Source organism: Cohnella fermenti, assembly GCF_004801405.1.
Lineage (GTDB): Bacteria > Bacillota > Bacilli > Paenibacillales > Paenibacillaceae > Cohnella > Cohnella fermenti.
The window spans coordinates 115,343-173,013 of the sequence record NZ_SSOB01000004.1; the positions used below are offsets into that span (position 1 = coordinate 115,343).

General features: G+C 60.4%; 37 protein-coding genes (2 of these 37 running past the window's edge). 31 read left to right on the plus strand and 6 right to left on the minus strand.

The window, feature by feature from the left end; all coding sequences use genetic code 11:
- The 7 genes from E6C55_RS04625 to E6C55_RS04655 form a co-directional block, all read left to right on the plus strand.
- Positions 1-816: the 3' portion of a cache domain-containing sensor histidine kinase gene (locus E6C55_RS04625; RefSeq protein WP_136368607.1), read on the plus strand. Its footprint begins 972 nt before the window's first position; only the last 816 of its 1,788 coding nucleotides appear in the window; its start codon lies off the left edge, out of view; the stop codon is at positions 814-816.
- A gap of 414 nt (positions 817-1,230) precedes the next feature.
- Positions 1,231-12,828 carry a glycosyl hydrolase 53 family protein gene (locus tag E6C55_RS04630; RefSeq protein WP_168735460.1) on the plus strand — a complete coding sequence of 3,866 codons (11,598 nt, stop codon included), beginning with the start codon at positions 1,231-1,233 and terminating at the stop codon, positions 12,826-12,828.
- A gap of 153 nt (positions 12,829-12,981) precedes the next feature.
- Positions 12,982-14,562 (plus strand): ABC transporter substrate-binding protein, encoded by a 1,581-nt coding sequence (locus E6C55_RS04635; protein ID WP_136368609.1) that lies wholly within the window; start codon positions 12,982-12,984, stop codon positions 14,560-14,562.
- A 1,208-nt stretch (positions 14,563-15,770) separates the two neighbouring features.
- Positions 15,771-16,673 carry an ABC transporter permease gene (locus E6C55_RS04640; RefSeq protein ID WP_136368610.1) on the plus strand — a complete coding sequence of 301 codons (903 nt, stop codon included), beginning with the start codon at positions 15,771-15,773 and terminating at the stop codon, positions 16,671-16,673.
- A gap of 44 nt (positions 16,674-16,717) precedes the next feature.
- Positions 16,718-17,617, plus strand: coding sequence for a carbohydrate ABC transporter permease (locus tag E6C55_RS04645; RefSeq protein ID WP_136368611.1), 900 nt, complete (start codon positions 16,718-16,720; stop codon positions 17,615-17,617).
- Between the two features lie 123 nt (positions 17,618-17,740).
- Positions 17,741-19,378 carry a DUF3502 domain-containing protein gene (locus E6C55_RS04650; RefSeq protein WP_230986535.1) on the plus strand — a complete coding sequence of 546 codons (1,638 nt, stop codon included), beginning with the start codon at positions 17,741-17,743 and terminating at the stop codon, positions 19,376-19,378.
- A gap of 195 nt (positions 19,379-19,573) precedes the next feature.
- Positions 19,574-20,905: an MATE family efflux transporter gene (locus E6C55_RS04655; RefSeq protein WP_136368612.1), complete on the plus strand. Its 1,332-nt coding sequence runs from the start codon at positions 19,574-19,576 to the stop codon at positions 20,903-20,905.
- On the opposite strand, the gene E6C55_RS04660 is transcribed toward E6C55_RS04655, so the two are convergent.
- Entirely contained in the window at positions 20,868-22,232 is a 1,365-nt protein-coding gene (locus E6C55_RS04660; RefSeq protein ID WP_136368613.1) for an MATE family efflux transporter, read from the minus strand. The genes E6C55_RS04655 and E6C55_RS04660 overlap by 38 nt on opposite strands.
- A gap of 213 nt (positions 22,233-22,445) precedes the next feature.
- Here E6C55_RS04660 and E6C55_RS04665 point away from each other — a divergent pair, with 213 nt between their 5' ends.
- The 14 genes from E6C55_RS04665 to E6C55_RS04725 all read left to right on the plus strand — a co-directional run bounded on the left by E6C55_RS04665 (position 22,446) and on the right by E6C55_RS04725 (position 38,290).
- Positions 22,446-22,985: an NADPH-dependent FMN reductase gene (locus tag E6C55_RS04665; RefSeq protein ID WP_136368614.1), complete on the plus strand. Its 540-nt coding sequence runs from the start codon at positions 22,446-22,448 to the stop codon at positions 22,983-22,985.
- Positions 22,986-23,291: 306 nt separating this feature from the next.
- Positions 23,292-23,426, plus strand: coding sequence for a hypothetical protein (locus E6C55_RS35045; RefSeq protein ID WP_269145534.1), 135 nt, complete (start codon positions 23,292-23,294; stop codon positions 23,424-23,426).
- A 562-nt stretch (positions 23,427-23,988) separates the two neighbouring features.
- Positions 23,989-26,298 carry an NEAT domain-containing protein gene (locus tag E6C55_RS04670; RefSeq protein WP_136368615.1) on the plus strand — a complete coding sequence of 770 codons (2,310 nt, stop codon included), beginning with the start codon at positions 23,989-23,991 and terminating at the stop codon, positions 26,296-26,298.
- Between the two features lie 17 nt (positions 26,299-26,315).
- Positions 26,316-27,224, plus strand: coding sequence for an ABC transporter substrate-binding protein (locus E6C55_RS04675; RefSeq protein ID WP_136368696.1), 909 nt, complete (start codon positions 26,316-26,318; stop codon positions 27,222-27,224).
- Positions 27,221-28,219 carry a FecCD family ABC transporter permease gene (locus E6C55_RS04680; protein ID WP_136368616.1) on the plus strand — a complete coding sequence of 333 codons (999 nt, stop codon included), beginning with the start codon at positions 27,221-27,223 and terminating at the stop codon, positions 28,217-28,219. Before E6C55_RS04675 ends, E6C55_RS04680 begins: the two co-directional genes overlap by 4 nt.
- Entirely contained in the window at positions 28,219-29,346 is a 1,128-nt protein-coding gene (isdG, locus tag E6C55_RS35190; RefSeq protein ID WP_136368617.1) for a heme oxygenase, read from the plus strand. Before E6C55_RS04680 ends, isdG begins: the two co-directional genes overlap by 1 nt.
- Before the next feature lie 178 nt (positions 29,347-29,524).
- Positions 29,525-30,583, plus strand: a complete 1,059-nt coding sequence (locus tag E6C55_RS04690) for an NEAT domain-containing protein (protein WP_136368618.1) — start codon at positions 29,525-29,527, stop codon at positions 30,581-30,583.
- A 4-nt stretch (positions 30,584-30,587) separates the two neighbouring features.
- Positions 30,588-31,535 (plus strand): heme ABC transporter substrate-binding protein IsdE, encoded by a 948-nt coding sequence (gene isdE, locus E6C55_RS04695; RefSeq protein ID WP_136368619.1) that lies wholly within the window; start codon positions 30,588-30,590, stop codon positions 31,533-31,535.
- Positions 31,536-31,572: 37 nt separating this feature from the next.
- The gene (locus tag E6C55_RS04700) at positions 31,573-32,553 is read left to right on the plus strand and encodes a FecCD family ABC transporter permease (protein ID WP_136368620.1); all 981 of its coding nucleotides are present in this window, start codon (positions 31,573-31,575) and stop codon (positions 32,551-32,553) included.
- 53 nt (positions 32,554-32,606) lie between these two features.
- Entirely contained in the window at positions 32,607-33,284 is a 678-nt protein-coding gene (locus E6C55_RS04705) for a response regulator transcription factor (RefSeq protein ID WP_136368697.1), read from the plus strand.
- Entirely contained in the window at positions 33,281-34,660 is a 1,380-nt protein-coding gene (locus E6C55_RS04710) for a sensor histidine kinase (RefSeq protein ID WP_136368621.1), read from the plus strand. The genes E6C55_RS04705 and E6C55_RS04710 overlap by 4 nt, the downstream gene beginning before the upstream one ends.
- A 231-nt stretch (positions 34,661-34,891) precedes the next feature.
- Positions 34,892-35,383 (plus strand): acyl-CoA thioesterase, encoded by a 492-nt coding sequence (locus E6C55_RS04715; RefSeq protein WP_168735461.1) that lies wholly within the window; start codon positions 34,892-34,894, stop codon positions 35,381-35,383.
- Positions 35,376-36,620 (plus strand): beta-ketoacyl-ACP synthase II, encoded by a 1,245-nt coding sequence (gene fabF / locus E6C55_RS04720; RefSeq protein ID WP_136368623.1) that lies wholly within the window; start codon positions 35,376-35,378, stop codon positions 36,618-36,620. Before E6C55_RS04715 ends, fabF begins: the two co-directional genes overlap by 8 nt.
- Positions 36,621-36,625: 5 nt before the next feature.
- Positions 36,626-38,290: a class I adenylate-forming enzyme family protein gene (locus E6C55_RS04725; protein ID WP_136368624.1), complete on the plus strand. Its 1,665-nt coding sequence runs from the start codon at positions 36,626-36,628 to the stop codon at positions 38,288-38,290.
- Between the two features lie 157 nt (positions 38,291-38,447).
- Here the strand turns inward: E6C55_RS04725 and E6C55_RS04730 are convergent, their stop codons facing one another.
- From E6C55_RS04730 to E6C55_RS35050, 5 genes are all read right to left on the minus strand, one after another.
- Positions 38,448-38,789: an ArsR/SmtB family transcription factor gene (locus E6C55_RS04730; protein ID WP_136368625.1), complete on the minus strand. Its 342-nt coding sequence runs from the start codon at positions 38,787-38,789 to the stop codon at positions 38,448-38,450.
- A gap of 33 nt (positions 38,790-38,822) precedes the next feature.
- Complete coding sequence (locus E6C55_RS04735) at positions 38,823-39,167, minus strand: DUF1801 domain-containing protein (protein WP_136368626.1); 345 nt, start codon at positions 39,165-39,167, stop codon at positions 38,823-38,825.
- Positions 39,164-39,679, minus strand: a complete 516-nt coding sequence (locus E6C55_RS04740; protein WP_136368627.1) for an SRPBCC family protein — start codon at positions 39,677-39,679, stop codon at positions 39,164-39,166. The genes E6C55_RS04735 and E6C55_RS04740 overlap by 4 nt, the downstream gene beginning before the upstream one ends.
- A gap of 893 nt (positions 39,680-40,572) precedes the next feature.
- Positions 40,573-41,145: a superoxide dismutase family protein gene (locus E6C55_RS04745; RefSeq protein WP_136368628.1), complete on the minus strand. Its 573-nt coding sequence runs from the start codon at positions 41,143-41,145 to the stop codon at positions 40,573-40,575.
- A gap of 81 nt (positions 41,146-41,226) precedes the next feature.
- Positions 41,227-41,625 (minus strand): winged helix-turn-helix transcriptional regulator, encoded by a 399-nt coding sequence (locus E6C55_RS35050; protein WP_136368629.1) that lies wholly within the window; start codon positions 41,623-41,625, stop codon positions 41,227-41,229.
- A gap of 144 nt (positions 41,626-41,769) precedes the next feature.
- Between E6C55_RS35050 and E6C55_RS04755 the strand changes: the two genes are divergently transcribed.
- The 10 genes from E6C55_RS04755 to E6C55_RS04800 form a co-directional block, all read left to right on the plus strand.
- Positions 41,770-42,936 carry an MFS transporter gene (locus tag E6C55_RS04755; protein WP_136368630.1) on the plus strand — a complete coding sequence of 389 codons (1,167 nt, stop codon included), beginning with the start codon at positions 41,770-41,772 and terminating at the stop codon, positions 42,934-42,936.
- Positions 42,937-43,026: 90 nt separating this feature from the next.
- The gene (locus E6C55_RS04760; RefSeq protein ID WP_136368631.1) at positions 43,027-43,599 is read left to right on the plus strand and encodes a 5' nucleotidase, NT5C type; all 573 of its coding nucleotides are present in this window, start codon (positions 43,027-43,029) and stop codon (positions 43,597-43,599) included.
- A 275-nt stretch (positions 43,600-43,874) separates the two neighbouring features.
- Positions 43,875-44,432, plus strand: coding sequence for an NUDIX hydrolase (locus tag E6C55_RS04765; protein WP_136368632.1), 558 nt, complete (start codon positions 43,875-43,877; stop codon positions 44,430-44,432).
- An 18-nt stretch (positions 44,433-44,450) separates the two neighbouring features.
- Complete coding sequence (locus E6C55_RS04770) at positions 44,451-45,185, plus strand: class I SAM-dependent methyltransferase (RefSeq protein ID WP_136368633.1); 735 nt, start codon at positions 44,451-44,453, stop codon at positions 45,183-45,185.
- Between the two features lie 101 nt (positions 45,186-45,286).
- Positions 45,287-46,060, plus strand: coding sequence for a Cof-type HAD-IIB family hydrolase (locus E6C55_RS04775; RefSeq protein WP_136368634.1), 774 nt, complete (start codon positions 45,287-45,289; stop codon positions 46,058-46,060).
- Positions 46,061-47,099: 1,039 nt separating this feature from the next.
- On the plus strand, positions 47,100-47,690 hold the full coding sequence (locus E6C55_RS04780) for a hypothetical protein (RefSeq protein WP_136368635.1): 591 nt from the start codon (positions 47,100-47,102) through the stop codon (positions 47,688-47,690).
- A 69-nt stretch (positions 47,691-47,759) separates the two neighbouring features.
- Entirely contained in the window at positions 47,760-47,999 is a 240-nt protein-coding gene (locus tag E6C55_RS04785; RefSeq protein WP_136368636.1) for a hypothetical protein, read from the plus strand.
- A 30-nt stretch (positions 48,000-48,029) separates the two neighbouring features.
- Complete coding sequence (locus E6C55_RS04790; RefSeq protein WP_136368637.1) at positions 48,030-48,251, plus strand: hypothetical protein; 222 nt, start codon at positions 48,030-48,032, stop codon at positions 48,249-48,251.
- Positions 48,252-48,421: 170 nt separating this feature from the next.
- Entirely contained in the window at positions 48,422-50,797 is a 2,376-nt protein-coding gene (locus E6C55_RS04795) for an ATP-dependent helicase (RefSeq protein ID WP_136368698.1), read from the plus strand.
- Positions 50,798-51,382: 585 nt separating this feature from the next.
- Positions 51,383-57,671, plus strand: partial view of an S-layer homology domain-containing protein gene (locus E6C55_RS04800; RefSeq protein WP_168735462.1) — the 5' portion only. Its footprint extends 7,898 nt past the window's final position; only the first 6,289 of its 14,187 coding nucleotides appear in the window; it begins with the start codon at positions 51,383-51,385; its stop codon lies off the right edge, out of view.

Sequence of the window (57,671 nt, forward strand, 5' to 3'; positions counted from 1 at the left end):
GTGGCGGAGTCCGCGACCAAGCGGATTCGCCGCCTGATCGTCCATGTGCGCAAGGTGAAGCACGGGAACTTCCAGCTTGCGCCGCTGCCGGTGAACGAAGACGAGATCGGGGAGTTGACGCATAACTTCAATACGATGGTGCAGAACATCTCGGGCCTGATCGAGGAGAAGTCTTCGCTCGGACGCGAGGTCAAGAACAAGGAGCTGAAGGCGCTGCAGGCGCAGATCAACCCTCACTTCCTCTACAATACGCTCGATCTCATCAACGTCATGGCCATCGAATCGGATGCGCGGGACATCAAGCGGGTCGTCGACGAGCTGGCCGTCTTCTACAAGCTGAGCTTGTCCAACGGCAAGGAGTACGTGACGCTCGAGAGCGAGCTGAAGCATATCGAGGCGTACGTGCGCATCCAGAACATGCGATTCGGAGACGGCGTCCGCCTGGAATTCGAGGTGTCCCGCGATCTGTACGATTGCCTTCTGCCGAAAATTCTGCTGCAGCCGCTTCTGGAGAATGCGATTCTGCACGGGATTATGGAGAAGGACAGCGAGGAGGGCGATATTCGGGTGTCGGCCTGGACGGACAAGGGGGATCTCCTGATCGAGGTCGCGGACAACGGCGTCGGCATGGACGAGGAGCAATTGGAGGCCATCCTGAAGCCCGCGGCGAAGGCGGACCTGGGAGGCTACGGGGTGCGCAATATCGAGGAGCGTCTGCAGCTATCCTACGGCTTGCAGTACGGCCTGAAGTACGACAGCGCTCCCGGCGAAGGAACCCGCGTGCTGCTGCGGCTGCCCGAACGGAGAGCGGAATAGCGCCGATCTTGGCATCGAGGTTTCTTGAACTTAAACGGATTTGCCCGGAGGCTGTCCCTGAGTCGATTGTCGGCTGATGGGGGCAGCTTCTTTTGGTCGTGCTGCGAGAGCGGCGCGGAGGCGAACAACAGCCGGGGGAACATGTATCCACTTCCAGGAAGTAGGCGAACGGGCGCTTTTCGACCTTCGATTTTCAGAGGAAATCGTAAGTTTGTCGTATGTCGGCGGGAGGATGGAGCAAGTAAGATTAGAAGGGAAAGCGTTTAATGGCGGTTGAGTGGATTTGCGATTCCGGCGCGGGCGGCAGCCGCCATTGGCGCAGGGGCATGCAGGTCGGCTCTATTCGAGTCGCGCCTTCATTGAATGCGCTTTCAATTGCACGGTTCTTTCTATGAAAAGGAGGTTGGCAACACGATGAGGAACAGGCTTAGACGAGCGGTCGCGCAAACGCTGACCGTTGCGCTGCTCGCGGGATCGGCGTTCGGCTTGCCGCTGGGGACGGGGGTTAAGGAGGCAAGCGCGGCGGCGGCGCCGTCTTCCGTCAATCTCGGGTTCGAGACCGGCGACTTGACGGGATGGTCGAAGACGGGAACGGCCGCGGCACAGACGGCGGACAAGCACGGAGGCGCGTCCGCGGTCAAGCTGTCCGCGGCCAATTCGTCGATCGCGCAGACGATTACGGGAATCGAGCAGGGCAGCTATACGTTGTCCGCTTGGGTGAAGGGGTCGACGAGCAGCACGAGCAACGCGGCTGCGATGACGGCGACGAACACCGGCGGTCCGGACACCCGGCTGCTGATCGACGGCTATATCAGCAGCACGGAATGGACGCAGGTGTCTCTGCGCAACGTGCTCGTCTATAACGGGCAAGCGACGGTCACGTTCGCATCCGGAAGCGGGACGAACCTGATGGTGGACGACATCGAGCTTACGCTCGACAGCAGCGACGAGAATCCGGTGGCCAACTGGGACTTCGAGACCGGCTCGCTTGCCGGCTGGACAATCGATGCGGGAACGGCAGCGGTAGGCAGCAGCTCGGATACGGGAACGAACGCAGCCGTGCTGAGCGCAGACTCGCAGATCAGCCAGACGGTTGCGGTCAAGCCGAACACCGATTATATCGCGACGGTTCGCGCGAAGGTCGATCGCCAGGATACGTGGGAGACAATCTACCAGAGCAACTACCTCGGCAATACGGGGCAACTGGTCAACGTCACCGCTTACGGCGACCGGATCAACCTCGGGGTCAAGAACCTGAGCGGAACCGTGCTGCGCCAAGCGCCGGACGGCACGGCGGGCTATGCGCTGCTGACGATCCGCTTCAAGACGGGACCAAGCGACGACCAGGTCGTTCTGTACGCGAATACGCTCAACGACGAGAACTATCGGAAGAGCGTGCAGACGTACAATTCGCAGGGCGGGAACGCCAGCCATGACGGCTGGACGGGCAACGGCACGGACAAGGCTTACGTCGACAACTTCGACTTGTTCGAGATCGACAACAGCACGGTCAAGGGAGCGGACGTCTCCTTCCTGCCGGTCATCGAGGACAACGGCGGCAAGTACTTCGCCAACGGCGTTCAACAGGACTGCTTGACGATTCTCGCCAACCACGGCGTCAATGCGGTCACGGGGATGCTGTTCGTGCACGCGGGCAACGCCATCTACGATCAGAGCAGCCCGAAGCAGCAGCAGTACACGGACTTCACGGACGAGGACGGCAATCCGTTCCCGTATACGATGCAGGCCGGCTACTTCGACAAGACGCACGCGCTGGCATTGGCCGAGCGGGCGCAGGAATTGGACATCGGCTATCTGCCGAGCTTCCACTTCAGCGATGCCTGGATGAGTGCGGGCAAGGCGTTCACACCGCTGGACTGGATGTACAAGAACTCCAGCGGCGCGCTGGTCGACCAGTCGCTCGACGAGATGACGACGACAATGTACAACTACGTGTATGACTTCATCAAGGCGCTCGTCGATCAGGGCACGACGCCGATGGGCGTCAAGATCGGCAACGAGCAGGACGGCGGCATCGCCTGGCCGAACGGCAAGGGCTACAGCTCCTCCGGCTTCAAGGCGCTGATCAACGCGGCTTACGATGCGGTGCACGATGCGGCGCCGGGCGTCAGCGCATTCATTCATACGAATAACGGCTACAATCCGGACAATTCCAATACGGTATTCGGGAAGCTGACTTCGAACGGCGTCAAGTTCGACGGGCAAGCGTACTCGTTGTACGGCGGACATACGAGCGATGCCATTCCTTCGATGCTGACGAACGATATCGCGAATTATCCGGACCAGGATTATCTCGACGTCGAGACCGGCTATTCGTTCACCAAGTACAACCCGGACTATGCCGACGAGAGCGGCTCGATGGGACAGACGGCTTATTATGTCGCGAGCAGTCCGAATGGGCAGTACAACTGGCTGCTCGATTACATGCAGGCGCTGCGGGAAGTGGCGAATCCGCATGACCGGATGAGGGGCTTCTTCTACTGGGAGACCGACTGGATCGTCGTCGAAGGCGCGGGCTACGCGACTCGCGGCGCGAACACGGTCGACCGGCGGACGATGTTCAACAACGGCGACACGTCCATCAAGGAGATGGGCAGCACCGCGAACGGCAAGATGGGCGACATGATGGACAGCATGTACGCTTACCTGTGGAGAGGTCATGCGAAGAACAAGCCGGAGACGGCGCAGACGCCGCTCAAGGGCTTCGGCACGTACAGCGTGACCAAGACAAGCCCGACCGGCATTACGCTTAACCAATCCGCTCTGAGCCTGACCGAAGGCAAGACGACGAGGCTGCTGCCGACGATCGCGCCGGACTCGAACGCAAGCTCGAACAAGCTCGTGTTCGACAGCAGCCTGACGTGGACATCGAGCGATCCGAGCGTCGCGAAGGTGAATGCGGCCGGCTATGTCACCGCCGTCGGAACGGGAACGGCCCGCATTACGGCGACGACTGTCGACGGCGGCTTATCGGCATCGGCCGACGTGACGGTTGTGCCGCCGACGGATGCGGCCGGTTTGACCTTGAAGGTCGGCGGCAGCGTGCCGGGCAGCACGGTCAGTGCGAAGGTGTGGGACCAGCAGACGCTGGTTGCGACACTGCCGGCCGGCACGACGAACAAGCGCGTCACGTTCACGTCCAGCGACCCGAGCGTGGCTTCCTTCCTCGGCGAGTTCTGGCAATCGTCGAACCCGGGAACGCTGTACCAGCAGTCGGACGTGACCGCGAACGTCAAGCTGAACGTCAAGCATGACGGCACGACGGTCATCACCGCTACATCGGCGGATGGGCTGGCTTCGGCTTCCTACACGCTGAACGTCACCAAGATTCCGGTGGCAAGCGTGACGCTGAACAAGACGAGCGCCACCGTCAGCCTGGGCCGGACGCAGCAATTGACGGCGACGGTCGCTCCGGCGGACGCCAGCTTCAACACGCTTAGCTGGACGTCTTCCGATCCGACCGTTGCGACGGTCGATGCGAGCGGGCTGGTCACGACGCTTGCGACCGGCACGACGACGATTACGGCGACGTCGGACGACGACGCCTCGATCAAGGCGACAAGCGTTATCACCGTTGTTCCGGTTATGGTGACGGGCATCTCCTTAAGCAAGTCCGCGCTCAATATCATGGTCGATTCCACGAAGCCGATCGTGGCGATTCTGGCGCCGGACGACGCTTATAACAAGACGGTGAATTGGACGTCCTCCGACGAGACGGTCGCGACCGTCGATGCGAACGGCAATGTGACGGGCGTGACGGTCGGCACGGCGACGATTACGGCAACGACGGCGGACGGAGGTTATACGGCGACGACGACCGTCACGGTGCAGTCCACTCCGGTGGCCGTAACGGGAGTCGCGCTCGATGTCGGCTCTTATTACTTCGCGTCGGATTACTTCTCGACGACGAATCCGGCGGCCGACGCTCCGACGAAGCAGTTGGTTGCCAACGTCGTGCCTGCGGACGCGACGAACACGGACGTCGTCTGGACGTCCAACAATCCGACGATCGCGTCGGTTGACGCCTACGGCAAGGTGACCGCGATCAAGGCGGGCGTGGCGGTTATTGCCGCCAAGACGAAGGACGGGTCCTTCGAGGCCGACGCGACCGTGTATGTGCCTTCCGTCAGCGAGAGCTTCGACAATCGGACGCTCGCGGACAATTGGTCGGCGGCGGCAGGCTCGGCAGCCGCCTTCGCGACCGTCGGGGTCGCGGCGCCGGCGGGAGTCGGCAGCCAGGTGTTCTCGCTGGCCTCGAGCGGCAGCGGCGCCCGGGCGGAGTACAAGAGCTTCTCCGTCGCGAACAACAAGATCGTGCTGAACTTCGATTGGAACGTGGGCGCTCCCGGCTACGGCACGGGTCAACTGCGCATCCAGGACAGCGCGCACAACAACTACATTACCTTCGGCATTCCGACGGGAGGCAGCAGCTCGATCGTGTACGATACGAGCGCAGCGATCGTCTCGAATACGGCCATAACGGGCACCGCCGTTGCCGCGAGCGGCTTCAAGACGGCAAGCGCGACCTACAACGTGCAGGTGACGCTGGACATGGCCGCGAAGAAGACCAGCTTCACCTTGACGAACAAAGCCGATTCCGGCATGACGACGACGGTCAGCAATCTGGCCTTCGATTCCGGCACGGCGTTCAACAACAATCTCGGTTATCTGGAGTTCTACACGACCCGTCCAACCGGCACGACAGCGACTTGGACGACGTGGCTCGACAACTTCAACGTCTACACGGCCGTTCCGGCTCCGGTATCGGTGACGCTGAGCAAGAGCTCGCTCAGCCTGCTGGACATTCCGGGGACGCCGGGGAATACGGCGCAGCTCACGGCCGCGGTCAATCCGAACATGGCGGGCGTCGACCAATCGGTAACGTGGTCGTCCAGCGACACGTCCGTCGCAACGGTCGGCAGCTCGGGCCTTGTTACGGCCATCGCAGACGGCGACGCGGTCATTACCGCGACTTCGACGGCGAATACGGCTCTGTCGGCCAGCGCTGCGGTCAGCGTTCACCCGATTATTCCGGTGGAAGCGATCGGCATCAAGAACGGTTCGGGCGAGGCGATCGACGGAACGATCGTCAATCTGAGCTCGGGCAGCATCCTTCAATTGACATCCATCATGAACCCGGGCACCGCCGACTATCGGTCGATCGCCTGGAGCTCCAGCAAGACCGGAGTGGCGACGGTCGACTCTTCGGGTCTTCTGACCGCCGTAGGTCCGGGAGAAGCGACGATTACGCTGACGGTCGACGCTTATGCGGATAAGGGGGGCTACCAAGGCTCGACCTCCTTCACCCTCGTTGTGTCCGGAGACGCGGTGCTGAACACGCTCGCGCTTCAGACGGCAATCGAGCAAGCCATTGCCGCCAAGACCTATGCGGACGATTACTATACGGCCGATAGCCTGAGCGCCTACAAGTCGGCATTGACGACGGCGCAGAACGATCTGGCTGCCGCAAGCTCGGAGCAATGGGACGTGAGCTATCAGAGCCGTATCGATGGCGACGCGGCTGCACTGAACGAGGCGGCGGGCGGACTGGCGAAGAGCTCCGTCATCCCGGCGACCGGCGTCGCGTTGACGCCTTCCGCGCTCACGCTGACGGCGGGCAAGTCGGGGCAGTTGACCGCCTCCGTCGCACCGGCTTACAGCACGAGCCAAGTACAGACCTGGACATCGAGCGATCCGGCGGTAGCCGTCGTCGCGAACGGCGTCGTAACCGCCGTCGGCGTCGGTACGGCGACGATCACGGCCGCGACCGAGAACGGCAAGACGGCACAGGCCGCGGTGACGGTAACCTCGGACCTGTCGAGCGGCTATGCGTCGAACGGCGGCTCGATTGCGGCCAACAAGACGAAGTCGGGCTATTATCCTTACACGCCGGTCACGAGCGGCACGGCATGGACAAGCGGCGCGAACTTGCAGACGTCCGGAACGCCGGTCACCTGGCAGATCGATCTGGGCTCCTTGGCCCGTATCGACAACGTCAAGATGACGTTCTGGCAGACGATGAAGTTCAGCCTCGAGGTGTCGAACGACGGCACGAACTGGACGACCGCCGTCGATAATTCCGCCAGCTTCGGCGGGGCGACGACCGTCTTCACGACGGCGATGCCGGCGAATACGGTCGGCCAGCATATTCGCTTGACGATTTACGGCGTCTCCACGACGACCGACTGGGTAGGGCTCGTCTACTTCCAGGCGAACGGCGCGTTCATCTCGACGCCGGCTTCGATCTCGCTGGATCGCAATTCGGCTTCGCTGAACATCGGCGAGACGCTCCAGCTCGCCGCCTCGTTGGCGCCGACGAATGCCGATCCTCGCGTGACGTGGGCATCGAGCGACACGGGAATCGCGACGGTAAGCGCGAGCGGCCTGGTTACGGCAATCGGCGGCGGCACGGCGACGATTACGGCATCCTCTTCGAACGGGCTGACCGCCCTTGCGACGGTAAGCGTAACAGGAGCAGCCGTGTCGGTTGCCGGAGTCGGAGTCGCTCCGTCCGAGCTGAGCCTTGAGGTCGGAACGACCGGGCAGTTGACGGCGACGGTGCTTCCGAGCGATGCGACCAACAAGAGCGTGACGTGGTCGACGAGCGACGCGAATGTCGCTGCGGTCGACGCGGGCGGCGTCGTGACCGCGAAGGCCGCGGGTACGGCCGTCATCACCGCGACAACGGCAGACGGCGCGAAGACGGCGACCGCGACCGTGACGGTTACGGCGATCCCGAGCGACCGCGTGGCAGTCGCGCCGGTAGCGGCTCTGCAGAACGGCTCGCGCTCCGACTTCATCATGGGCGCGGACGTCTCCGAGCTGCATGAGCTGGAGAAGTACGGCAAGAAGTTCTACGATACCGACGGCTCGGAACTGAGCGCGCTTCAGATTCTGCAGAACCACGGCGTGAACTACATCCGGCTGCGCCTCTGGAACGATCCGACCGACGCGTTCGGCGATCCGATCGGCGGCGGCAACACCGACCTGGCCAGCGTCATCGCGACGGCCAAGAACGCGAAGTCGCTCGGCATGAAGGTGCTGCTCGACTTCCATTACAGCGACTTCTGGGCCGACCCCGGCAAGCAGAACAAGCCGAAGGCCTGGGCGAACGACACCGGCGCGACGCTGCAGCAAGACGTGTACGACTTCACCTACGCTTCGATCGACGCGATGAGGGAAGCCGGCGCGCTTCCGGATATGGTGCAGATCGGCAACGAGATCAACGGAGGTCTGCTGTGGACCGACGGCAACTCGGCATCGAAGGCGGCTCCGCTGCTGCAGAAGGCTTCCGAGGCCGTGCGCGCGGTCGACTCCGGCATCCAGATCATGATTCACCTGGCCGGCAGCTCCAGCGGCGCGGCGAGCTCGTTCACGACCAACTTCGACGCTTGGACAAGCGGCTCGACGGCCGTCGACTTCGACTTGATCGGCATCTCGGCTTATCCGTACTGGCATGGCACGATCGCGCAGAACGCGACCATCCTCAGCACGCTGGCAAGCCGTTACAACAAGCCGGTCGTCGTCGCCGAGACGGCGTACGCCTGGACGCTTGAGCCGGGCGACGAGACGATCAACAACTTCGACCAGACGAGCGCGAACACGGCGGGCTATACGCCGACTCCGCAAGGGCAAGCCGCGGAGCTGCGCGATATCATCAACAATCTGGCGAACGTCCCGAACGATATGGGGCTTGGCTTGTTCTACTGGGGAGCCGATTGGCTGCCGGGGAACGATACGGGCTGGATCACGGGACAAGGAAGCGGCTGGGAGAATCAGGCGCTGTTCGACTACACCGGCAAGGCGCTGCCGTCCATCGACGTCTTCAACCTGGTGCGCACTTCGACCGCAACGCCGGCTTCCCTGCTGACGGCGACCGAACCGTACTACACGACGATCAACGCCGGCAGCTCGCCCAGCTTGCCTTCGACGGTAAGCGGCCGATACAGCGACGGCTACTATAAGAGCGTTGCCGTCGATTCCTGGGATACGAGCGCGATCAGCCTGTCCACGCCGGGCATCTATACGGCGCTCGGAACGGTGGGCGGCGTCGCGGGAGCGGCGAAGGCCGTCGTTACGGTTCAGTCGGCTCAACCGACGAATCTTGTCGTGAGCCCGGGGCTGGAGACCGCATCCTCCAATTGGACGATCAATTCGCCGCTGACGCGCAAGAGCAATGCGACCGACGCTCATGCCGGTTCGTACGCGCTGCACTTCAGCACGACGACGACGGCGAAGACGGCCTATCAGACCATCACCGGTCTTGCGAACGGGACGTATACGTATTCCGTCTGGGCGGAAGCTTACAACGACCCGGCCAGCCCGGACGTGTTCATCTACGCGACCGGCTACGACGCCGCCGATTCCGCGGCGACACTGAAGCAGAGCGTCACGTTCGGAAGCTGGGGCGCATGGAATCAGTATTCGATTACGGTGCCTGTCACTTCGGGGACCGTTACGATCGGGGTGAGCGTCAAGGCGGCCGGAACGATGTACGGCGACTTCGACGACTTCTACTTCGGATTGCCGCCGGCGGACGCCGACCCGAGCACGCTTGTGCAGACGGTCGCCGTACAGACCATCGACGGCACGGAACTGGAAGACGGAGATACGATCACGGCAGCGTCTCCTTACGTGAAGCTGTCGACCGCAACTCCCGACGCCACTATTTTCTACTCGATTGATGGCAGCACGCCTGCGTATTCAAGCGGTTCGAGCACAACGCTTGTGTACACGGGACCGATCCGGGTAGCGAGCAACACGGTGCTGAAGTTCTACGCGACGGCTCCGGGGTATGTGAACAGCCCGGTCAGCACTTACGCCTTCAAGTACGACTCCTCGGATGCGGGCTCCGCGGCGACCGGGGGCGGCTTCGAACAGGCCGGAGATCTGGGCGGCTGGACGCTGACGGGCGTCGCGCAGGGCGACGACAACGCCACATATGTCTTCGACAGCGTGGCGGACGCCGCGAAGGGCGTCGTCTTCGCAGGCGGCTCGCAGTTCAAATATTGGCAACTGGGCGCCTACAGCTTCACGCTGTCCCGCACGATTACCGGCCTTGCGGACGGCGTGTACAAGCTGTCGGCCGTCTCGTCCGGCAAGAGCAACTATGCGACGGATGCGGCGGGCAGAGCGACGAACAACGCCGCGGTCGCGACGCTGACACTGAAGGCATCGACGCCGACGACACAGGCATCGGCGAATGTCATCAACCAGGGCACGGCCAGCGGAACGGGCTGGAACGTATGGCATACGTTCAGCGTATCGAACATCGTCGTGACCGACGGCACGGTTACGATTGCGTTCGAAGCATCGGCAGCGGCCGATTACTGGGGTTACCTGGACGACATCAAGCTCGTTCGCGTCGGAGATTATGCGAGCGGTTCGATCTCCGGTACGGTGAAGGATACGTCCGATCATCCGGTTGCCGGGGCGACGGTCGAACTGACGCTGAACGGCAGCGCGATCGCCGACACGACAACGGACGAGAACGGGGACTACTCGTTCGAATCGGTGCTCGCGGGCGGAGGCTACACGGTAAGCGCCGGCAAGGCCGGTTATACGAGTGGCAGCATTACGGAAGTGACGGTTGTCGAAGGCAACAGCACGACGGGCATCAACCCGGTTGTGACGGCGGATGCCGTTGCGGCCACCGGAGTCGAGCTGAACAAGACGACAATTAGCCTGGCACCCGGCGGCACGGACACGTTAATCGCAACGGTGAAGCCGAGCAACGCGACGAATCAAGACGTCACGTGGACGTCCAGCAACGAGACGGTAGCGACGGTCAGCGAGAGCGGCGTCGTGACGGCGGTCGGCGAAGGCACGGCGGTCATCACGGTGACGACGGACGACGGCGGCTACACGGCGACGGCCAACGTGACGGTGGCAAGCGAGCCGGAGACGAATGAGCCGGTGTCGGCCACCGGAGTCGAGCTGAACAAGACGACAATTAGCCTGGCACCCGGCGGCACGGACACGTTAATCGCAACGGTGAAGCCGAGCAACGCGACGAACCAAGACGTCACGTGGACGTCGAGCAACGAGACGGTAGCGACGGTCAGCGAGAGCGGCGTCGTGACGGCGGTTGGCGAAGGCACCGCGGTCATCACGGCAACGACGGATGACGGCGGCTACACGGCGACGGCCAACGTGACGGTGGCAAGCGAGCCGGAGACGAATGAGCCGGTAGCGGCCACTGGAGTCGAGTTGAACAAGATGACCGTGAGCTTGTCTCCTGGAGGCACGGACACGTTAATCGCAACGGTGAAGCCGAGCAACGCGACGAACCAAGACGTCACGTGGACGTCGAGCAACGAGACGGTAGCGACGGTCAGCGAGAGCGGCGTCGTGACGGCGGTCGCAGAAGGCACGGCGGTCATCACGGTGACGACGGGAGACGGCGGCTACACGGCCGAGGCCAACGTGACGGTGGCAAGCGAGCCGGTCGTCCAGGCGCCGAATGCGCCGACCGGGCTGGCCGCAACGGCACAGGGAACGGCCAGCATCAAGCTGGTATGGTCTCCTGCCGATAATGCGGTAAGCTATGCCGTCTATCGTTCGGCTTCCCTCACGGGAACCTACGCGCAGATTAATGTCGAACCCGTGACGGGAGCGGCCTATACCGATACCGGACTCGCTTCCGGCACGACCTATTACTACCAAGTAACGGCGATAAACGAGGCCGGCGAATCCGCAGCGTCCGCAGTCGCATCCGCGACAACGACCAGCTCGGGCGGCAATACCGGCAACAACGGCAATAACGGCAACACGGATAGCGGCACGGATGCTTCGAACGGCAGCGGCTCTGCCGCGGGCGGCGGAAGCACCGAAGTCGCCGGAAGCACCATTACGGTCCGCACGTCCGCCGGCTCCAATGGCACGGCCCGGGCGACGCTGACGGCGGAAGCCGTGAAGCAGGCCGCTGCGGCCGCCAAGGACGGCAAGCTGGTCATTCGGGTTCAGCCGGATGCTTCGTCGGCAAGCAAGGCGGAAGTGACGCTGCCGGTTCAAGCGGCGCTCGAATCGGGTCAAGCATCGCAGCTTAGCCTGAGCGCGCTGGGCATCGAGCTCTCCATCTCCCTGAAGGCAGCGGACGGACTGGTGTCCGGGGATGCCAAGGAGCTGACGGCGGCAATTGCCGCAGTTGCCTCTTCCGAATTGTCGAAGAGCGCGCAAGATCGCATCGGCAGCCATCCGGTATTCAATATCGGATTGACGGTCGACGGCAAGGCGATTGCTAACGCCGGCCAATCCGGCGCCGTGACGGTCACCGTTCCTTACGACCTGCAAGCGGGCGAGAAGGCCCACGAGATTGTCATCTACTCCATCGGAGACGACGGCGAGCTCAAGGTCGTCAAGAACGCGAAGTACGACGCGGCAAGCGGAACGATAACGTTCGAGCCGCAATCCTTCGGCACTTACGCTGTCGGGAACGGCCATGCGAATCTGAACGACCTGAACCAAGCCGAGTGGGCGCGCACGATGATCGAATCGCTCGCCGCCCGCGGGATTGTGACGGGAACGGGCACCGATTCGTTCGAGCCGGGCCGTTCGGTGACGAGAGCGGAATTCCTGAAGCTGCTCCTCTCCGCGCTTGATCTGACGGACGCGGAAGCGACGTCCGGCTTCGCGGATATCTCGTCCGGCGCTTGGTACTACCAAGCGGTTGCGACGGCCGAGAAGCTCGGCATCGTGAAGGGCAAAGCCGACGGCACGTTCGGAGCGAACGAGACGATTACGCGCGAAGACATGGCGGTCATGCTGTCCCGCGCGGCGGCAGCCGCGAACGTGAAGCTCGGCGGGACGGGAATGTCCTCGCCGTTCGCGGACGGCGACGCAATCTCCTCGTACGCAAGCGACGCGGTGAACGAGATGCAGCAAGCCGGTCTGATCAACGGCTTCACGGACGGCACGTTCGGTCCCAAGCAACAGGCGACGCGTGCGCAAGCCGCGGCGGTTATCTACAAGCTGCTCGGCAGCAACGGCTAAACGGCAAGACGGCAAGCCTCCGGACGCTCCGGGGGCTTGTTCTCCATCCCGGAGCTTCTGCGCAGTTGCGGAGAGGAAGTCTCGCCTTCCCGCCGCCCAGTTGGTATAGTAGAGGAAGCGCTTAACCGAACAACGATGGGGGAAGGGAACGGAATGGAACGGCGATGGGAGCGGAAAAAAAGGGTGCTCGGGCTGCTGCTGTTAATGTTGACGGGGATGCTCGTGTTGTCGGCTTGCGCGGGGAAGGGGAAGGAGAGCGGGGGAGTCGCCCCGGACTCCGGCCACGAGAAGGAAGTCAAGCTGGTCGGCTACTTGATCGGAGAAGCGCCGAAGGGCATGGAGGCGGTGCTGAAGGCGATCAACGCGAAGCTCAAGCAAGACATCAACGCGACGCTCGAGCTCAATTATATCGGTTGGAGCGATGTCGCGTCGAAGTACCCGCTTGTGCTTGCCAGCGGGCAGGACGTCGACTTCGTGTTCGCCGCGGACTGGAACTTCTATGTGTCCGAAGCGACGAAGGGCTCCCTGTATCCGCTAAGCCGCGAGCTGTTGGAGACGTACATGCCCCGGCACATGCAAGCGATGCCGTCCGAGGCGCTCGATGCGGCCCTCGTGAACGGGACGCCGTACATGATTCCGACTTCCTCGCCGGACCGCAAGGTGAATGTTGCGTTGTTCCGGAAGGACATCATGGCGCTGGCGGGCATGTCGGAGATTACGAAGTTCTCCGAGATCGAGCCTTATCTGGAGGCGGCGAAGCTGAACTATCCGGACATGATCCCGCTCAATCTGGACTCGCAATACGATCTGCCGACGCCGTACGGCTATCTGCTCACCGAGAAGTTCGCCTGGTACAGCGCTCCGTTCGATTCCAGCGATCCGCTCGCCCAAGGGATAACCGCGGATATGGAAGACCCGGCGGGCACGATCTACAGCATGACGGAGAAGCCGATTCTGAGCTGGCAGAAGCAGGCCGCGAGCCTCATGAAGGAATGGTACGACAAGGGATACGTCAACAAAAACCCGTATGCGAACAGCGTGCGCTCCAAGGACAACTTCTGCGAAGGCAAGTCGGGGGTTGCGTTCGGCAATTCCAACGACATGCTGAGCGTCTTCCTGTCCTGCAAGGAACAAGGAATCGACGTGTATCCGTTCCCGATGCTGTATCCTTCGGGCAAGGCGGCGCAGGCGAGCTGGCTGAACAACGGGGTGGCGATCTCCGCGTCCTCGAAGAACCCCGAGCGGGCGCTCGAGGCGCTCGACCTGCTGATGGAGGAGCCTTCGTACGTCTACCTGGCTTATTACGGCATCGAAGATGTCCATTATTCGATCACGGACGACGGGCGGCTCCGCTTGGCGGAAGGAACGGCATCCGAGGCCGACTCGTATCCCCCCGACGCGGCCGGCTTCTGGTTCGTGAACAAGAATCTGTTCAAGCCGCTGGCCAACGAGACCGAATCCTATCGGGAGCTGCAGGAACGGGTGCAGCAGGTGCTGGAGCCCGCGCCCTATCTCGGCTTCCTGTTCAACTCGGACCAGGTGAAGTCGGAGATCGCAGGCATCAAGAGCGTGTCGACCCAATACGCGCAGCCGATCTATATCGGTGCCGTTGACAATGTCGATGCCGCATTCGATACGCTGACCCAGCATCTCAAAGCCGCCGGCATCGATAGGGTGAAGGCCGAGGTGCAGAAGCAAGGGGCCGAGTTTCTGGCCCGCAAGCAAGCGCAATAAGCAATCGTCGCAAGCCTGTCCGGGCGCTTAAACCTGGGCGGGCTTTTTTGACATATAAGAATCTATAAGTGTTGGGGCAGCCCATTTTGAATCGTGCGGGAAGGGGGGGCGGGTATCTCGCCGGACTCGCCGGATACGAGGAATTGATGTGAAATTTCACATTCGAGCGGCGAGATAACGGGCAGGTTGGACGATTCTATGTGAAAAATAGCCTATATAGAGAAAATTCCGGCTCCATTTGCCGCATGTAGGCTAAAAATCACATAAAACGCCGAGATTGCGGCTCCATTCAATCCGATGAATGTGAAAAACCGCATAAAATCGCAAAAGCCGGCGGACCGGAGGTGCGAACAGCGTTGCGGGGGACGGTCAGGGCGCGATGTCTCGACCGTCTTCCTTATGCGAAAAACCGCTATGACAACCCGAACGGTTGTCCCCCCTGCCATATGGGCTCACGGAGCGGGAGAGGAGCGCCGCGCCCAACACCTAGCGATCAGTTTGTCAGGCATCCGGTACGCGGCAACGCCTCCCCCGCACTTTCTTCCCCTCTGGCGGCATTAGGTCTCCTCTCCCGCTCGTTCAGGATGGGAAGGAGTGGGGATCATCCGGCGGAGGTCGGGGTGCGGCGAAGATCCAAAAAGGTTCCTGAGCCGCGGGGAGAAGAGGCATAAGCGTCCAGAAGGGGGATAGCGCCTTGCTGCATTACGCAATAAGTGATGTTAAAAAGAAAGTCACGGGGGGGATTCCCCGTGACTGGAGAATAGGCTCGCATAAACGGATACGCTTGCACTCAAAGGACGCCGTTAGGCGTTTTTCTTACATTGTGCGGCGTGCCCGGCCATTCAAGGCCATTCGAGCGGTGACAAGCGGGCCGGAAGCTGTCGCTGCCGAATTTTATGCGCAAAATCGCATTGGAGAAGCCCGATAACAGGCACTTTGGGCGCTTATATGTGAATAAACGCATTCGTGGAGCAAAATCCGGCCCAAGACGCTGGAGGTGTGCTAAAAACCACTATGACAACACGAGCGTTGTCACCCCCTGCCATAAAATCGCAGGAACCGTAGGGGAATGGCGGGATCGGTTTCGATTTTCCAAGATAATCGTAACTTTACCCGGTGGGAGGACAAGCCTGCGACAGGTACGATGAGGACATAGAGAAATACAGAGAGAAAGAGCTTGCAGGAGAGAACGCTACGGAGGTTGTCGCATGAGAGATATTCGCAAAAATTGGCTTCTTTATCTGATGTTCCTGCCGGTCGCCGTCTACTTCATCTTCTTCGCTTACGTCCCGATGGCGGGCATCGTTATGGCCTTCGAATCGTACACCCGCCAGGGAGGCATGTTCCTCAGCGAGTGGGTCGGGTTCGATAACTTCCACTACTTCTTCGCGTCGGGCAAGGCATGGCTCGTCACCCGCAACACGATGGTCTACAACGTCATGTTCCTCGGCTGCTACACGGTATTCTCGATTGTCGCCGCCGTCTTCCTGTCCGAGATTACCCGCAAGATGTTCAAGAAGATCAGCCAGACGCTGATGTTCCTGCCCTACTTCATCTCCTGGGTTACCGTCTCGGCGTTCGTCTACAACTTCCTCAACTACGAGTACGGGATCGTGAACAAGCTCCTCCATTACATGGGCCTTGAGGCGATCGACATCTACTCGAACACAAGCTACTGGTACTTCCTGCTTCCGTTCCTGTACGTGTGGAAGTGGGTCGGCTACGGAAGCATCCTGTATCTGGCTGCGATCGTCGGCATCGATCAGGAGATTTACGAGGCGGCGACGATCGACGGGGCGAGCCGGTTCCAGCGAATTACGAGAATCACGCTGCCGCTGCTGAAGCCGACGATGATCATTCTTATTCTGCTCGGGCTTGGCCGGATCATGAGGGGCGAGTTCGACATGTTCTACCAGCTCATCGGCAACAACGGGCTGCTGATGGATGCCACGGACATCATCGACACGCTGGCCTTCCGTTCCTTGATGGGGTCCGCCGACTTCGGCATGGCTTCCTCCGTCGGCGTCTACCAATCCGTGCTGACGCTCATCATCATCCTGGCGGCCAACTGGCTCGTTCGCAGGTACGACAAGGAACAGGCGCTGTTCTGATCCCCTGACTCCGCTCCCATTATCGACAGAAAGCCGGTGCAACCATGAGCAAAACCGCAACCGCGGGCAACAAGTTGAATTCCTCCCCCTTGTTCACGGCCGTCTCGTACGCCATCGTCTCGATCATCTCCCTCGTCTGCCTGATTCCATTCATCGTTCTGCTTGCAGGAGCATTCTCGTCCGAGAGCGCCGTGCTGCGGGACGGGTACTGGTTCTGGCCGCGCGAATTTTCGCTCAAAGCGTTTCAGTATATTTTCCGCTATCCGGGTGATGTGCTCTCCGCCTACAAGGTGTCGCTCATCATTACTGTCGTCGGCACGACCATCTCGCTGTTCGTCTCGACGATGGCGGCTTATGTGATCGGCAGGAAGGAGCTTAAGCACCGCAACAAGCTGTCGTTCTTCCTCTTCTTCACGACGCTGTTCAGCGGCGGACTGGCCCCGTACTACATCTGGCTGAGCCGCAATCTTCATCTGAGCAACACATACGCCGTGCTTATTCTCGGGCCGATGTTCAACGTCATGTACATTCTGATTCTTCGCAGCTTCATCAAGAACTCCGTTCCCGAACCGCTGATCGAGTCGGCCCGAATCGACGGCGCCGGCGAGCTCAGAATCTTCCTGCAGATGGTGCTGCCGCTCAGCAAGCCGGCTCTGGCGAGCATCGGGGTGTTCACCGCTCTGGCGTACTGGAACGATTGGTGGACCGCAATGATGTTCACGTCGAGGGACAACCTGATTCCGCTGCAATACCTGCTGTACAAGATGCTCTCCTCGATCAACCTGTCCGCCGCCATGGCGCAGCACGTCACGAATCTGGACGCGCCGAAGGAGACGTTCAAGCTGGCGATGACGGTCATCGCGACGGGGCCGATCCTGCTCGTCTTCCCGTTCGCCCAGAAGTACTTCGTGAGCGGGGTTACGATCGGGGCCGTGAAGGGCTGAGGCCCCGAAGCGAGGCCCGGTTCCGGCGCTCGGAAGAACGATATAAACTCCGGTTCCGCCGGATTTTATATAGAACAATTGCCGAATAAATTCGATTGGTCAACACACAGGGAGGGATTAATTTTGCAAAGCAATAAAAAGAGAATCTGGTCCATGTTGGCATTATCCGCAGTCTTGGGCTTCTCGCTGACCGCGTGCAGCAGCAACAACAATAACGCCTCCGAAGCGTCGGACAGCGCCGGCTCGTCAACGCCTGCGGCATCCGGCTCGGCTCCTGCCGCCAGCGAATCGGCCTCGGCCGACACGGGCATCGATCATTCCAAGGAAGTGAAGCTTGTCGGCTACCTGCTCGGCGAAGCGCCGAAGGGAATGTCGGAAGTGATGGCCGCTCTGAACGAGAAGCTGAAGAAGGACATCAACGCAACGCTCGAGATCAATTACATCGGCTGGGGCGACGTCGCTTCCAAGTATCCGCTTATTCTCGCCGCCGGCGAAGACGTCGACTTCGTCTACGCCGCAGATTGGAACTACTACGTGCAGGAATCGAACAAAGGCTCTTACCTTGAGCTCACGCAGGATATGTTCCAGAAGTACATGCCCAAGTATTACGCCAAGCAGGACGCGTCCGCTTACAAGGCTGCCGAGATCGGCGGCAAGCAGTACATGATCCCGACGACGACCCCGGACCGCAAAGTCAATGTCATGGTGCTCCGCAAGGACGTAATGGAGAAGGCCGGCCTGACGAATCCGACGAAGATGTCCGAGCTCGAGCCGTACTTCGAGACGATCAAGAACGATTACCCGGGCATGATTCCGCTTAACCTGGATTCCCAGTACGACCTGACAACGCCGTTCGGCAACCTCGTGTCCGAGAAGTTCGCTTACCCCGGCGCGCCGACCGATTCCGGAGATCCCGCAAGCGTCGGCGTCTACACCGACAACGAGGACGCGACCGGCAAGATTCTCAGCATCACCGACGAGCCGGTTCAGAGCTCGTACAAGTATGCGGCCGATCTGATGAAGAAGTGGTACGATGCCGGCTACGTCAACAAAAACCCGTATTCGAACAAGGTTCGCTCGAAGGACAACTTCTGCGAAGGCAAGTCCGGCGTTGCGTTCGGCAACTCCAACGACATTCAAGCTACGCTGGCGTCTTGCAAGGATAAAGGGATCGATACCTATGTGATTCCGGTTCTCTCTCCGTCGGGTCACGCTCCCGCGAACAGTTGGCTGAACAACGGCATCGCGATTGCGGCCAGCTCGAAGAATCCGGAGCGCGCGATGGAAGCTCTTGATCTGCTCATGCAGGACGAATCCTATGTCATGATCGACTACTACGGCATCGAAGGCAAGAACTATGTGGTTACCGCCGATAACAAGCTGGCCCTTCCGGACGGCGTAACGTCTTCGGACAACACTTATCCGCCGGATGCCGCAGGCTTCTGGTTCGTCGACAAGGACTTCCTCAAGCCGAGCGTCGACTGGACCGATTCCTATGTCGAGCTCTACAACAAGATTCCGGATTACCTGTCGCAAATTACGTACCTCGGCTTCACGTTTAACTCGGAGCAGAACAAGACCGAGATCGCGAACCTGAAGAACGTCTCCACGCAATACTTCATGCCGCTGGCGATCGGCGCCGTGAAGGACGTCGACAGCTCGCTCGGCACGTTGGCCGACAAGATGAAGGCCGCAGGCGTCGATAAGGTCAAGACCGAAGTCGAGAAGCAGGCGGCGGCGTTCCTGGCAGCGAAGGGCTGATCAGCCGAACTTTCTCCATTAGCACAGCTAGTCTCCGTCTCTCGCCCGCCGGGCGGGGGACGGATTTTGCCATCTTGCCAAGCCGAGGAGCATATACACCGTGTCCACTATCGTAAAATCCAACTGCCGAGGCTGGCCATCCATCGTGCCGGAATCGAACAATGCTGTGCGGGGCAATCTGCTTCCGGAGCCGGGATGAAGCAGGCGCGGAACAAAGACGGCTTCGGATTGTGGAGGCTTGCCTGGCCGATCGGGGTCGAGCTCCTGCTGCAATTCCTGATGGGAACGGTCGATACGCTTATGGTGAGCCGCATCGGAGACGATGCGGTATCCGCCGTGGGCGTGTCCAATCAAGTCATCCAGACGGCGATGACGCTGTTCGCCGTTATCAACGCCGGGGCGGGAGCCGTCATTGCGAGGATGTGGGGAGCGCGGCAGTGGGACAAAGCGAGAGGGACGGCGGCCATCGCGATTCAGGTGAATCTGCTGTTCGGCGTCGCCGGCGGCCTGATCTTCGCGTTCCTGTCCCCGTTCGTGCTTCGCGCCATGGGCGTCCCTTCCGCTGTTCAGGAGTATGGAATCTCTTACTTGTCGGCAGTGGGCGGCGGCATCGTCGTCATTACGCTGCATCTGGTCGTGAACGCGCTTATTCGCAACATCGGCAACACGGTGGGGCCGATGCTGATCACGGTCGGGATGAACGTCATTCATCTGATCCTGAACTACCTGCTCATCTTCGGAATCGGCTTCCTGCCGGAGCTTGGCGTGCACGGCACCGCGATCTCCACGCTCGTCAGCCGGCTGATCGCGCTTGCGGCTGCCTTCATGCTGCTGCAGCGACTGCTCTCGCCGGGAATGACGAGGCGATCTTGGCTGCGCACCGACAGGGGGCTGCTGCGCGATATCGTCGGCATCGGCTTGCCCGTCTCCGTGACCGCGATGAGCTGGGGCTTCTCGCAGATCGTGCTGCTGTCGATCGTGTCGTCCTTCGGGGCGCACGCGCTGGCTTCGTTCACCTATGTGCAGACCATCCAGCAATTCCCCTGGATGATCGCGTCGGCAATCGGCAGCGCCCTCGGCATTCAGGTCGGGCAGTGGCACGGGGCGGGCAGGAGGGAGCAGGTGCACCGGGCGCCCGTTCGCGCCATTCTCGTCGGCACCGCGCTCGTGCTTGGAGCCAGCGTCGCCATTCGACTGTGGGCGCACCCGATTGTCGGCGTGTTCACGCGCGAAGAGGGGATCGCGGCGTTGGCGATCCCCATGCTTGCGCTGAGTATTGTATGGCAGCCGCTTCGGGTGACGGCCTTCTGCCTGTCCAACTCCCTCAACATCGTCGGGGGAGCGCGGGCGGTCGCCGTCCTCTCCGTTGTCGGAATGTGGTTCATCTCGACGGGAGGAGCTTACCTGTTCGGCTCCGTCTTCGGCTGGGGCCTGCAAGGCGTGCTTGCGGCGATGATTGTCGACGAGGCGGTGCGCGGGGCGTACTTCCTCAGGCGTTGGCGCCGGAGGGAGCCGCAGCGGGCGTAACGAGCGACTTGTTCCGCCACTTGTTGCTCCGCCAGCGAATCGCCATGATGATGGCCCGCGCCCACTCGTCGGCCGCAATCGCCAGCCAGACGCCGGCCAGCCCGAGATCGAGCGTGAACGTCAGGAAGTAGCCGAGCGGAAGGCTCATGCATACCATCGAGACGACGCCCCAGTAGACGGTATACTTCGCGTCGCCCGCCGCCCGCAGCACCGGAACGAACAGCAGATTCATCGAGCGCCCGGTCTCCAGGACGATGCTCAGCAGGATCATCTGCGTGGCCAGCCTGACGATCTCGTCGTTGTCCGTGAACATCCCGATGATCGGGTGGCGCAGCGAGATGACGACCAGGTCGATCGCCAAGGTGATCAGGAAGATCCAGCGAGCGCTGGTCCACACCCGCTTGAACGCGTCGTCCGGCCGGGAAGCTCCGACGAACCGGCCGACGATGATCGAGGTCGCCGTCCCGCAAGCCGTGCTGAACAGGAAGACGTAGGTCGAGATGTTCATCGCATATTGGCGCGAAGCGAGGGCGGCTTCTCCGAGCATCGTGACATAATAGAGGAACACGGATTGGCACGCATGATACATCACGGACTCCACCGCGGTCGGCACGCCGATTCGCAGGATTTTCCCCAGAAAGTCCTTGCTGAACGTCACATAATCCTTCCAACGGATCTTGTAGTCCATGATGCGGTACGCCATCCAGAAGAAGACGACCACCGCAGCTCCGCGGCTGATGACCGTCGACCACGCGGCTCCTTCCACGCCGAGGGCGGGCAGACCGGCATGTCCGAAGATCAGCACGTAGTTCAGCGCGATATGGACGACGTTCATGCCCATCGAGACGTACATCGCTTCCTTCGGGAACCCGTACGTCCGGATGATGCCGGAGAGGGCATTAATCACCGCTTGGAAAAAAATCCACCCGCCGACGATCCGAAGATAATTCGTCGCCATGTCCAGCGTGGCGGCCTCGAGGTTCATCATGCGCATAAGCGGACCTGCGAACAGGAGGAAGACAAGGCTCATGAGCAGCCCGGTCAGCAGGTTCATTGTAATCGTGAGCGCGGAGATCTTGGACGCGTCGTACCGGTTGCCGGAGCCCAGGTATTGCGAGATGACGACGTCGGCTCCGTTGTTGATGACCCCGATAATCAGGATCGCGATAAAAATAAATTGCGAAGCGACCCCGACGGCCGAGACGGCTTCGTCGGAGACGCCGCTCAGCATGAGCGTGTCGGCGGTGCTCATCAGGAAAAACAATAAGTTCTCAAGCAGGATCGGCCACGTCAGGCCGACCACGCGCAGTTCGCGCCCTTGGTTCATCGGTTCCACCTCTGCCCGTGCGGGCGACTGTCTGATTGTGCTGATCTGTTCGATGTTATCATGAACGCGTGTTTACGACAACAACAAACATTTTGTTAGTACCTTGACTAATTTAATGTGATTATTTATGATACTCTTGACAGCCAGAATAACGACATCGACCGTTGAGCATCTTACCATATCGGCATGACTATCCAAGGAGGTTTTTTTCGAATGTCCAAGTTGAACATCGGGATTATTCTCGGCAGCACGCGCGACGGCCGCGTCAGCCCGCAAGTAGGCGAATGGGTGAAGCGCATCGCGGACGGCCGCGGCGACGCGAACTACGAGATCGTCGATATCAAGGACTACAAGCTTCCGCTTCTGGGCGAAGAGGACGCAACCGAACAAGCGACGGCTTGGAACACGAAGCTTGCCGGCCTCGACGGCTTCGTCTTCATCGTTCAGGAATATAACCACAGCATCACCGGCGCGCTGAAGAACGCGCTCGACTTCGCCCGCGAAGCCTGGAACAACAAGGCGGCCGGCATCGTCAGCTACGGCTCCGTCGGCGGCGCTCGTGCGGCGGAGCACCTCCGCGGCATTCTCGGCGAGCTGTCCGTCGCGGACGTTCGCGTCCACCCGGCGCTCTCGCTGTTCACCGACTTCGAGAACGGCACGTTCAAGCCGGCCGACCTGCACCTGACCAACCTGAACGGCATGCTCGATCAAGTGCTCGCATGGAGCGGCGCGCTGAAGACGCTTCGTCAATAATCGATCGCACAGCGCATCAAGCTGCAAGAGGCTGCTCTCCGGAAGGAGGGCGGCCTTTGCGCGGTTGCGTGCCTTCTGCGCGGCTTCTGTCTCCTCAACAGTCTCGAATCGCCTCTGAGGTCTCGCTTCCCCTCTGTGCTTCCAACCTCCTCAGTGACCCTGAGCCAGCTCAGCGGTCCCGAACCCACTCAGCGATTCCGAACCTCCTCAGCAGTCCCGGACCCACTCAACGATCCTGAACCAACTATGCAATCCCCCCCCTGTGCGAGCCGAAGAGTCGTCCGCTGCAGGTGGGCGATAGAGGGAATGGAGTCGGCGTTGTCGGTGATGCAGGCGAGTCGGTGTATCAGGGATGCCGATAAAGTTGGTGTGTCGGTGTTGTCGCTGAAGCAGCAGGTTGCCGAATTTTATGCGAAAAATCACATTGGTGCGGCTCGGTAAGGGGACATTTGGGCAATTATATGTGAAAAATCACATTCGTGGAGGGAAATTCGTCTCGCAGTGCCGGATATATGCGAAAAACCGCATAAAACGCCGCGATTGCCCCCTATCCAAGCCGATGAATGTGAAAAATCACATAAAATCGCAAAGGCATCGGATCAGGGCGCAGAGGTTATCGAACTGTGGGGGGAGGTGTGCGTGAAATCCGCATAACAGGGAGCCAATAGCGTGCATCACACCTTACCGAGAAACCCGCCGCGAGACGGCCAAAGCGGAACCGCTTCGAAAATCGTAATTTAAAATTCATACTGCGTTCACAATTACACCGTATTCTAACGCTGAGCATACCCGATGAAGGGTGGATATAAAAAAAGAGTTGCTTCTTTTTTTTGCCCATTGGATGATAATGATTATCATTTCTAGCTGTTGAAGGGCATAAGAGATGGGAGGGGACGTGCGGCGCGAACGAGCGGAACGGATCGGATCAAGACAAAGCTGACGTTGATGAAGCAAGACCGATTGAAGCCAGACCAATCCATTATGAATTGAGGAGCGTGCACAGTTGAACAGTTGGTTAAAGTTAAAGAAATCTTTTGCGCTATTCGTCGTATTCGGGCTTGTATTCTCTCTTCTGCAAGCAGGCGGCTTCTCCAGAATCGCTTCTGCGGCAACGGAATTGACGAATGATACGATTCCGGCAGGGGAGTATGAGGTCGATTACGTTATCCATAGGGACGGAACTCAGGAAAAATCGGCCGCTGACGATTATATGCATCCGACTTCGGGCGCCAAGGGCAAGCTCATAGTCGAATCGAACGGCGATATTTGGTTCGAGCACGAGGTCAATACCATTCCCGAATATTCTTACTTCCAATATCTTGGCTATCTCCAAGCCGGTCAAGCTAAGGCCGTTATCGACAACGATGTGGTTCAGAGCGGAGCGGACGGCTATACGGCGGCAACGTTCCGCGACGGAACTGCTTCCACGAAGATCGTGCGATATCAAATCGCCGATATCATGCAAGATCAGGATATTCTGATGCACATCATAGTCCCCGGCATTGGTTACGATCATTGGTATAATGCGCAGATCGCTATCGATACGAGCGGAATCGTCTCGTCGGTACCTACGCAGTATTCCGTCTTGCATGCCACCTACTCCCAATTCTCGCTTCAAAGCGAAAGCTACTTCAAGAAGCCGGCATTGGTGAAGCCGCTCGAGGACGGATCGAAGGAAGTGACGTTGACGCTGCTCGGCAGCAACGTGATCAGCGATCTGAGGGTCGAGCAGGACAGCGTCTATTCCAGCGTTTACGTTGTGAGCGAGGATACGAATGAGAAGACGCGAACGGTACGCTTTAATGTGGCCGACGTGTCGGACCCGGTCAACTTCAAGCTGGATGTAGCGGCCCCGGGTTATTCGCATACGTACGAGCTCCGCTTCAACTTCAACGGCGTGAACAACGCAGTGCTTGAAGATACCATCAGTGCGGCGGCAGTCTTGGCGAACAGCGCAGTCGTCGGAACGGAAGCAGGCGAATATCCGCAATCGGCGGTGGATGCCTTGAAGGCTGCGATTGCGACGGCGCATGCGGCATCCGAGAATGACCCGGATACGCAGAGCTTGACGGATGCAGCCGTGACGACACTCAAGGCGGCCATCACAACGTTCGAAGCAGCCGTCGTCGGGGGCAGCACGGGGGGGAATGGCGGTGGAGGTGTCGTTCCTTCGACGGACGGGTACTACCATGTTCAGTATGCGATCCTCAAGGATGGAACGAATGAGACTTCCGTTGCCGACGGGTACTTTGTAAAGCCGGCTCTGCTCAAGGTTCAAGGTTCCAGCAAGACGATCTTCTTCACCGTTCTTAGAAGCAAAGAAATTACAGGACTGACACTCAACGGATCTTCCGGCACGGTAGCGAGCCAGAATACAACGAAGAATACAAGAGTCATGTCCTTCCAGGTGTACGACTTGTCCGCCAAGATCAACGCTACGATCAAGGTTGACTGGGACGAAGGGGACTTCCACTATCATCATACTTACACGATTCAGTTCCAATTCGACGATGACACGAAGGTTCAGGTAGAAGGAGATAATCCTGCGGTGCCGGGCTTCGATTATGACGGCAACCAAGGAATGCCTAATCTCTCGAATCCGGGAGACGAGGACGAGGAAGAAGCAACCGAAGAGGGGGCTTCCGGAGGCTCCGGCTCCGGAACCGGTTCCGGATCGGCCGCCATCGAGTTCAGCGACGCGAAGTACCACTGGGCCGCCGCTCAGATCAACCGTGCCGTCAAGCTCGGCATCGTGAAGGGCTTCGAGGACGGCAGCTTCCGTCCGAATGCGGTTGTCAGCCGCGGCGAATTCACCGCGATGATCGCTCGCGCGCTGAAGCTGACGAATACGGGCGCGGCGACGAGCTTCACGGATGCCGGACAAATTCCGGCCTGGGCGAAGGAGTATGCGGTTGCGGCAGAGCAAGCGGGGCTGATCGGCGGCTTCTCGGACGGCACGTTCCGTTCGGGAGCGGAGATCACGAGAGCGCAGCTCGCGGTCATCATTGTCCGTGCGGCTAAGCTGGAGACGAAGAGCGATGCAGCGCTCGGCTTCGCCGACGCCGACAAGATTCCGGCGTGGGCCGGCAAGGAGATTGCGGCAGCCGTGGAAGCCGGCCTGATTACGGGCAAGGACAACAACAGGTTCGATCCGGACGCTCCGGCAACCCGTGCCGAGTCGCTGACCTTGATCATCCGTCTGCTGGACTATCTCGCTGAGCAAGACGAGCAACAGCAAGCGCAGCAGCAAGAGGAGCAGGCACAAGCGGAGCAACAGGATGAGCAAGTGCAGGCGGAGGAGCAGGCGCTGTGAGACGAACCGCATCGCTGATGCTTGCGGTCGCGCTGGCCTTCGCGGCAGCCGGCTGCGGCTCTGCGGCGACGGGGGGAGAGCTCGGGGAGGGTGCGCTCGCGATTGAGGATTCCGCGGGCCGCACCGTATCCTTCGCGGACACGCCCGAGAGAATCGTCGCGTTGGGCAACGGCGAGGTGGATATCGTCTACGCGCTCGGAGGCGAGGTTGTCGGACGGCCCGAGGACAACGACGGCCTGCTCAAGAACGAAGCCGTGCGCGAGGTGCCGGTTGTCGGCTCGGTGCATACCGTCGACCTGGAGAAGATCGCGGTGCTTCGCCCCGACGTTGTGCTCGGCAATTACCCGATCAACATGAACGACGAAGCCCCGCTGAAGACGATCGGCGCGAAGCTGATTCTGACGCAAGCGAACTCGATCGACGACATCAAGCATCAGATCGAACTGTTCGGCAAGCTGCTCGACAAGGAAGAGAAGGCCGCGGAGCTCGTCGCCGGAATCGATCGGGAGCTGTCCGCCTTCGAGGCGCGCACGACCGAGAAGAAAGTGTTGATCGTCTACGGAGCTCCGGGGACGTATCTGGCGGCGCTGCCGACTTCCTTGGCAGGCAATCTGCTCGAGACGGCGGGCGGGCGGAACGTGGCGGCCGAATTCCCGAGGCTGCAGAGCTATCCGCAGTACGCGCAGCTCAACACGGAGCGGGTCGTCGAAGCGAACCCGGACCTGATTCTCATCATGACGCACGCCAATGCGGAGGAAGTCGAGAAGGGCTTCATCCGCGAGATGGAGAGCAATCCGGCTTGGAACACGCTTACTGCCGTGCGGGAAGGAAGAATCCACATCCTCCCCTCGGAACTATTCGGTACGAACCCGGGGACCCGGGTGATGGAGGCCGTTAACCTGCTTGGGGGGCTCCTTGATTCATGAATGTGACGGCAAGAAACAACAGAAGGCGCTGGATCGGGATAGCGCTAGTTCCGATCCTGATCGCCTCGGTCCTCTACGGAATCGGCAGCGGCTCGGTGTCCATCTCTGTATCGGAGATCTGGCGCATACTTTTTAACGATGGCGATCCTGCGCATGAAGCGATTATCTGGAATCTGCGTCTTCCGCGCGTGCTGGTCGGTCTTCTCGTCGGCGCGTGCCTGGCCGCATCGGGAGCGTTGCTCCAAGGCGTCATGCGCAACCCGCTGGCCGATCCCGGGATCATCGGAGTGTCGGCGGGGGGCGGCCTGGCCGCGGTCGTCGCGCTTGTCCTGTTCCCGCAATTCGGCTATCTGCTTCCCGGCTTCGCGTTCGGAGGGGCGCTGCTGTCCGCGCTGGTCATCTACTTGCTGGCATGGGATGGGGGCAGCTCGCCGACCAAGATCGTGCTTGCCGGCATCGCGGTCAACGCGCTGCTCGGCGGAGTGATGAACGGCATCATGGTGCTGAACAGCGATCGGATTCAGAGCGTCATTCCGTGGCTCGCAGGCGGGCTGTCCGGAAGAAGCTGGCCGCATCTGCAGTTCCTCCTGCCCTACGCCATCATCGGGTTGACGCTTGCCCCGTTCGCGGCGAAGGCGTCCAATCTGCTGGCGCTGGGGGATCAATCCGCGCAGTCGCTCGGCCAGCACGTGGAGCTTCAGCGTTTCCTGATCGTGGCGCTTGCGTCGCTGCTCGCCGGAGCGGCCGTCAGTGTCGCGGGTCTTGTCGGCTTCGTCGGCCTGATCGTACCGCATGCCGTGCGGCTGCTGATCGGGGACGATTACCGTTACCTGCTTCCCTATTCGATAGTGGGAGGAGCAGCGCTTATGGTGGCGGCAGATACGGCGGCGCGAAGCTGGTTCGATCCGATCGAGCTTCCGGCCGGCGTGCTGCTGGCGTGTCTGGGGGCGCCGTTTTTCCTAATCCTGTTGAAGCGAAGGAGGCTGGTCCGGTAATGGCGGAAATCCGAATAGAAGAGTTGGGCAGCAAGTTCGAGCACTTCGAGCTCCAGGAGATCAGCGAGACGATTCCGCGAGGGCAGATTACCGCTATCGTCGGCCGCAACGGCTCGGGCAAGTCGACGCTGCTCCGGATGCTCGGCAGGCTGGCTCGCCCCGAACAAGGCCGAATTCACTACGAGGACGTTCCGATCGGATCGTATTCGCGCAAGGAATTCGCCCAGCTCGTCTCCTTGCTCAGCCAGGAGAAGGGGCATGTCCCGGACATCACGGTAAGAGAGCTCGTTGCCTACGGCCGGGCCCCCCGGCAGTCGTCCTTCCGCTGCCGCTCGACGCAAGAGGACGAGAGGGCGATCGATTGGGCGCTTGCGACGACGGGAATCCGCCATAACGAGAATCGGCTGTTCCACACGCTGTCCGGCGGAGAGCAGCAGAAAGCCCGAATCGCGATGGCGCTGGCCCAGGAATCGAGTGTTCTGCTGCTCGACGAACCAACGACATATCTCGATCTCTCTCATCAGCTTGAGATCATGGAGATGCTGAAGAGCCTGAATCGGAAGCTGAATCTTACGATCGTGATGGTGCTTCACGACCTGCAGCAAGCGGCGGCTTACTGCGATCATCTCATTGCGATGGAGGAGGGGCGCGTTGTCGCGAGCGGCCCGCCTCGGGCGATTATCAATCGCCGCTTCATGCTGAATGTATTCGGAGTCATCGCCAAGGTGGATCTGCGCGGCGAGTATCCGATCATTATCCCCATCCCACAACCCCCTAAGGAGGAATCATCCATGGTTATCGTGACGAACGTATCCCAGATTACGAAGGGCAGCGGCATGCTGCTGATCGAACGCTTCAACAAGGTTGGCAAGGTAGAAGGAATGAAGGGCTTCCTCGGGCTCGAAGTCATGCTGACGGAGAACACGAAGGAATATGACGAGGTGACGGTCAGCACGAGATGGGAGAGCAAGGAAGACTTCCAGGCCTGGACGAAGAGCGAAGCGTTCCGGGAGTCTCATGCGCATCGCCAGACGCCGGAATACATCATCTCCAACAAGATTGTTTTCTACGATGTGAAGGTTGTGCGGAAGCCGATCGAGCAGGTGGAGAACTCCAACGCTTCTTAATCTTCCGCGGGGCTTTCAAGGGACCGATACGGCGGCTCTTGGAAGCCCTGTTTGCGAAAAAAAAATCATTGACAATAAAGCCAATTGATTGGTAGCATAATTGATAATAATTATCATTATCATGTTTCGACCTGTGCAAATTTTTAATTAGAGCGATAGAGAAAGGCAGGTTACTCTGTTGATAAAAAGAGCGGTCATAGGCGTCGTTGCAGCGGCGTTGTGGATTGGCATGCTGATCGGACCGAATGCGTTCAAGGCGGAAGCGGCGATGGCGGATGGAACCTACACCGCCGATTATCTCGTGCTTAAGGCCGAGGACGATTCCGTCTCGATGGCGAACGACTATTGGGAGAAACCGGCGACGGTCGTCATAGATGGAGATAAAGCTACGATTCAATTGTCGATCAACCACAGCACTTGGGTGACGCAATTCAAAGTTCCGGGCAGCGGAAGCGGATACGTGGATACGAAGGTGCTCGAGGAGAAGGACAATGTTCGCGTCGTGCAATTCACGGCGGACGTGACGAAGCCGATCGTCTCCAAGATCCACGTCACCGTGCCGGAGATCGACTACGATCATAACTACACGATTCGGCTGTCGTTCGATCTGAACAGCTTCAAGCTGGTGAAGGCGGCGGCCCCTGCGGCTTCCGAGTCGCCTTCCCCTTCGCCTTCCCCGGCGGCTTCGACGTCTCCCGAAGCTTCGACGAAGCCAACGGATTCGTCGACCGTCGCTGCGGCGAAGCCGGAAGCCTCGGCGAAGCCCGCCGAGACGACGAAGCCCGCAGCTTCGGCGCAGCCTGCCGAGACAACGAAGCCGGCGGCAAGCTCCTCCCCGGAGAAGAGCGATTCCGCCGCTTCTCCGTCGCCTTCCGCGAGCGCATCGGCGACCGCGGGAACGGCAGCAGCAGCCGAAGCCCCGTCGGCATCCGCCTCCAGCGCAGCCGCTTCGGAGCAGGCTCCGGAAGCTTCCGCATCGCCATCGGTGCCGGCCGAAGAAGATGAGCAAGGCAGCGAAGCCGAAGCGAGCGGGACGATGGGCGAGCTGGCTGCGGGCGCGGATGCGGAAGTCGCAGAAGCGGCGGCAGCGGCAGCTTCTGAGGCCGAAGACGGCGGTTCGAACGCGGCGGCGATCTGGACCGTCTCGATCATTGCGGTCGTTGTGCTTGCGGGCGCGGGCTGGTACTTCTGGAGAAGGAACCGCAAGCTTAAGCCGACCGGCGGCATAGGAGGGTGACCCTGTGTTCCTGAAGAGAATCAAGCTGCCCGTCATCGCGCTGGCATTCCTGCTCGCGCTCGCAGGCTGCGGCAACAGCGAGCCGGCCGCCCAGGGCAGCGAACCGACGACGACAGCCTCCGCCTCGCCGGCCTCTTCCTCGCCGGAATCCGCCTCGCCGGACACCGCAGCTCCGGCGGAGCAGCCCCGGGTCGTCTCCACGACGGTGGCGATTACGCAGATGCTGGACCAGCTCGGCGTAGATCTGGTCGGCATTCCGACAAGCGCGAAGACGCTGCCGGAGCGCTATGACGGCATCACGAAGGTAGGCAATCCGATGAGCCCCGACATGGAGATCGTCAAGTCGCTGAAGCCGACCGACGTGCTGTCGGTGACCACTCTGCAATATGAGCTGGAGCCGGTATTCGATGCGGCCAAGGTCGAAGCGACCTTCCTGGACCTGACGAGCCTCGCGAAGATGCAGGAAGCGTTCACGAACCTCGGGGAGCAATTCGGCAAGCAGGCGGAAGCCGCCGAGATCAACGCGGGCTACGACAAGAAGCTGGAGGAGATCCGCGCTGCCGTAGAAGGCAAGCCGTCTCCTACCGTGCTTATTCTGCTCGGCGTTCCCGGCAGCTACCTGGTGGCGACGGAGCATTCCTACATCGGCGATCTGGTGCGGCTGCTCGGCGGGGTGAACATCGTCCAGGGCGAGAAGGTCGAGTTCCTCGCCTCCAACACGGAATATCTTCAGAAGTCGAACCCCGATGTCATTCTGCGCGCCGCGCACGGAATGCCGGAGGAGGTCGTCAAGATGTTCGACGAGGACTTCAAGAAGAACGATATCTGGAAGCACTTCAATGCGGTGAAGAACGGAAGGGTATACGACTTGCCGGAGGAGCTGTTCGGCACGACGGCCAATATCGCGGCGGACGAAGCGCTCGAAGCGCTCGTTCCCATGCTGTATCCGTAACCGCTCGCGCAGGCGAACAAGCAAAGGACGATAACCTATGGCGAAAAGATTCAGCGTATTTCTTATTCTTGCTCTGCTGCTTATCGGAACGACGATTCTGTCGATGATGCTCGGCAGCATTCGGGTCAGCTTCGGAGAATTGATCCGCGGGTTGGCATTCGGGGGAAGCGAGCAGGTCGACGTCATTCGCGACCTGCGCTTCCCTCGCATCATCGTCTCGATCCTGACCGGGGCCTCGCTCGCGGTGTCGGGCGTGCTGCTGCAGGCGGTCATGCGCAATCCGCTCGCGGAGCCGGGCATCATCGGCATCTCGTCCGGGGCGGGTCTCGTGTCGCTCACGGTCGTCACGATCTTCCCGATGCTCTACTTCTGGTCGCCGCTGTTCTCGGTGCTCGGCGGCGCGCTCGCCTGCTTCCTCGTCTACTCGTTCTCCTGGAGCTCGCAGCTCAACCCGCTGCGCTTGATCCTGGTCGGCATCGCGATCAACGCGACCTTCACCGGGCTTGGCCAATCGTTTAATTACCGGGGAAGCTATGCGGTAACGACGGTCAATCAAGCGATCTCCTCGATCTTCACGATGAAGATCTGGGAGGACGTCCAGATTATCGGGCTGTTCGGGGGAATCGGCTTGCTGCTGGCTCTTCCGCTCGGCAAGTGGTGCAATATGCTCGCCTTCCAGGACGATACGGCGCGCAACCTGGGCCTCGGCATCGAGAGGGTCCGCCTGCTGCTCTCGGCGGTGGCAGTGCTGCTCGCTTCGGTCGCCACGGCGATCGGGGGGCTTATTCTGTTCGTCGGCCTGCTCGTCCCGCACATCGGGCGGACGCTGATCGGCTCCAACTACAAGCTGCTTCTGCCGTTCTCGGCTCTCGGCGGAGGCTTGCTCGTCCTGGCGGCGGATACGATCGGACGGACGGCGCTTGCGCCGACGGAGATTCCCGCCTCGATTATTCTGGCGGTTATCGGCGGACCGTTCCTCATTATCATGCTTAGGAGAAGCGACAAGCTCCTCAAATAAGCTCTATCCGAATTCCACCCGGCATTATGCGCGAAGGAGGGGGCAAGTTGGCCATGAAGCAGTTGCTCGTCACGGATGACGATGCGAACAATCGAATGCTTATCAGTCATTATCTGGCGCGGGAAGGCTACCGCGTGTTCGAAGCGCAGAACGGCCGCGAGGCGACCGACCTGCTGAAGAAGCAGGCCATCGACCTCGCCATCCTCGATGTCATGATGCCGGAGATGGACGGGCTGGAGCTGTGCGAATACATACGGGTGAACTACGACATCCCGATCATTCTGCTGACGGCGCGCGATCAGATCGCCGACAAGGAGCAGGGCTACGAGCGCGGAACCGACGATTACCTGACGAAGCCGTTCGAGCTGCCCGAGCTGCTGTTCAGGCTGAAGGCGTTGTTCCGCCGCTATTCGCTCGCCTCGAGCGACAAGATCCGGTTGAACGATCTCGTCATCGACCGGAAAAACTACGAGGTCGTCTACGGGGAGGATGTATTCTTCCCGCCGCTTAAGGAATTCGAGCTGCTGGCCCAGTTGGCGGAATATCCGGGGCGGGTGTTCTCGCGGGACGAGTTGATCCGCTTGATCTGGGGACCGGATTACAGGGGGGACGAGCGCACGGTGGACGTCCACATCAAGAGGCTGCGCAAGCGCTTCTCCGAGGAGAAGCAAGGGTTCGCGATCCAGACGATCCGGGGCGTCGGCTACAAGCTCGAGGTATTCGTCTCATGAGATCGCTCTACACCCGGGTGCTGCTGGTGACGATCTACGCGATCGCAATCAGCAGTTTTCTTGGCTTCTATTGTTCCAATTTGTACTATAACTGGGACATCAAGAAGCATTACGACGAGAAGCTGTACCGGATTGCCGAGGACATCCGCTCGTATGTCCAGCAATATCCGGAGACGCTGAGCGATTATTTGGACAGCGCGGCATCGATGGGCTATCAGATCTACCTCCTGGGCTCCGAAGGAAGCGAGAGCCTCCACGGAGGCGACTTCAAGGCGTTCGATCTGTCCGCCGATGCGAAGGCGAGCGTGCTCGGCGGCGGAGAATACCACGGCGTTGCGGAGTCCGAGAATCATTTTTTTAAGATCAGTTACTTCGACAATCGGCTCAGCAACACGGTCGGCCTTCCCGTCATGGCCGCGGGCGAGACGTACGCCCTGTTCATGAGGAGCGACACCCGGCTGAACTTCCAGGAGCTTGAGATCTTCTTCTCGCTTATGTTCGCGCTGACGGTGCTGCTCAGCATCCCGTACTTCCTGCTCAGCACCCGATACCTCGTCGAGCCGATCACCCGGCTGACCGAAGCGACGAAGCGAATCGCATCGGGCAACTTCGATATCAGCCTGCCGACGATGCGGAAGGACGAGATCGGGCAGCTCGCTTCCCATTACGAGAAGATGGCCCGCAAGCTCGAGAGCTCCGACCGGGCGAAGCGGGAGTTCGTCGCCAACGTGTCGCACGAGATCCAATCCCCGCTTGCTTCGATCCAGGGATTCGCGGATTCGCTGCTCGAGGAGAACCTCCCCGCGGACGACATCCGGCGCTATGCTTCGATCATCGGCCAGGAGTCGCGGCAGCTTGCGGAGCTGAGCCGGCAACTGCTGCTGCTGTCCTCTCTGGAGAACGCCAGCGAAGTGGTGAACAAGCGCTCGTTCGCGCTTCAGCCGCAGCTTCGCCGCTCGCTGCAACTGCTCGAATGGCAGCTTAGCGAGAAGGAGATCGCCGTTCATATGCGGGTTCCCGCTTCTCTGCTCGTCGTCGGGGATGAAGTGCTGCTGATGCAGGTGTGGTCGAATCTGTTGTCCAACGCCGTGAAGCACATTCCGGAAGGGCGCTCGATCGAGATTGTCGCTGCGAAGGAGCACGGCTTCTGCTCGGTTGCCATCTCCGACACGGGGGATGGCATCGACGACGAGTCGCTGCCGTTTATCTTCGACCGCTTCTTCCGGGGCGACCAGGCGAGACAGCGGGGAGAGGGCAGCACCGGCCTCGGCTTGTCCATCGTCCGGAGGATTGTGCTGCTGCACGGCGGCACGATCGAGGTGGAGAGCAAGGTTGGAGAAGGAACGACATTCCGCGTGCGCATTCCGAACGAATGACGGCGTTCCGGGGAGTCGGCAACACAGCGGGGCTATTCCCGGCGAATGCGAATGCGGACGCCGAGGGATGGCCTCTTTTGGCATGGAAGCGACTTTGGTTCGGAGGCGAGCGAAAGTTTTTTTGTTGTTTTCGTTTTCTCCGGCGTTTACTTATCATCATGATCTTACTATATCTTAGTAGTAAGAGTATACTTAGTAAGTGATGTTGAGGGAGAGAGAGGAGGTATGGCAATGGCGGATGCACATCCCCGCTACGACATGGAGATGAGCGTGACTTGGGGAGACTGCGATGCCGCGGGGATATCCTACTACGCGAGAACCTTCGATTGGTTCACGAATGCCCGGATGGGGTTGCTTGCTCACTATGGTTTGCCTTATATGAAGGAATGGCATCAGCGGGACATCGCTCTCGTCTGTCTTCATGCGGATTGCCGGTACAAGAAGATGATTCGCCCCGAGGAGCGCATCGTCGTTCGGGCCGAGCTTGCGGAGCTGTCGCGTTCCCGCATGGCGTTCACCTACCTCGTGCTTCAGGAAGACGGCGTTGTGGCGGCGGAGGGGCAGACGAAGCACGCCTATGTCGACGGTCGGGGGGCTCCGTTTAATCTGGAGAGAAGACAGCCCGAATTGTGGGCGCGGCTCGCGGAAGCGGGTCTGATCCAGCGGGGAAAATATCCGGGGACAGCTAACAGGCAAACGGGAGTGGAAGATGCGCATGGTTAAGGAACGTATCGTCATTACCGGCATGGGCGCGGTTACGCCGATCGGAATCGGCGTGGCGGATTATTGGCGGAATCTGATCGAGGGGAAGTCGGGTATCGGGCCGATTACCCGCTTCGATGCGGAAGGGCTTCCCGTCCGGATCGCGGGCGAGGTGAAGGGCTTCGATCCGGCGCTCTGGCTGCCGAAGAAGCTGATTGCGCAGACGGACATCTTCATGCAGTTCGCGGTCGCGGCGGCGGCGGAGGCGATCCGGGAGAGCGGGCTGAACAGCCTGCCGCCCTCGCGGGTCGGCGTTGTGCTCGGCACCGCGCTCGGCGGCATCGCCACGGCGACGCAGGCCCAGGAGCAGATGACAACAAGCGGAAGCTATCGGGTAACGCCGCACCTCGTCCCGAAGTTCCTGTCCAACATCGCGGCGGCTCATATCGCGATCTTGAACGGGTTCAAGGGGCCGAGCTACACGGTGAGCACGGCGTGCTCCTCCGGGGCGGATGCGGTCGGCATGGCGGCGATGCTGCTTCGGGCCGGACAAGCGGACGCCGTCGTCGCGGTCGGCGCCGAATCGATTCTGTGCGCGCTGATGGATGCCGGGCTGTCCGCCGCACGGGCGATGTCGACCCGCAACGAGGAGCCTGCGAAGGCGAGCCGTCCGTTCGAGAAGGGCCGCGACGGCTTCGTCATGGGCGAAGGAGCGGGCGCGATTGTGCTCGAGACGCTCGGAGCGGCGCGGGAACGCGGGACGGGCATCCAAGCGGAGCTGCTCGGCTATGCGAACTGCACGGATGCCTATCACGTGACATCGCCCGAGCCGGACGGCAGCGGAGAGATCTGGTGCATGAGGCAGGCGCTCGCGGAAGCGGGGCTTGCTCCGGAGGGCATCGGCTACGTCAATGCCCACGGCACGTCGACGCCGCTCGGCGACCGGGTGGAGAGCCAGGCGCTGAAGGCGGTGTTCGGCGAAGCGGCGAAGTCGCTTCCGGTCAGCTCGACCAAGGGAGCGACGGGGCATCTGATGGGCGCCGGAGGCATCACGGAGCTGATCGCCTGCGTTCAGGCGATTCGCGAAGGCGTCGTCCCGCCGACGCTCAACTACGAGGAGCCCGATCCGGAGTGCGATCTGGACTATGTGCCGAACGTCGCCAGGAAGGCGACGGTGGATGCCGCGATGTCCAATTCGTTCGGCTTCGGCGGGCAGAACACGTCGATTATTATTGGACGCTATTCGGAAGAGGGATGAGAGCCATGGACAGAAATTATACGTACGACGTGCGGATGTTCCAGGACACATTCGAGCATGAATTTACTTATCTGAGCGGCTTCCTGCGCAACGTGCACCGCTTCGCCGCGCGCACGGCGCTGAGCGATCCGCTTCACGAGCGGAGCTGGACCTATGCCGAATTGAACCGCGAGGCGAACCGGCTGGCGAACGCCTTGCTCGCGGACGGCATCGGCAAGAACGAGGTTGTTGTGTATCAACTGCCGAATTCCCCGGAGTTCATCTTCGGCTACCTGGCCCCGCAGAAGATCGGCACGATCAATTGCCCGATCAACTTCCGCCTCTCGTCCGGGGAGACGGCGTTTATTCTGGACGACAGCCGTCCGACCGTCTATATCTATGATGCGGAGTTCCAGGCTACGGCGCTGGAAGCGCTCGAGCTGGCGAAGTTCAAGCCGCAGCGGATCGTGATGGTGGACGGCACGGGGGAAGCGGCGCTGCCGGAAGGGCACGTGACGTACTCGGATTATACGGGAGGCCGCTCCGAAGACAATCCGGCCATCGAGCGGCCGATGCACATCTACGACGAGAACACGAGGCTGTACACGTCCGGCACGACCGGACGGCCGAAGGGAGTTCCGCTCAACAACATCAACGACGTTCTGTCCGCTCATGACGTAGCCATGCATTTTCCGCTGAATCCGACCGACAAAACAATGAACATGAGCCCCTGGTTCCATCGCGGAGGCATTCATTCCGGAGGCCCCGGACCGACGCTGTACGTCGGCGGGGAAGTCGTCGTGCTACGCTCCTTCCACCCCAAGACGTGCCTGGAGCTGGCGGAGAAGGTCGGGGTGACGTTCCTGATCGGGGCGCCGCCCATGCTGAAGATGCTGCACGACCAGCAGATCAAGCATCCGGCCGACCTGTCGAGGCTCAAGGGCATCGTGACGATGGGAGCGCCGTTGGAGCGGGAGGCGTGCATCAGGTTCCAGAAGGTGCTGACGCCGAACATCTTCAACGGCTACGGAACGACGGAAGCGTTCTGGAACACGTTCCTGCGGCCGTACGACCTGCCGGACATGGCCGGGTCCGCCGGGCGGGCGTGCACGGACGACGATGTCGCCGTCGTGAAGGTGTTCCCGGATCGCCGCGCGGAGCCGCACGAGGTCGTCGCTCGCGACGGAACGGAGGTCGGAGAGGTCATCGTTCGCGCCCCCGGCAAAACCACGTATACCTACATCAATAACGAGCAGGAATCGGAGCGGGTTTTCTACAAGGGGTGGATCTATATCGGGGATATGGGCGTGTGGGACGAGAACGAGTTCGTCACGATTGTCGGCCGCAAGAACGACATGATCGTCTCCTCCGGGGAGAACATCCATCCGGTGCAGATCGAAGAGATTCTGAACCAGCATCCGAAGGTGCAGCAGTCCGTCGTTGTCGGCGTTCCCGACGAGCTGCGCGGCGAATCGGTTGTCGCCTACGTCGTCAAGGAGGACCCGACGCTGACCGCCAAGGAGCTGAACAAGTTCTGCAGCGAGCACAACATGCTGGCGTCGTACAAGAAGCCGAGATTCTACCGATTCATCGACGATCTTCCGTACACGGCAACGGGCAAGAAGCGGCACTTCGTCGTGCGCGCGATGGCGCTGGAGGATCAGGAGAACGGGCTGTTCGAGAAGCACTGATTCTGAACTGATTCTGATTCGTCGTTGTCGTCAGCTTCGTTATCGTTATGTACGACCAGAGCGAACAACCCCGCGGAGCCGCCGGAAGGCGACTGTCGCGGGGTTGTTCGTTGTGATGCGCCCGGCCTGGCGGGACGGCGGGACGACGGAGCGGAGCTCAAGGAGCGGCGGGAGCATCCCGATCCGATTGCCCCTGAAGCTCGCTCAAGTAATCGTCCAAGCGATCGAAGCGCTCTTCCCAGAGCTTCCGGAAGGAGCCGAGCCATTCGTCCAGCTCGGCGAGCGGACGAGTTCTCAGCTTGTAGATGCGCCGGTTCGCCACCTTATGCACCTCCACGAGCCCGACATCGCTGAGCACCTTCAGATGCTTCGAGGTCTGAGGCTGGTTAAGGTGAAGCCGGTCGGCAATCTCGTTCACGGACATCGGCCCCTGAAGCAGAAGCTCGACCATATCCAGGCGATTCGCCTCGGCGAGCGCGCCGAAGACGCTAATATTCATGGTCATCACTCCAACGTTGTGCTGCTTCTTGCATTATAGCGTATCGGAAGCTTGACGCGTCAAGCGGAGCAGCAGCTCTTCGTCGAGCGCCTGGCCTTCCTTGAATTTGGCGGTTCGCCGCTCCGGAGGTCCGGGCTCGAACAAGCCGGGAGGGGGCTGCAGCTCGGCTGCGTTGAACAAGACGAAGCTGAGCGCCGCCTTCGAAGGGGAGATGACGGCGGCGTACTTGCCGTTCTTCAGGAAGTGCGGCTTGCCGTACTGGATGCGCTCCGCCGCGTCGGGAATGGCCTCGTGAATAATGGCCCGGAGACGGGAAGCCAGCTCGGCTTGCCAAGGCTGAGCGATGCTCTCGATAAAGGCCGTTACATCCGGATTCACGCCGAGATCTCTCCCTTCTCGAACAGCTCGCCCAGATGATTCATCGTCATCGTCATTCCTTCGACCATTCCCATCTTGAGCGTAAGCTGCAGGTTCTCCGCCGTATCGAACCCGACGCGGATCGTCAGCTTCGTCTTGCCGTCAAGCGGTTCGAACGTGACGGTGTTGAGCTGCTCCGGAATGTCGTCCGTCGGATTGCCGTGCTCGTCCGCGAACGTGCTCGTGTAGACGAGGCGCTCCGGTCGGACGATCTCGCGATAGACGCTCCGCGCCCAATGCTCTTCGCCTTGGGGGGAGCGCATGCTGTAGTGCCACACGCCGCCGGGACGCAGGTCGATCCGGCAGGTCGGCACCGTGTACGGCAGCGGAGCCCACCAGCGCTTCAGGTGCTCCGGCTGGGTGTAAGCATCGAACACCAGCTCTCTCGGAGCGTTAAAAATCCGTTCCATAATGAATTCCTTCTCCTCGACACGCGTCGCAACGCCGTTGTTCTCGGAAGGGGATGTCGTCATTGATATTCCTCCTTGAATCGATCGATTTGAGTTGAGGTGCTTGCGATAAATATATACCAATAGGAATATTCCTGTAAAGGAATATTATTGAGGTGCCGCCGTATCCCCACTTTTCTCAGCCGTGCCTCTTATCCAACCGCACGGTCACATGATTCTCCAGTCCTCGCATATCGCGTCGTATCGCCTCAACAACCCATCTCGTCTCATCTCCTCGAATACCGCGTCGTATCGTCTCAACAACCCATCTCGTCTCGTATCCTCGCATATCGCGTCGTGTCGTCTCAAACCGCCGACAACCGGCCCAAAACCAACTCGATTTTAAGCTGATCCCCTCTCGATAGCCGCGGCAACGCTGCCCACATCCTCGGACACCTGCCTGATCGCCCCCGTTCTGCCTCAGCGGGACGATTTTATATGAAATTTCACATTCATTTGTCCGGCCGAGGTATCGTTTCACCGGTTTTATGTGAAATTTCATATTCATTTGGCAGTTTGCCGTCCCACCATCCTTGTTTTATATGAAATTTCACATAAAAACTCAAATTAGGCCCCTCAAAGGCAAAACGAATGTGATTTTTCGTATAAAATTGCAAATTCTCTTCAGGAGATGCGGAAGAGCGGCGCGAGGGGGGCGAAACGTTGGCACGGGTTAGTCCTGGCATCGGCTTGGAGCGGTGGGCGATACGACGAGACAGGTTAGTCCTGGCATTGGCTTGGAGCGGTGGGCGAAACGTCGGTACGTGGCGGGGAGGTTAGCGGGGTGGCTGTTGCCGATGTTTCGCGTTTGCCTGACGGTGCGTCCCGCGCGCCCTCGACCCGACCTTCCGGCCTAGGATCGCCGGGCCGCAAGGCAAACAGCCGCCGGGAACTCCCGGCGGCTGTGCCGCAGCTTGTTACTTCGCGATGACGCCGCAGGCGATCCGGTTGCCGGAGTTGCCCGACGGGTCGGTCACGTAGTCGTCCGCTTTCTCGTGGATGACGAGCGCGGTGCCGCCTTCCTTCAGCAGGGAGTTCGGCTCTCCCGCGCGCAGCGTCACGTTGCGGCTGTTGATGATGACGTGCACGTTGCCGCTCTGATCGACGACGATGTTCGGCAGATCGCCCGCGTGGAAGCCCTTCGGATTGTGGAAGCCGTGCTGCTTGCCCGCGGGATTGAAGTGCGCCTTCGCGCTCTCGAAGGCCGGAGGCTCGCACTTGCCCGCCTCGTGGAAGTGGATGCCGTGCGTTCCCGGAGGAAGCCCTTCGGCTTCCAGTTGAATGCGGACGGTATCCGCCATCTGCGTCAGAACGGCGGTGCCGATCTGGGCTCCCTTGTCGTTGATGATCTTGGCGGTGACGGAGAGCGTATCCGTCGCAGGTGTCGGCGCCGGTGCGGGCTTGGGCTTGGCTTGGGCACTCGGGGCGATCAGAACGGCGCCGAATGCGAGAATCGCGACGGTTCTGGCCGCCTGGGGAATAAGCTTCATCTCTTGATGTCCTCCTGAGACGGATATGGTTTCCCTGGTATTATTTCCTACCGCGGCCAAACCATACAGAAACGAAGCGGCTCAGGACTTCCACTTGCCCGCCCAACGATCCATCTCCTCGAGCACCCCGTGGAAGTCCATGCCTTTGTCGGTGAGGGAGTATTCGACGGTAACGGGAACAGTCGGAAAAACCTCCCTGCGAACAACGCCAGTCTTCTCCAGATGACGAAGCGTATCCGTCAGCGATTGGGTGCGGACGACGGCGATGTTGCGAAGCAGTTGCTTAAAGCGCTGCGGTCCTCTGTAGAGCTGGGCGATCACGATGAAGGACCACTTGGCGCCGAGGATCTGCAGCACCTCGCAGATGTTCGGCTGAATATCCTCTTGCTTGTTCTCCGCCGAAGTCGCCCGGGGCGGCTGTGCGGCGAACAGATGGCCCAGGTCTTCGTTCGCTGCGGATGACGGCTTTTGGTAGCTCATCTCCTCGTACCTCCTTATAACTTACATAAAGTTAGTTGGTCCAATTAGTTGGATAATGTCAAACCGAATTGCCTTCTTACATTTTGTTAGTGAGCTTATTATAATGGCACTCACAACCAATCTGCAAGAGGAAGGAAGATAGCGATGAATCGAATTTATGTTTATTTGTTGGCTTTGGGGGCGTTCTTCACGGCGACCTCGGAGCTTGTCGTCGGAGGAATTCTGAACCTTGTCTCGGAGGATCTGGGCATCTCCGTAGCCCTGGCGGGGCAGCTCATCTCGACCTATTCTCTCGCCTTCGCGATCGGGACGCCGATCGTCATTGCGCTGACCGCGCGAATGAAGCGCAAGCGGATTCTGTCCGGCTCGCTTCTGCTGTTCCTGGCGGGCAGCGCCGTCGCGTTCCTCAGCGACACGTTCGCCATGCTGCTCGCCTCCCGAATCGTGCTCGGGCTGAGCTCCGGCGTGTATGCGGTCGTCGCCATCGGTTCGGTCGCAAGGCTCATGCCTCCGGAACGGACGGGGCGCGCGATCGGCACGATCGCCTTCGCGTTCAGCATGTCGATGGTGCTCGGCGTACCGATAGGAATCGCTGTCGCGGGATGGTGGGATTGGCGGGCGATCTTCGCCGCCTTGGGGGTTGCAACACTGCCGATTCTGTTCCTCCTGGAGCGAATGCTGCCCGATATCGACGGAGACGAACCCGCACCGTTCCGAAGCCAATTCGCCGTATTCGCCCAACCGCTTGTTGTGGCGGCGTTCCTGCTCTCGTTCCTCTGGTCCGCCGGCAATTCGATCATTTATTCGTACATGGCGCCTTTCCTCCAGACGGTGCTGCGATTCAGCACGGCGGAGGTCGGAGCGATGCTGCTCGTCCTGGGCATCTTCGGCATGCTCGGCTCCCGAGTCGGCGGATTCGGAGTCGATCGGATCGGAGCCGCTCGGATGCTTGTGCTCAGCCTGACTGTTCATGTCGCGGCACTGGCGCTTCTGCCTCTCGTGAAGGGCTCGACCGCGGCGGCGCTTGCCGCCATTGTGCTGTGGGCGTTCTCGATGTTCATGTCGGCTCCGGCGATCAACACGTACTTCATCCAGTTGGCTCCCAGGAAGGCGCAGTTCGTGCTCGGCCTGAACACGTCGTTCACCCATCTGGGCCTCGCGGCCGGGGCGGGGGCCGGAGGGCTGATGATCGATTGGAGCGAGACGCCTCTCTACAACCCCTGGCTGGCCAGCCTGTTGGGCGTTCTCGGCATGGCGATCGCCTGGTACTCCATCCGAATGAAGGAACGAACCGCCGCTCGCTCCGCTTAAGTCGCATGGGTGCTCGGAACGGTGCCTTTTCCCCAAGGTTCTGGTACAATGAATGGCATCACCCGCCATGCGGATTAAGGGAGAACGGGCATGAAATTCGGCTTCGACATCGACGACACCCTGATCAATCTTCGCGAGCACGCGTTTAACTTATATCAGAAGAAGCTGAACGTCAGCGTGGAACCGGAGAAGTTCCAGGCGCTGACCGGCGTGCCGATTCACGAGCTGTTCGGGCTGACCCGGGAAGAGGGCGGCCGGATGTGGAACACGATGCGCGACGAGATCTACTATACGGATTGTCCGCCGTTCCCTCACGCCATCGAGGCGCTTCAGGAGCTTATTCGGCAGGGCCACGAGGTATACTACATTACGGCGCGGGCGCCGGAGCATTGCGAGAGGACGAAGATGTGGATCGAGAAGGCCGGCTTCCCCGTCCAGGAGGGGAGCTTCTATTGCGGCATGGGAGATGCGGAGAAGGTGCACATCATCCGGAGGCTGGGGCTCGATTATTACTTCGACGACAAGCCTGCGGTGCTCGATACGCTGACGGAGCTTCCTCTTAAGGTATATGCGAGGGACAATTCGTACAACCGGCACCTGGACATTCCGCGGATCACGACCTGGAGCGAGCTGCTCGATATCGTGAGAGAGGCCGGGGAATAATCGGATAAGAGGGTCTGCTTCGCCGCTATCCCTATCGTTCAGAATAGTGTCGCGCACTCGCCACGGCCTCGTTCTGATTCGATGGGATAGCGGTTTTTGCGGCGGGATTCGGGACAATGGCCGCTTTTGCGGCAACTTTGTTAGGATGGTAAACAAACATAGGGAATAGAGCGAAGGGTGCTAGCCGAGGGGGGAGATCGGGCGTATAATCGGTTAAGCGATTGTAGCATGGACTTCTATATGGATAGCAGGTTCAACGAGGAGAGAGATTCGGAATGGAAACAAAATTCTGCATGTCCTGCGGTCACACGCTGGAGACGCGCGACATCGACGGCACGCCGAGAAAAGCCTGCCCCGCGTGCAGCTTCGTTCATTGGGGAGATTACAGCATCGGCGTCGGCGCTCTTGTCGTCCGGGAGGACAAGGTGCTGCTCGTTCGCCGCGCGCAGGAGCCGGGCAAGGGCAGATGGACGAATCCCGGCGGTTATGCGGAACAGCTCGAGCAACTGCACGAGACGGTGCGGCGGGAAGTTCTGGAAGAGTGCGCGGTCGAAGCGGAAGTTCGGAACGTCGTGGCGCTGAGGGATCTGCCTCGCAGCATTCACAACTTGTATGTGGCGTTCTCGATGGACTACATCGGAGGAGAGCCGACGCCCGACATGGCGGAGGTGGACGCGGCGGGGTTCTTCACCCTGGAAGAGATGAACGGCATGAACGTCGCTCCGTTCACACGGTGGCTCGTTGACGTGGCGTTAAGCGGTCGTTCCGACGGTCTTGCATACGATGCGGAGCCGATTGTGCCGCTGGACGGGCATGGGCTGTTCCGCTGCTAGAAGGAGGCCTGGATTGCTATTAAACAGAACAAGTATGACGAGTCGGAGTTCTTCCATAAGTATAGCCAGATGCCTCGCTCGGTTGGCGGGCTGAACGCTGCCGGCGAATGGACGGCCTTCCGAGGGATGCTTCCGGACCTGAGGGGCAAGCGGGTGCTCGATTTGGGCTGCGGCTACGGCTGGCATTGCCGTTATGCCCGCGAGCAGCAAGCGGAGGCGGTTGTCGGCATCGACCTCTCGGAGAAAATGCTGGAGAGAGCCAGGGAGATGACCGACGACCCGAAGATCGAATATCGGCGCATGGCGATCGAGGACATCGAATTCGGGCAAGCGGAGTTTGAGGTGGTCATCAGCTCGCTGGCGCTGCACTATGTGAAGGATTTCGCTCATCTCTGCTCCCGGGTTTATCGTTGTCTGGCTCCGGGAGGAACGTTCGTCCTCTCGGTTGAGCATCCGATCTTCACCGCGTTGGCCGCGCAGGACTGGCATTACGGTCCGGCAGGCGAGAAGCTGCATTGGCCGGTCGACCAGTATCACAAGGAAGGCGCCCGGCTGACCCGGTTCTTAGGCGACGATGTCGTCAAGTACCATCGGACGTTGGCCGCGTGGCTAACCGCCTTGCTGGAAGCCGGCTTCGCTATCCGTCAGGTGTCCGAGCTTCCTCCTGCCCCGGAGATGCTGGAGTGCAATCCGGCATGGGAGGAAGAAGTTCGGCGCCCGATGTTCCTGCTCCTGTCGGTGGGGAAGAGCTAGGCCGATAATAAAGGGCAGGCGAGTAAAGGCAAGAGAATAGAGAGAGAGAAGAACAGAGACAGGCGATCAGAGATAGAAAATAGGGATGGGAGAGGGAGAAATTGGCTTACAAAATCGCTTTTTTCGACATTGATGGGACTTTGGTGGATGAAGAGAAACGAATTCCGGCAGATACGATCGATGCAATCCGGCGCTTGAAGGAGCGGGGCATCGAGCCCGTCATCGCGACGGGCAGAGCGCCCTACTTCTTCAAGGAACTGGCGGAGGAAGCCGGCATCGAGTCGTTCGTCAGCTTGAACGGGGCTTATGTGAAGTATAAGGGGCAGGACCTGTATGAGAGCCAAATCCCGCCCGAGGTGCTGGAGAAGCTGGTCGCTCTTGCGCAGAAGAACAAGCACGAGCTCGTATTCGAGGGGAAGGAAGCGTACTTCTCGACGGCTCCCGACCATCCTGCGGTGTTCGAAGCGGTCGCTTCGCTGCGCGTGACGCATCCGGAAGCGGATGCCGACTTCTGGAAGAAGGCAGGCATCTATCAAGTTTTCCTGCATTGCGAGAGCCATGAGGAGCATCTGTATCCGGCCGAGCTGCCGGAGCTGCGCTTCGTGCGTTGGCACGCGAAGGCGCTCGACGTGCTGCCGACCGCAGGCTCGAAGGCGGAAGGCATCCAGGCGCTCCTCGACAGCCTGGGCATCAAGCCGGAGGAAGCGATCGCGTTCGGCGACGGCCTGAACGACAAGGAGATGCTGCAACTCGTCGGCCTCGGCATCGCGATGGGCAACTCGCACAAGGAGCTGCTGCCATACGCGGACTACGTCACGACGAACGTGGACGAAGGCGGCGTGAAGAACGGGCTGGAGTTCGCGGGCGTTCTGTAGGGCCGGCGAGGGCAGGAGAAGGATACGCATAGCAGGGGGAGGGGGCCGACTCCGTCGAGCCCGCCGAACCCACCAACCCCGTCGAACCTGCCAATCCTGCCAATCCTGCCGAACCCACCAACCCTGTCGAACCTGCCAATCCTGCCAATCCTGCCGAACCGACCAACCCTGTCGAACCTGCCATGCGAACCGCCCCCGTCCCTGCCGCTTGCCGGATTTTATGCGAAAAATCACATTCGTGCTGAGAGATAAGGGGCAGGTTGGGCGATTCTATGTGAAAAATAGCATACATAGAGAAATTTCCGATCCGAGGTGCCAGATATATGCTAAAAATCACATAAAACGCCGCAATCCCCTCCCAATCCGCGCCGACGAATGTGAAAAACCACATAAAATCGCAAAACCGCCCAACGGCATCGGGCCGCCGGAGGTGTGACTAGCTTGGACCCCGTCGATAGTGTGACTAGCTCGGGCCCCGTCGACAGAATCGCCGAACCCGCCAAGCCCGCCACCGCCGCCAAACACACTAAGTCCGCTGATGCCCGCCAACCTCCAAAACCCCTGTTAAGCCCGCCAGACCAACAACCGCGCAAACCAACAAACCAGCAACCCCGCAAACCAGCAAACCAGCAACCCCGCAAGCCAACAAACCAATAAATCAACAAACCAAAAAACCAACAAACCAACAACCCGCCGAAGCTGTCGCCCCCTGCTCCCACCGCCCCACCGAGCCGCCGTCCCCGCCAACCCCGTCGCTCCCGCCCGCCGGTTGCCGGATTCTATGGACGAGGTTAGTGGAGGAAGTCCAATACTTCGATCGCGGAGAGGCGAAGTGGGAGGAGTTAGTGGAGGAAACCCGCACAACGACGCTCCGAAGGGGCGGTTGGCAGGCGGCGCGGTAACGGTGCGAACAGCATGGCGGGTGAGAGAGGAATTCCGAATATGCGGAGAGGAAGGAATGAGGTGCAACCTTATCTTCCATTATGAGGTATAATTGGGTAGTGGAAGGCGACTGGTGGAAAATAAGGAGGGAATACGAATGAGAATCAAGGATTTGGCGTTTGTGTTGATCCGGTTGTTGGCGTTGTACGTCTTCGTTCAGGGAATCGGGCAGCTTGCGAATCTATTCCAGCTTCTGTACTTGGGCCGACTATCGGCCAGCTTGCTTGATTTGTCTGTGGCTCTGTTCGTCTCTGTCTTCGTAGCCAGCGCGGCTGTTTACTTCTTGGCGGGGTGGCTGCTGTGGAGCCGAAGCGGCCGATTGGTGCGGCTGCTGCTCAAGAGCGAAGAGTCCTCGGAAGCGGCGCCGGAAGCTGCAGCGGCTCCGGAGAAGCCGGCGGTTCCGATGAAGGAATGGTACTCGCTCGGGCTCGTTCTGGTCGGCATCGTGCTTGTCGCCGCGAATATCCCTGCCTTGATCGGGAACATCGCGCAGCTTATCCAATATGCGACGAGCGAGCTGCCGTCCGCCTTCGCATCGGCGCGCCGGCAGACGTGGATTGAGCTTGTGGCTGTCGTTCTGAAGCTGGTTATCGCTTTTGTGCTGATTTTCCGTGCGGACGGGATTGCAGGCCTCATCCGCAAAATTCGCGAGCTCGGCGTCAGGGAAGGCCGGCAGACGGAGGTGTAAGCGGACAGTGAGGAAGCGGTGGATCGCTCCCGTCCTGCTTGCCCTGGCGGCGGATTCGGAGGTTCGGGGATGGAGCGGCAGGAGGGCGCATTGCCGAAGCCGGATGATCCTGCGTATGCGAAGAGGGTCTATCTGGACCTATTGCGTGTGTACATCCCCAACGCCGAAGGAACGGGCCTTGGCAAGTCTCCCTTCCCGATGGTTCTCGCGGCTTATGATGCCGGTTCGCTGTCCGGAGCGGATGCGGGATCGTCGGCAAGCGCAACTCCGTCGGCGGCTCCGGGCTTAAGCGGAGGAGAAGGGGAATAGACCGGCAACCGTGTGGAGGAGGCGGCATTCATGGGTGTTTTTATGGTCTTTATCGGTATCGTGGTTTTCCTGATCGGGCTGCTTATTCTGGAGTACGTCATCCGGAGCGCGATCAACGCTTCGCGAACGAGCACGCGGCTTGACGAGGTCGTCTGGGAACTGCAGATGCTGCGTCGGGAGCTGGCGACGAGGGATGAGCGCGATCGGAAGGCGGCGTCCGGCACCGGGCAGATGATCGACGCGGAAGCATAGGCGCGAGCGTTGACGATGGTTCGCGTTAAATCGCAAGTCGAACCCGTCGTCAGCCGTGGCACCCGGCTCGGCTCCCATTGCTTCGCGGGCGATTTGTCTTTATCATTAAAGTTTACGCGCCAACTCGCTTGGACACTAGAGAACGGAACGGGATGGGAAGGATTACGGCCATGCAGGGCAATGAGGAATTTTTCACGCGGAAAAGAGAGGAGCTCGGGGTCGAGCTGAATGAGGTGCAGAAGAAGGCGGTTCTTCATACGGAGGGCGCTCTGCTGCTGCTCGCTTCGCCGGGTTCGGGCAAGACGACGACGCTGATCATGAGGATCGGCTACCTCGTCGAGGAGAAGGGAGTCCGGCCGGAGCGGATCAAGGCGGTCACGTTCAGCCGGGCTTCCGCGCGCGACATGAAGGAGCGGTTCGACCGCTTCTTCCCCAAGCATTCGGGCGAGCGGGTCGCGTTCTCCACCATCCACAGCCTCGCCTTCGAGATGATGCGGGACTCCCTGCGCAAGCAGCGGATCGACTACCGGATCATCGAAGGGGACGCCGCCGAGCTGGAGGAGGACGTCGACTTCGCGGGCGAGCGGCCGCCGCTGCACAAGAAACTTATTCTTCGGGAGCTGTACCGGCGCATTGTCGGAGACCACATGACCGACGATCAGATGGACGAGCTGACGACGTACATCAGCTTCGTGAAGAATAAGCTTCTGCCGCAGGAAGAGTGGGGGGCCGTGAAGTGCGAGGTGGCGGATGCGGAGCGTCTGCTGGCCGAGTATGAACGATTCAAGCGGGAGGGGGCGGACAAGCGGCTCATCGACTACGACGACATGCTGGTGCTGGCGAACGAGGCGCTTGACGCCGACCGCGAGCTGCTGCGCAAGTATCAGCGCCGCTACGACTACGTCATGACCGACGAGAGCCAGGATACGTCGCTTGTTCAGCATGCGATCGTGGAGAAGCTGGTGCAGGGGCACGGCAACCTGTGCGTCGTCGCGGACGACGACCAGAGCATCTATGCCTGGCGGGCGGCGGAGCCACAGTACCTGCTCGACTTCAAGAAGGCGTATCCCCGTGCGAGGCTGCTCAAGATGGAGCAGAATTACCGTTCCTCGCGCAATATCGTTCAGGTCGCGAACCGCTTCATCAAGCGGAACAAGAACCGTTACGACAAGAACATGTTTACGGACAATCCCGAGGCCGAGCCGATCGTCGTTCACCGGCTGAGCGATTACCAACTCCAGGCGAAGTTCGTGGCGGAGCGGGTGGCGGAGGAAGACAACCTGCGCGAGATCGCGGTGCTGTACCGGAACAACTCGTCGTCGATCGCTCTGTTGAACGCTTTTGACCGGGCGGGAATTCTTTTCTACATGAAGGATGGGGATAACCGCTTCTTCTCCCACTGGGTCGTCGAGGACGTCCTGAACTTCATGCGCATGACGTTCACGGACCGCAGGCCGGACATCCTGGAGAAAATCCATTCCAAAATGAACGGCTACATCACGAAGCAGCAGATGGCGGCGCTGAAGGCGGTACCCCAACCGGACTCGGTGTTCGATAACCTGATGAATTACGTGTCCCTCCGCGACTATCAGTTCAAGCTGCTTCAGGAATGCAAAGAGACGTTCGAGCGGATGAAGGGGATGGCTCCCCGCGACGCGATTCAGACGATCCGGTACGATCTCGGCTACGAGAAGGCGATCGACAAGATGTGCGAGCGTCTCGGCTTCCGCAAGGAGTACCTGATCGGCATTCTGAACACGCTGGAGGACATCGCAGAAGGGCTCGAGACGATGGAGGCGTTCGCCCATCGGCTGAAGTACCTCGAGCAGGTCATGAAGACAGCCCGGCGGCGGCGAAGCGACAATGCGGTCACGTTCTCGACGCTGCACAGCGCCAAGGGGCTGGAGTTCGAGCGAGTGCTGATCGTCGACCTGGTGGATGGCATTCTGCCCTCGAACGACGATATCAAGAAGCACGAGGAAGAGGATGCTGCGGACATGGAGGAAGCGGTCCGGCTTTTCTATGTTGGGATGACGCGGGCGAAGCGGAGGCTGGAGCTGTGCGCATACGACAGGAGAGACGGGACGAAGACGAAGGTGTCCCGGTTCGTGAACGCCGTGCGGCGCATCCAGGACCCGGAGGCGTTCCAGGCGGCGCCGGGCAAGCGGCCGGCAGAGGCGAACGGCGAGAGTGCAGGAAGGGCACACGAAGCATTCGCGGGAGGAGAGCGCGCGATGGGCGGGCAGGCACCCGGGAGAGGGCGGGCGGCGGCATCGGCTGCGGCGTCGACCCGGAGGCCGCCGGGCAAGGCGACCGTCGTCCGCATCGACAACCCGCGAGCGAAGGCGACGGCCGCCCGCAACCCGAACGCCGTGCGCGAGGCGGCGCTGCTGGCGGTGGGAAGCGCGGTCGAGCACCGCTCCTTCGGGCGGGGCCGCATCGAGCGGCTGCGCGGCGACCATGCGGTCGTCCGCTTCGAGGCGGGGCAGAAGACGCTGTCCGTCTCGGCCTGCCTCGAGATGGGGCTGCTCGAGCTGAAGGGCTAGGCCGGCTTGGCGGGAGGCTGAACGCAGACCGGATCACTCCGGCCGAGCCGCGGATGCCCGCGGGTGCTGCCGGATGTCGTCGATGCCTGCCGATGCCTGCCGATGCCGTCGGATGCACGTCATTTATGCGAAATTTCACATTGGTGCAGCGCGATAATGGGCAGGTTGGGCGATTCTATGTGGAAAACCGCATACGTCCGGAGGAAAAAGGGGCTTTGAGGCCCGACGAATGTGAAAAAACACATACATGAAGGAAATTCCGGGCCGAGGTGCCGGATGTATGCTAAAAACCACATAAAACGCCGCGATTCCCGCCAATCCAGGCCGACGAATGTGAAAAATCGTATAAAATCAGATGAGGCCTGCAACAATCGCGGGTTCCTGCAAGATAAAAAAATACGGTAGCAAACGAAACCGCGAAAGCTTGATCTTTCGCGGTTTTTCGCGTTTTGCAGACAAGTGTTTTTATTATTCTTTTATTTGCTTCCTTTACAATGAAGACGATTGCTGTCGACATCGAGAAGCGTTGCACGCATGAGATAGAGATAGATTCGAGAGCTGCGAATGGCGGAGGGAGTTCGAAGAATGAGGAAAATCATCAAGGGCAGAGGAAGCGCGCTGTGGCTTAAATGGCTATGGATTGCGAGCTTGCTTGCCGGATTGCTCGAGCCAATTGGGGCGCGGGCTGGAGCCGCCGTCTCGCATCTGAACGATGCTGCCCTGTCGGATATTGCCGGGCATTGGGCGGAGGAACCGATGGCCGAGTGGGCGTCGGCAGGATTGATTCAGGGCTTCGCGGACGGCACGCTGCGGCCGGACGACATCATTACGCGCGTTCAGTTCATCGCGCTTGTCAATCGCCTGTTCGGGCTGCAGGGCGAGGAGGGGGCGGCGGCATTCGGCGATGTATCCGCTGGAGCTTGGTTCGCTTCCGATGTGAATGCGGCTGTGCAGGCCGGTTATGTGCACGGCTTCCCGGACCGCACGTTCCGGCCGGACAAGCCGTTGCAGCGCATCGAGGCTGTCACGATGCTGACCGCGCTTGTGCCGACGATCGCCGATGAAGCCGCCGGCACGCTGGAACGGTTCAAGGATATTAGTGAAGTGCCTGGCTATGGCCGCGCCTCGTTGGAAGCGGCGGTCGCGTCGGGGCTGCTGCAGGGGCTCCCGGACGGAACGGTACGTCCGCTTAAGTCGATGACTCGTGCCGAGGCCGTAGTGCTTCTGGATCGTATTCGGCAGGGGGCTGATGCAGTCTCCGGAAGCGGCATCGTTCCGGGAGCGCGGGTGGTAACGGAAGCGGGAACGTATGGGCCTTCAGCGGGCGTGTTCACGGTCGGCGGCAATCTGGAGGTCGGAGCTTCGGGAACGACGCTTCGCAATGTCGTGGTGAAGGGCGATCTGACGATTCTCCCGTCAGTCGGCGAAGGGGACGTGTACTTGCACAACGTCGAGGTAGAAGGGAGCACGTTCATTCAAGGCGGCGGACGGAACAGCGTCCATATCGATAACTCCGTTCTTGGCACTGTCGTCATCGACAAGTCCGGCGGCTTGGTGCGGGTCGTCGTGGACGGAGCGACCGTCATCGCGCAATTGGACGTCCAGAGCGATGCCGGCATCGAATCGCCGCAAGGCATGGAGAGCGGAATCGCGGGCATCACGATTCTATCGTCCGGGGAAGTGAAGCTGTCCGGGGAGTTCGGCCATGTAGAAGTGAGAGGCGGCGTCAAGCTGACCGTGGCTGCAGGCTCCGTCGCGAATCTCGTCGTGAACGAGGAAGTATCCGGGGTTCGAATCGAACTGGCCGACGGCGTGCATGTCGAGCGGATGACGCTGCGCGGCGCAACCGATGTGACCGGGGCGGGAACGATCGGGACGGCGATTGTCGATTCGGCCGATGTCGCGTTCGAGAACGAACCGGCAACGAAGGAAGTGACGGAGAAGGGAAGCTCCGGCAGCGCGGCGGGAGGAGGAGTATCGACGGGCCCGGGCTCATCGCCGTCGCCGGAACCGACAACGTCCCCAGAGCCTGCCGAATCGCCGGAGCCGACCGAACCGACCGAATCGCCGGAGCCGGCGGACACGGCCGTCGAAGCCGCGGTCAGTCAGGCAAGCGCAACGGGGTTCCGGCTTGCGCTGAGCGTGCCCGTGCCCGCGTTGGCGGCGACGGACATCCTCTTGCGCGACAGCGCCGGTACGGCCGTTGCCGTCGGAACGCCGACGACAATCGACGGAGGAACGGCGTACCGGATTCCGGCTGTACTGACGGAGGGAACGACGTATACGCTGGCTATCTTCAAGCCAGGTTACGACTTCGGAGCCGAGCTTACGTTCGCGGTTCCCGTTACGCCGCCGCCGATCGTCTCGGTGAACGCCTCGCCTCACGGGATCAGCTCGGCAGGATTTAGTGTAACTCTCGACACTTCCGTGCCGGGATTGACGTCTGCGAATTTTACACTGGTGAACCTATTGGATAATGCGCCGATCGCTCTCGGACAACCTTCCACCGAAGACGGCGGTTCCTATACGTTCAGCGCGGCGCTTGAGGAAGGGCAAACCTACTCGTTGTCGATCGCGAAGGAAGGCTACGACTTCGGGAGCGCCGTCGCGATCTATGTCGAAGTGCATGATCCCGAGATCATCGCCGTTCAGGCAACGATTACGGCGTCCGCCGCGGAAGGCTTCACGGTATCGCTCAGTCCGCCGATCGAAGGGCTGACCGCATCCGACTTCGCGATCATTCCGAATGCCGGGGGAGAAGCGGTTCCGGCATCCGGCGCAGCGACGAACGACGAAGGCGCGTCCTACGTGATCGAAGCAGCGTTGACCGAAGGCGTGAGCTACACGATCGCGATTGTCCTTGACGGGTACAGCTTCGGTGCGGCGCTGTCGCTGGTCATTCCGGTCAGCTATGCGACCGTTCAGGCGACGATCAGCCAGGTATCGACGGCGGGGTTCATCGTGACCCTCGATCAGACGGTGCCGGAGCTTGACGCGCTGAATTTTGTGCTGTCGCGAGGCGCGTCGCAGGTCGGCATCGACATGCTGAGCCCGGTTCAGACAGGACGCCAGTACGAAGTGTGGTCGACGCTCTCCAAGGGCGAGACGTACGCGCTGACGCTCGACAAGGAAGGCTACGCGTTCGCAGGCGGCTCCGTCGAATGGACGGTAGAGCCGTCCCGGCTTCAGGCGGACATCGTCTGGATTACGCACGAGGCGGTCAAGCTGCGCTTGTCGAACGGCGCCGTACAGTTGCCCTTTGTCGCCTACTCGCTAGAAGACGAGGACGGCAATTCCGTCGCGATCGGCGACATTCGGACGGAAGACGACGGCCGTTCCATCGTCATTCAGGCGGGGATGGCCGAGGCAGGCAATTATCATTACCGCATCGACCTGGACGATGATCATTATGTAGAAGGAACCGTCGCTGTGCAGGAAGCTCCCGTCGTGACCAAATATACGACATTCGAGCCGTCGAATAGCGGGATCACCGTTTATTTGGACAGGCCGGTTCCGGGACTTGTTCTCGGCGACTTCCTTCTCACGGATACGAGCGACGTTGCCGTCGCAATTGACGAGGCGTCGACGGCGGATGGGGGCAACAGCTACTATCTGCGGTCGGCCGACATGCAGTACAAGTCTCTGATTCTGGCGATCAGCCACGAAGGCTACGACTTCGGTGAGCCGGTCAACCTCATTCGGACGACGCTTGGGCCGTACTATGCCGGCGTAGGCTCGAACAAGTTCATGGCCGGCTTAAGTCCGGCCGTGCCGGGTCTGACCGCAGACAACTTCCGCATCGTGAACGCTGACGGACAAGCTGTGCCTATCCTTAACGTCTCTTGGGATTCCTATCAAGGGTACTACGTCGTCCAGTACGACGGGCCGCGGGGTCTGCCGTATACGTTCAGCGTTGTGAAGAGCGGGTACGACTTCGGCGAATCGGCATCCATTGCGCTGGAGTCCGAGTACAAGATAGACGACATCTCCGGCAGCGGCTTCACCTTTATTCTCGATCCGCCGACCGCGATCAATACGGTCAACGGCTTCGAGGTGAGGCGGAGCGACGGCAGCCTTGTGCGAGGCGTGACGGCGACGACGGCTGACGGCGGAGCCAGCTACCGAGTGAGCGCGAATCTGACGCCGGGCGATTATACGCTGCAAGTCGCCGCTGCGCTAAGCCGGACGTCGTTCAGCTTCAACGTTCCCGCCTATGCGACGATTGCGGTCGATCAGGTGACGGATACGGGGCTTCGCGTGTCGCTCGATTGGTCGTTGGACGGATTGTGGGCGGGATCGTTCGCGATTGTCCGCGCGGATACCGAAGAAGGGATCTGGATTCAGGATGCGACGACGGAGGACGGAGGACGGACGTATCGATTAACCGCCGACTTGCCGGAAGGCCTCTACAATGTGAAGCTGATCGGGCATTTGCCGGAGGCGGGGGTCGACTTCGCGGCGGGAGCGTCGGTCGATGCGGGTGCGGCGACCGTCGGGCAGTTGTCGAACAGCGGATTCCTTCTGAGCTTCGAGAACGCGGTGGCGGGCTTGACGCCTGCCGATCTCGAGCTGCGGAACGGGCAAAACGGGCTTGTCGGCGGCGTGATGCTGTCGACCGCGGATGGCGGCCTGACCTATCGGGTTAATGTCGCGCTGGTCAGCAACAGCGATTACACGTTGACGCTGAGCAAATCATATGTCAAGTTCGGCAGTCCGATCGCCTTCCACGTTCCTTACTTCGTGACGGGAACGATCGTGGAATTGACGCCGACCGGCGATATGGCCATCGCTTTCGATCCTCCAATGCCGCAACTGGAGAACGGATGGGGCATCGTCTTCACCGATGCCGGAGGCAACCGGATTTTCCCGGGGACGATCGAGATGACGGAAGGCGGTCGAAGCTTCCGCTTGCCGTTCCCGAATTTGGCGCCGGGGCAGACCTATTCGATGGGCATAAACGTAACGGGCTACGAGATGACGCCTGTGTCGTTCATGCTGCCGGCAGGGTACTCGGTCTCCCAAGCTTCCTCATCCGGCGTTACGGTCGAATTCGCGGCGCCGATCCCCGACTTGGCGAAGGGACAGTTCGTCCTGCGCGACTCGACCGGAGCCGAGGTGAAGATCGGCTCTGCCGCGACAACGGACGACGGCTCAATCTACGTACTGTCCGCCGCCCTCGTGCCGGGCCAATATTACACGTTGCAGGTGAAGCCGGCCTTGCTCTATCAGCAATACCAGCCGATTACGTTCGCGGTCATGAAGGAGATTACGGCGAAGATATCCTCGCTTAAGCAAGGGAGCTTGAAGCTGACCTTCAGCGAGAAGGTCAAGAACTTGACGTCGGAGCAGTTGGTCTTCCGCGATGCCGGCGGTTGGCCGATCGCATCCAACGAGTACTATGTCGGACTCACGACCGCCGATCAAGGCTTGACGTATCAACTCAACTTCTCTTTCCCATACGCCGGGAACGGGAATATCTCGATCGAGTTGATTCGTCCGGACTTCAAGCTGAAGGCGCCGGTAACATTCAGCATTCCGAAGAGCGGCTCCATCTGGCTGTTCGGCACCTTCGCAGGCCAGATCATGTTCGGGATTAATCCCAATCCGGACGAACTGACGATAGACCACGTTAAGCTGACCGACAGCAAAGGCAAGTCCGTCGCTGCCTCCTTAAGGCACGAGGCCGACGAGTATTACAGCTTGCTGGGCGACTTCGCGGCTGCGGAAACGTACTATATGTCGGTAGCTTATCCGGGCTACGATTACGGCGATCCGCTTGTCATTGGCGTAGAGATCAAGTCTGACGCCTGGATCTACGCCGAGAGTCAGGACGGCTTCAAGCTCAAGCTGTTCCCGGGGATTCCCGATCTTGCGCCATCGGACGTTATCGTGACGGATGAGGCGGGCAACCGGACAGCCGTTCAATCGCTCACCTCTGTCGACGGCGGGCTGAACTATCAGGTGAAGGTTCCGATGTCCGGGAAGCATTCTTACTCGGTATCGATTATCAAATCAGGCTATCTGGTAAGGTTGACACAGACGCTTGCATTGGTCACGCGCATGACGTCGATCGAGCATCTGTCGACGGGCGGTCTGACGCTGAACCTGAGCTCCCGAACGCAATTGGCCGCTTCGGACATTGCGTTGCTGGACGATAACGGCGAAGCCGTCGCCATCCGAGGGTTCGCATCGTGGGACGGCGGTTACAGCTACGAGATCACAGCCGATCTGAAGACGGACCGAAGCTACATGCTGCACATCGCGAAGTCCGGTTATTACTTCGGTACGCCGCCCGCAATTTTCATTAAGTCCGTGCAGACGGCCTTCGGCGGCATGGCGCCCGGCAGCAATAACGCTTTCGTCTTGCAGCTTAGCGAGCCGCTGCCGGGCCTTAAAGCGAGCGACTTCAAGCTGAGACGCGCGTCGGACGGCAGTCCGCTGCCGGTGCTGGTCGCAACGACGGAGGACGGCGGATCGACGTATGTGCTCGAGGCAAGCTTCTGGGGCGGCGAGAGCTATACCGTCGTTCCGTTCAAGGACGGTTACGACTTCGGCAATCCCGTCCCGGTGAATGTGCCGGTGTTCGCGAGCGCCGCGCTGCTCGAAGCGGGCGTCTCCGGATTCGTCGTCGGCCTAAACCCGGGAGTTGCGGGGATGGACGCCGGACACTTCACGGTGCGCAATTCCGTCGGCGATGCGATCCCGGTTCTCGGCGTCACGGAGGAAGACGCCGGAGAGCGTTACCGCGTGCAAGCGAATTTGCCGGGCGGGGAGACGTACGAGGTTACATTGAGCCGTTCGGGATATGTGTTCGAGCCGAGTTTGTCGTTCTCGCTGCCGACAACGATTGCGAGCGAGGTTCTGTCCGCTTCGG

Excerpts from the sequence above, each read along its gene's own strand:
- E6C55_RS04640 (WP_136368610.1), top strand. The coding sequence starts at position 15,771 with ATGAGAGATATTCGCAAAAATTGGCTTCTTTATCTGATGTTCCTGCCG.
- E6C55_RS04715 (WP_168735461.1), top strand. The coding sequence starts at position 34,892 with ATGGCGGATGCACATCCCCGCTACGACATGGAGATGAGCGTGACTTGG.
- E6C55_RS04655 (WP_136368612.1), top strand. The coding sequence starts at position 19,574 with ATGAAGCAGGCGCGGAACAAAGACGGCTTCGGATTGTGGAGGCTTGCC.
- E6C55_RS04755 (WP_136368630.1), top strand. The coding sequence starts at position 41,770 with ATGAATCGAATTTATGTTTATTTGTTGGCTTTGGGGGCGTTCTTCACG.
- fabF (WP_136368623.1), top strand. The coding sequence starts at position 35,376 with ATGGTTAAGGAACGTATCGTCATTACCGGCATGGGCGCGGTTACGCCG.
- E6C55_RS04675 (WP_136368696.1), top strand. The coding sequence starts at position 26,316 with ATGCTTGCGGTCGCGCTGGCCTTCGCGGCAGCCGGCTGCGGCTCTGCG.
- E6C55_RS04710 (WP_136368621.1), top strand. The coding sequence starts at position 33,281 with ATGAGATCGCTCTACACCCGGGTGCTGCTGGTGACGATCTACGCGATC.
- E6C55_RS04680 (WP_136368616.1), top strand. The coding sequence starts at position 27,221 with ATGAATGTGACGGCAAGAAACAACAGAAGGCGCTGGATCGGGATAGCG.
- E6C55_RS04765 (WP_136368632.1), top strand. The coding sequence starts at position 43,875 with ATGGAAACAAAATTCTGCATGTCCTGCGGTCACACGCTGGAGACGCGC.
- E6C55_RS04795 (WP_136368698.1), top strand. The coding sequence starts at position 48,422 with ATGCAGGGCAATGAGGAATTTTTCACGCGGAAAAGAGAGGAGCTCGGG.
- E6C55_RS35050 (WP_136368629.1), bottom strand. The coding sequence starts at position 41,625 with ATGAGCTACCAAAAGCCGTCATCCGCAGCGAACGAAGACCTGGGCCAT.
- E6C55_RS04725 (WP_136368624.1), top strand. The coding sequence starts at position 36,626 with ATGGACAGAAATTATACGTACGACGTGCGGATGTTCCAGGACACATTC.
- E6C55_RS04730 (WP_136368625.1), bottom strand. The coding sequence starts at position 38,789 with ATGAATATTAGCGTCTTCGGCGCGCTCGCCGAGGCGAATCGCCTGGAT.
- E6C55_RS04630 (WP_168735460.1), top strand. The coding sequence starts at position 1,231 with ATGAGGAACAGGCTTAGACGAGCGGTCGCGCAAACGCTGACCGTTGCG.
- E6C55_RS04660 (WP_136368613.1), bottom strand. The coding sequence starts at position 22,232 with ATGAACCAAGGGCGCGAACTGCGCGTGGTCGGCCTGACGTGGCCGATC.
- isdG (WP_136368617.1), top strand. The coding sequence starts at position 28,219 with ATGGCGGAAATCCGAATAGAAGAGTTGGGCAGCAAGTTCGAGCACTTC.
- E6C55_RS04780 (WP_136368635.1), top strand. The coding sequence starts at position 47,100 with ATGAGAATCAAGGATTTGGCGTTTGTGTTGATCCGGTTGTTGGCGTTG.
- E6C55_RS04745 (WP_136368628.1), bottom strand. The coding sequence starts at position 41,145 with ATGAAGCTTATTCCCCAGGCGGCCAGAACCGTCGCGATTCTCGCATTC.
- E6C55_RS04665 (WP_136368614.1), top strand. The coding sequence starts at position 22,446 with ATGTCCAAGTTGAACATCGGGATTATTCTCGGCAGCACGCGCGACGGC.
- E6C55_RS04645 (WP_136368611.1), top strand. The coding sequence starts at position 16,718 with ATGAGCAAAACCGCAACCGCGGGCAACAAGTTGAATTCCTCCCCCTTG.
- E6C55_RS04790 (WP_136368637.1), top strand. The coding sequence starts at position 48,030 with ATGGGTGTTTTTATGGTCTTTATCGGTATCGTGGTTTTCCTGATCGGG.
- E6C55_RS04740 (WP_136368627.1), bottom strand. The coding sequence starts at position 39,679 with ATGACGACATCCCCTTCCGAGAACAACGGCGTTGCGACGCGTGTCGAG.
- E6C55_RS04700 (WP_136368620.1), top strand. The coding sequence starts at position 31,573 with ATGGCGAAAAGATTCAGCGTATTTCTTATTCTTGCTCTGCTGCTTATC.
- E6C55_RS04760 (WP_136368631.1), top strand. The coding sequence starts at position 43,027 with ATGAAATTCGGCTTCGACATCGACGACACCCTGATCAATCTTCGCGAG.
- E6C55_RS35045 (WP_269145534.1), top strand. The coding sequence starts at position 23,292 with ATGGAGTCGGCGTTGTCGGTGATGCAGGCGAGTCGGTGTATCAGGGAT.
- E6C55_RS04705 (WP_136368697.1), top strand. The coding sequence starts at position 32,607 with ATGAAGCAGTTGCTCGTCACGGATGACGATGCGAACAATCGAATGCTT.
- E6C55_RS04785 (WP_136368636.1), top strand. The coding sequence starts at position 47,760 with ATGGAGCGGCAGGAGGGCGCATTGCCGAAGCCGGATGATCCTGCGTAT.
- E6C55_RS04635 (WP_136368609.1), top strand. The coding sequence starts at position 12,982 with ATGGAACGGCGATGGGAGCGGAAAAAAAGGGTGCTCGGGCTGCTGCTG.